Below are 56095 nucleotides of genomic sequence, written 5' to 3' on the forward strand. Positions count from 1 at the left end.
CCGGCAATCTCGACCGGCAGGTCGAGATCCGGGCCGGAATCCAGCACGCGCACTCTTGTCTGCGGTCGCATCCGGGCCTCGGGCTGGCTCAAGGGGCACTCGCCTTCGCCCGCGCGCCACGGTACAAGTCGCTGCGCGCGGGCGACACGGCAAGGCAAGGGTGAGGCCAAGTTTGAGCGGTAATTCTGTAATGCGTCGATTGTCGCAGCTTTCTGCGACAGTTTTGCTGGCGCTTGGTATTTCAATACCTCAAATCGCGTATGCTCAGGCCCCAAATGCCGCTCCCCCAGGCGCCGCCTCCCCTATCACCCTGCCGAGCGTCGCGGTGCCCGGCTTCTGGGATCCGAACCGGCGCCCGGAGCGGCCCGATGTCACCCGCCTGCCGACGCAGATCCGCTTCGCCACCACGGATGACTATCCCCCGTTCAGCTTCCGCGACGAGAACGGGCGTCCGGCCGGGTTCAATGTCGATATCGCCCGCGCCATCTGCACCGAGCTGGCCATCACCTGCACGCTGGAAGTGGTGCCGTTCGACCAGCTTGTCGCCGCGCTGGAGGAGGGCAAGGCGGATGCCGCGATCGCGGGCATCGCCGTCACCCCCGCCACCCGGCAGATGCTGGATTTCACCGACCGCTATTTCCGCTCGCCCGCCCGCTTCGTCGCACGCCGCGCCGACGGGCTGAGCGACGTGTCGCCCGATGCGGTGGCGAGCCGCAAGGTGGCGGTGGTCGGCGGCACGGCGCATGAGGCCTATCTGCGCGACTTCTTCGCCGAGGCGGCGGTGCGCTCCTTCTCCACCCCCGAGGCGGCGCGCGAGGCGTTGCAGAAGGGCGAGGTCGACCTGCTGTTCGGCGACGGCGTGCAGCTCGCGCTGTGGCTCAACGGCACGGCCTCGGCCGATTGCTGCGCCTTTGCCGGCGGGCCGTTCACCGAGAGCCTGTATTTCGGCGAGGGCATGGGCATCGCCGTGAAGCCGGGCAATGAGGCGCTGCGCCAGTCGCTGAACTACGCGCTGGCCCGGCTGTGGGAGGAGGGGGTCTATACCGACCTCTATCTGCGCTGGTTTCCGATCAGCGTTTATTGACGCGGGCGGCTCCACTACCTAGAGCATGACGCGCGCGCCCGGCTTTGCCGGTTGCCGCCCCTTTTCCGAGATAAAGCCCAGGAGGGCAGACCATGACGGCGACCGCTCAGGTCGAAGATGTTGCAGATGCAGCCGAACTGCGCGAGCTGGCGGAGACCGTCGGCGCATGGCCGTTCGAGGAGGCCCGCAAGATCGTCGAGCGCCTGAAGCGGAAACCCAAAGCCGAAGTCCTGTTCGAGACCGGCTACGGCCCCTCGGGCCTGCCGCATATCGGCACGTTCGGCGAAGTGGCGCGCACCACCATGGTGCGCCACGCTTTCCGCGTGCTGACCGAAGACAAGATCCCGACGCGGCTGCTGTGCTTCTCGGACGACATGGACGGGATGCGCAAGATTCCCGAAAACGTGCCGGACCCGGCCGCGCTCAAGCCCTATCTGCAGATGCCGCTCACCAAGGTGCCGAACCCGTTCGGCGGTGGCTTTGCGAGCTTTGGCGACCACAACAACGCGATGCTGCGGCGCTTCCTCGACACGTTCGGCTTCGATTACGAGTTTGCCAGCGCCACTGACTACTACTTCTCCGGCAAGCTGGACGCGGTCCTGCTGAAGGCGGCGGAGAAGTATGAGGCGATCATGGAGGTGATGCTGCCGACGCTGGGCGAGGAGCGGCAGGCGACCTATTCGCCCTTCCTGCCGATCTCGCCGACCTCCGGCCGTGTGCTCTATGTGCCGCTGAAGGCGGTGGATGCCAAGGCCGGCACCGTCACCTTCACCGATGAAGACGGGGAGGAGAAGACCGTCCCCGTCACCGGCGGAAATGTGAAGCTGCAGTGGAAGCCGGATTTCGGCGCCCGCTGGGCGGCGCTCGACGTCGATTTCGAGATGTTCGGCAAGGACCACCAGACCAACGCGCCGATCTATGACGCGATCTGCAACATCCTCGGCGGCGTGGCGCCCGAGCACTTCGTCTATGAGCTGTTCCTCGACGAGAACGGCCAGAAGATCTCGAAGTCCAAGGGCAATGGCATCACCATTGACGACTGGCTGACCTATGCCAGCCCGGAGAGTCTGGCGCTGTACATGTTCCAGTCGCCGCGCTCGGCCAAGAAGCTGCATTTCGACGTGATCCCGAAGGCGGTCGACGAGTATTTCAACTTCCTCGCCCGCTACCCCGCGCAGGATCTGAAGAACCGTCTGGGCAACCCGGTCTGGCACATCCACGCCGGCAACCCGCCGGTCGAGGAGCTGCCGCTGACCTTCGGCCTGATGCTGAAGCTCGCCTCCGCTTCCAATGCCGAGGACAAGGCCGTGCTGTGGCGCTTCATCGAGCGTTACGCGCCGGGCACCTCGCCGGCCACCCATCCCACGCTCGACCAGCTCGCCGGCTATGCTGTGCGCTACTTCGTCGACCGGGTGAAGCCGCGCCGGGTCTACCGTCTGCCGGACGATGTGGAAGCGAAGGCGCTTGCCGCGCTCGACGCCGCGCTGGCGCAGGTCGATGGCGAGGACCGTGACGCGATCCAGAACGCGGTGCTCGATGTCGGCCGCGCCGAGCCGCGCTATCAGGACCACAAACGCAAGAGCCCGACCGGCGGGCCGGGCGTCACCTTCGCCTGGTTCAGCGCGCTCTACGAACTGCTGCTCGGCGAGAAGGAAGGCCCGCGCTTCGGCTCCTTCGTCGCGGCCTATGGCATCCCGGAAACGCGCGCGCTGATCGCCCGCGCGCTGGCCGGGGAACTCGCCAAGGGCGCTGCCTAGTCGTCTGCGGCTTCAGGAACGATCCCCGCCGGTGCAATGCCCGGCGGGTTTTCTGTGGGCTGGGGGGCGCATCATGGTGGTTTACGTCGAGGGCCGGATCGACCTGCACGTCACGGACGTCCTCCAGCTGTTCGACATGATGGACCCGTACCCGTTCCGCGAGCGCGACATCGCGGGCGAGGTCGACGAGCACATCTATGACGAGGCCGTCGACATGCCCTCGACCGCGCCGATCGCCATCTTCATCCACATGCCGGCGGCGGCCGCCGACACGGAAGCGGCGCGGGGCCTCAGCGTCGCCTTTGCCAGCTTCTTCGCGGCGCAGGCCGAGCGTGGCTCGCGCGAGCTGTCGCAATTGCTGCGGCTCGGGCGGCAGGCGCTGGGGGTCGGTCTGGTGGTTCTGGCCTTGTGCGTCGTGATCGGGCAGGTGCTGTACAATCTTCTGTCCGGCACCACGCATATTGCGTCCTTCATCCTGGAAGGCTTCATGATCCTTGGCTGGGTCGCGAACTGGCGGCCGATGGAAATCTTCCTCTATGACTGGTGGCCCATCGTGCAGAAGCGCAGCCTCTATCGCCGGCTGGCGGCCGCGCCGGTGACGGTGGTGCCGTATCAGGTCGCGCCGCAGGCTTGATGCGGGGGACTTGATATCGACGGACTTGATGTCGAGGAGCGCCGCCTCCTAGTCTGGCGTTCAAGCGGTGGAGACACGCCGCGCACACCGGGAGGACGGCATGGCGCATGATCCTGACGAGCGGCACCACGATGACGGGCACCACCCGCACGATCATGCGCGCTGGAAACATGACGGCGTGCGCGTGATCAAGGGCGACCGGCTCGACCCCCAGACGGCGCAGACGCCGGGCATGTTCCGGCAGGCGGCGATCAACCTCGCCCGCGTCGGTGCGCAGAAGATCTGGGCCGGCACGGTCACCATCCAGCCCGACGCCAAGACCGGCGTGCATCACCATGGCGCGCTGGAGAGCGTGATCTATGTGGTGCGCGGCAAGGCCCGCATGCGCTGGGGCGAGCGGCTGGAATATGTCGCCGAGGCGGAAGCGGGCGACTTCATCTTCGTGCCGCCCTATGTGCCGCATCAGGAGATCAACGCCGATCCCGGCCAGCCGCTCGACTGCGTGCTGGTGCGCTCCGACAATGAGGCGGTGGTGGTGAACATCACCGATATCGACCCGGTGGAGAAGCCGGAGGCGGTGTACTGGGTCGATCCGATCCACAAGGCGCCGGAGTAAACGCGCGCCGGTCCGGTCAGCTCACCGAGCGGTCCCCGAGCGACTTCTCGCGCAGGGCTGTGAGGGTGGTGGAGGGGGTGATCGCCTCCGGGTCGAGCTTCACATGGACGATGGACGGCAGGCCGGAGGCGAAGGCGGCGTCGAGCGCCGGGACGAACCGTTCGTCGCGCTCCACCGTCACGCCGAAGCCGCCAAAGGCGCGGGCATAGGCGGCGAAATCCGGGTTCTTCAGGCTCGTGCCGAAGACCCGGGTGGGGTATTCGCGCTCCTGATGCATGCGGATGGTGCCGTACATGCCATTGTCGACGACGACCGCGACCACCGGCACGCCATATTGCACGGCCGTGGCGAACTCCTGACCGGTCATCAGGAAATCGCCGTCGCCGCACACCGCGACCACCGGGCGTTCGGGCTGCGCGCGCTTGGCGGCGATGGCAGCGGGCAGGCCGTAGCCCATCGAGCCCGAGGTCGGCGCGAGCTGCGAGCCGAAGGCGCGGAAGCGGTGGAAGCGGTGCACCCAGATGGCGAAATTGCCGGCGCCGTTGCAGATCGTCGTTTCCGGCGGCAGGGCGCGCAGATAACGCACCAGCGTCGCCATCTGTACCGGTCCGGGATTGGCCGGCGGGTCCTCGGTCCAGCCGAGATAATCCGCCCGCGCACCGGCCCGCCATTCACCCCAGACGATGGAGTTGGGCGGCTGCACCCCTTCCAGCGCGGCGGCGAAGGCGGCCGATGAGGCGTTGATCGCCAGCGTCGGCTGGTAGACGCGGCCGAGTTCGTCCGGGTCGGCATGGACATGCACCAGCGGCACGCCGGGATCGGGAATGCCCAGCAGGCTGTATCCCTGCGAGGGGACTTCACCGAAGCGACCGCCGGCGAGGATGACGAGGTCCGCCTCCTTCAGCCGGGCGCCGAGCTTCGGGTTGAGCGAAAAGCCGATATCGCCGGCATAGGACGCGTGGTCAGCCGGAAACAGCATCTGCCGGCGGAAGGAGACCGCGACCGGCAGGTCGAAACGCTCGGCAAAGCGCGTGACCGAGGCGATGGCCTTCGGGTTCCAGCGCGCGCCGCCGAGGATCATCAGGGGCTTTTTGGCGGCCCACAGCATCTTCTGTAGGCGCATCATGTCGGTGAGGCCCGGCCAGGTCTCGGCGGGTTCCACGGCCGGCGCATCCGGCGCCTCGGCCAGCTCGCTCAGCACGTCCTCGGGCAGGGCGATGACCACCGGGCCGGGGCGGCCCTGCATGGCGACGCGGAAGGCGCGGGCGATGATCTCGGGGATTCGGGCGGCCTCGTCGATCTCCACCGCCCATTTGGCCAGCGGGCCGAACACGGCGCGGTAATCCACTTCCTGAAACGCCTCACGCCCGCGCATGGAGCGGGCGATCTGGCCGACGAACAGGATCATCGGCGTGGAATCCTGCTGGGCGATGTGCACGCCCGCGCTGGCATTGGTCGAGCCCGGCCCGCGCGTGACGAAACAGATGCCCGGCCGCCCGGTGAGCTTGCCCACCGCTTCCGCCATCATCGCCGCGCCGCCCTCCTGCCGGCAGATGACGAAGTCCACCTCCGTGTCGGAGAGCGCGTCGAGCACATCGAGATAGCTCTCGCCGGGCACGCCGAAGGCGCGGGTGACGCCATTGGCAATGAGCGCATCGACGAGAAGGCGGGCGCCGGTGCGGGCGGAGGCGGAGAACATGGTCATGGCAACACGCGGGACTCAGGGCGGCAGGATGTGCGGCACTCTAGAGCGGGACCGGGCGGGAGGCGAGTAGGGCTTCAGGCGAAGCCGATCCAGCGGCCCGCGACCAGAACCGCGATCCACAGCAGCGCCGAGAGGCCGGCAGACAGGCGCACCCCTGCCGTCACCTCCCCGCCCGCCCGCGCCGTCCGCCAGGCCGGCCGGGAGTGCTGGAGGCCGGTATTTGCCAGCGCCAGAGCGAGCAGCGCGAGCTTGGCGAGGAAGGCGGGGTTGCCGAGATAGTCCGCCGGCTGGACGGTGAACAGCCAGAAGCCGGTGAGCAGGGCGAGCCCCAGCCCGCCGGCGGCGACGCGGGTGAGCAGCGGCGCCAGAACGGCGAGCGGCACGGCGCGCCACAGCCCCAGAAGCCGCGCATCCAGCGTCAGGATCGGCCCGACCAGCAGGGCGATGCCGAGGATGTGGGCGGCGTTGACCAGCAGATAGGCCACCCAAGAGGCGCGCAGCGCCCGCGCCCCCGGCCAGCCGGCGAGCGCCTCGGTGAAAGGCGTGAGAGCATCCACCTCGTCGCGTCCCGGCGCGCGTCAGTTGGCGCCGATCCGCTCGGGATACATGTCGTAGTTCTTCCCCGCGATGGTGATGCGCACCGCCTTCATATGCGCCTCATCGGAGTCCCGCGAGCGGTTGCCGAGCACGGTGATGGCGTCGCCGACCTTTACCGTCTGCCCGGTGAAGCCGGAGGCGGCGGTCTGCCGGGGATTGCCGAGGTCGACCTGCCAGTCCCGGCCGTCGGCGGCGCGCACACGCAGCGTCGGATGGGGTGGGGCCATGGAGATGGCGGTGATCGTGCCCTCCAGCGTCATCTTCTCCGATTCCGCCCAGCTCCAGCCGTGATGGGCGAGCGCGGGCGACAGAATGGGGGCGGTCAGCAGGCCGGCGACGATCGTCGCGGACAGCAGCGGGCAGCGGGTGAACGGGTGCGCGAGGCGGGGCATGGCGCGTCTCCTGTCGTTGCGGAAGCTGCGGGAGACTATGGGGCGATGCGCCTGTCGGGCGAGGGGGCGGCGCCTCACTTTTTCGCCAGAGATCCGGGCGCTCTCCTGCTGCGTAGCAATGGACCGAGCTTGGCACGTTCCATCGCTGGACAGGAGGTTCCATGATGCTGAAAGCGCACTGCCTCGCAATGGCCGGGCTGCTGATCGCCGCCCCGGCGGTCGCATCCGAACTGAGCGCGGAGGATATCCGCCGCGAGATCATCGGCCGCCACATCTTCCTTGCCGCGCCGCTGGGCGGCGAGTTTCCGCTGAACTATCACCCGGACGGCAAGGTCGACGGGGATGGCGACGCGGTCGGCCTCGGCCGCCTCGCGCAGCCCAAGGATGAGGGGCGCTGGTGGATCGCCGATGACCGGCTCTGCCAGCGTTTCGAGAGCTGGTACGACGGCAAGCCTATGTGCTTCGTTCTCACCCGTATCGGCGACGGGCAGGTGGCCTGGCTGCGCGACAATGGCGAGAAGGGCACCGCCCGCATCGGCGGGCGGATCGCGTCGCGCTGAAGGGCGCCGGCGGATTGCCGCCGGTGCCTTTGAGCGGGTCAGACGTCGACCGAACTAGACGTCCACGCTCGCGCGCAGGGCGTTGTCCTGGATGAACTCGCGGCGCGGCTCCACCACATCGCCCATCAGCCGGTTGAACAGGTCGTCGGCATCGGCGACCTCCTTGACCTTCACCTGAAGCAGCGAGCGGGCATTGACGTCGAGCGTGGTTTCCCAGAGCTGCTCGGCATTCATCTCGCCCAGGCCTTTGTAACGCTGGAGCGCAATGCCCTTGCGCCCGGCATCGGTGACGGCGTCGAACAGGTCCATCGGGCCATAGACCAGCGTTTCCGTGCCCTTGCGGCGCAGCGTGGCCGGGTCGGCATGGACTTCCTGAAGATCGGCGGCCAGCGCATCGAGACGGCGCGCCTCGGCCGAACCGATGAAGGTGGCGTCGAGCACGGCCACTTCCTTCACGCCGCGCACCACGCGGGTGAAGCTGAAGCCTGTGGGATCGGCCGTGCCGGTCCAGCCGCGCTCGGTGTCGTCGGCGATGCGGTCGAGGCGGGTCGCGACGAGGGCGGCGACGTCAGCCGCGCGCTCCTCCTCGATCAGCAGGCCCGGCGCGAAGGCGCCGGCAATGGCCGCCTGCTCGACGGCGGCGCGGTTGTAGCGCGGGTGCAGACCGTTCATCACATGGCGGAAGGAGCGGGCGCTCTCCAGCACATGGTTGAGATCGCTGCCGGTGCGGACCTCGCCCGAGGTGAGCATGAGCGAGGCTTCGTCGAGGCCCTGTTGGATCAGATAGTCCTCCAGCGACCGCTCGTCCTTGAGATACTGCTCGGACTTGCCGCGCGTGACCTTATAGAGCGGCGGCTGGGCGATGTAGATGTGGCCGCGCTCCAGCAGTTCCGGCATCTGCCGGAAGAAGAAGGTCAGCAGCAGGGTACGGATGTGGGAGCCGTCCACGTCCGCGTCCGTCATGATGATGATCTTGTGGTAGCGCAGCTTGTCGACATTGAAGTCGTCGCGGCCGATGCCGGTGCCGAGCGCGGTGATCAGCGTGCCGATCTGGTCCGAGGACAGCATCTTGTCGAAGCGCGCGCGCTCGACATTCAGAATCTTGCCGCGCAGCGGCAGGATGGCCTGGAAGGCGCGGTTGCGGCCCATCTTGGCGGAGCCGCCGGCCGAGTCACCCTCGACGATGAAGATTTCGGACTTCGCCGGGTCGCGCTCCTGGCAGTCGGCCAGCTTGCCGGGCAGGGAGGCGACGTCGAGCGGGTTCTTGCGGCGGGTCAGCTCGCGGGCCTTGCGCGCGGCCTCGCGCGCGGCGGCGGCTTCCACCACCTTGGTGACGAGCGACTTGCTCTCGCTGGGGTGTTCCTCCAGCCAGCTGCCGAGCGCCTCGTTGACCAGCGCCTCGACCACCGGGCGCACCTCGGAAGAGACCAGCTTGTCCTTGGTCTGGGAGGAGAATTTCGGGTCCGGCACCTTCACCGAGAGCACGGCGGTCAGACCCTCGCGGCAATCCTCGCCGGTGGGGTCGACCTTTTCCTTCTTGGCGATGCCGGAACGCTCGGAATAGCCGATGATCTGGCGCGTCAGCGCGGCGGCGAAGCCGGTGAAATGGGTGCCGCGATCGCGCTGCGGGATGTTGTTGGTGAAGCACAGCACGTTCTCGTGGTAGCTGTCGTTCCACGAGAGGGCGCATTCCACCATCATGCCGTCCTTTTCGGCGCGGATCACGATGGGCTTGGGCAGCAGCGCCTGCTTGGAGCGGTCGAGATACTGCACGAAGGCCTCGACGCCGCCCTCATACATCATCTCCTCGCGCTTCACTTCCGGGTGCCGCGCATCGGTCAGCACGATGCGCACGCCGGAGTTCAGGAAGGCGAGCTCGCGCAGCCGGTGCTCCAGCGTGGCGTAGTCGAATTCGATGTGGGTGAAGGTGTTCGGGCTGGGCACGAAGGTGACCATGGTACCCCGCTTGCCTTCCGGCGCCGGGCCCTTCACCGCCAGAGGCGCTTCGGCGTCGCCGTTGCGGAAGCGTATATGGTGCTCAAGCCCGTTGCGCCAGATCGTGAGATCGAGCGTGGTGGAGAGCGCGTTGACCACCGAGACGCCGACGCCGTGCAGGCCGCCGGAGACCTTGTAGGAGTTCTGGTTGAACTTACCGCCGGCGTGCAGCTGGGTCATGATGACCTGCGCCGCCGAGACGCCTTCCTCGGTATGGATGTCGGTCGGGATGCCGCGGCCATTGTCGGTCACGGTCACGGAGCCGTCCGCGTTCAGCGTGACGGTGACCTCGTCGGCATAGCCGGCCAGCGCCTCGTCAATGGCGTTGTCCACGACCTCATAGACCATGTGGTGCAGGCCGGAACCGTCATCGGTGTCGCCGATATACATGCCCGGCCGCTTGCGCACCGCGTCGAGCCCGCGCAGCACCTGGATCGACTGCGCGCCGTAGTCTTCCCCATTGGAGGCCGGGGTCGGGACGTTGTCGGGCTCGGCCATGGATGCAGCTCTTCGAATCGCTTGAATTGACGGGTTCTTTTGTAGCGCAAATGCGCGTTTATTTCGTCGCTACCAGCACCGCCGCGCCCGCCATGGCGGTTCCGCAGGCGCGGTTGATCAGGCGGACGCCGCGCGCGCTCCCGGCAAAGTGCCGGGCGCGGTGGGCGAGCGCCACATAGCTGCCGAACACGGCGACCAGCACGAGGGTGATGATGGCGCACAGCTCGGCGAAGCCGAGCATGGTCAGACGGTCGAGATCGACGATGGTCGGCAGCAAAGCGAGGTAGAACGCCATCGCCTTCGGATTGCCGAGCGTCATGCCGAGACCGGTGAGAAACAGGCCAAGGCGCGAATCCGCTTCGCGGATCGTCGCTGCCTGCGCGGGCGCGGCGGAGGCGGTCCACAGCTTCCAGGCGAGATAGATCAGGTAGGCGGCGGCGGCGAGGCGCACCAGCACGAACAGCGAGCCGAGCGTGGCCGCCAGCGCGGCGAGGCCAAGCACGGCGGCGGCAAGCCACACCATGTCGCCGAGCACGATGCCGGCGAGCAGCGGCCCTGATCCCTCGCGCCCGCGCGCCAGCGTGCGGGCCACCAGCGCGATCACGCTCGGCCCCGGCGAGGCGGCGGCAAGGGCGAGGGCGGCGGCGAAGACGGCAAGGTCGATCATATTCATGATGGCGCACTCGTGCGCGTACGCGCGAGCGAGGTCAAGTGCTGTTATCGGCGGGCTGACCGGCGGGGACGACATGGCCGGGGGTGACGAGGAAACGCTCGGCCCGATCGCCCAGCGCGGCAAAGGCGGAGGGGTCGGCGCCGGTCATCCACACCTGTCCGGCCAGCCGCTCCAGCGCCTCGAACAGAGCGGCGCGGCGGGTGGGATCGAGATAGGCCACCACATCGTCCAGCAGCATCACCGGCGCCATGCCGACCATCTCCCCGACCAGCCGGGCATGGGCGAGGGCGAGGCCGATCAGCAGCGCCTTCTGCTCACCGGTGGAGCCGAGCGCGGCGGCGATGCCCTTCGGGCCATGGCCGACCGAGAGGTCCGACAGATGCGGGCCTTCCAGCGTGCGCCCGGCGGCGCGGTCGCGCGGGCGGGCGGCACCGAGGGCGGCGCGGTACTGGTCCTCGACGAGGGTCGCCGGCCGCTCCGCCAGCGCGCGCTCGACTTCGCCCTCCAGCGTCACGCTGGCCCAGGGAAAGGGGGAGGCGTCGTCGCGTCCCAGCGCGATGCCGGCGGCGAGGCGGCGCACGGTTTCCAGCCGGGCGGCGGCGACGGCGATGGCGAGCGCGGCGAGTTCCTGCTCGACGGCATCGAGATAGCGCGGATCGGTGGAGGGGTCTTCCAGCAGGCGGTTGCGGGAGCGAAGCGCTCGCTCCAGCGCGTTGACGCGGGCGCCGTGCTCGGCATCGACCGCCAGCACCAGCCGGTCGAGAAAGCGGCGGCGCTCGGAGGGTGGTCCGGTGAACAGTCCGTCCATGTCCGGGGTCAGCCAGACCACGCGCAGATGATCGGCGAAAGCGGCGGCCGAGCCGACCGGCTCGCCGTCGATGCGGCAGCGGCGGGCACGGGCCTCCTCCGGTCCGGCCTCGACGCCGGTGCCGAGCATCACCTCGCCATAGGCGCCCTCGACGCGGGCGGAGACCGCCCAGCCCGGCGCGCGGGCGCCGTCCGGCCGGCGCGCGGCGAACTGGTCGAGCCCGGCGCGGCGCAGGCCACGGCCGGGGGAGAGCAGCGAGATGGCTTCGAGCAGATTGGTCTTGCCGGCGCCATTGGCGCCGACCAGTACGACAGGGCCGTCGCCGGCGCGGATTTCGGCGGCGTGGTAGCTGCGGAAATCGGCGAGCTGGAGCCGCCGGATGCGGGCGCGCGGGGCCGTGGGCGCGCTCACACGCGCATCGGCATCAGCACATAGAGCGCGCCGCGCTTCTCGGGATCCTGCAACAGGGTCGGGGAGCCCGGATCGGCGAGCTTGAGCTCGGCGGTGCCGCCTTCGATCTGCGAGGTGATGTCGAGCAGATAGCGGCTGTTGAAGCCGATATCGATCGGTTCGGAGGCGTATTCGACTTCCAGCTCCTCGGTCGCGCTGCCCGAATCCGGGTTGGTGACGGAGAGCGTCAGCTTGCCGTCGCCGATGGACAGCTTGACCGCCCGGCCGCGTTCGCTGGCAACCGTCGAGACGCGGTCGACGGCGGAGGCGAACTCGGCCTTGTCGACCACCAGCGTCTTGTCATTGCCGACCGGGATCACCCGGCCGTAATCGGGGAAGGTGCCGTCGATCAGCTTCGAGGTCAGCACCACCCGGTCGAGCGAGACGCGGATCTTGGCGGTGGAGAGTTCCACCGTGACCTCGGCATCGCCATCCTCGGCAAGGCGCTGGATTTCCGCCACCGCCTTGCGCGGCACGATGACGCCCGGCATGCCGATCGCGCCCTCGGGGGCGGCGGTCTGCGCCTGGGCGAGGCGGTGCCCGTCAGTGGCGACGGCGCGCAGCACCGGGCCATTGGCGTCCGCTACATGGAAATAGATGCCGTTGAGATAATAACGGGTCTCTTCGGTCGAGATGGCGAACTGCGTCTTGTCGACGAGGCGCTTCAGCTCCCCGCCCGGCAGGGTGAAGCGGTGCGTCATCTCGCCGGCGGCGAGATCGGGGAACTCGCCTTCCGGCAGGGTCTGGAGGGCAAAGCGCGAGCGCCCGGCGCGCACGGTGAGCGTGCCGCGGTCGCCGGAGGTCTCCAGCTGGACCTGCGCGCCCTCGGGCAGCTTGCGCACGATGTCGTAGAGCGTATGCGCCGGCACCGTGGTGGCGCCTTCCTGCCCGACTTCGGCGGAGATCGTCTCGACGATCTCGATATCCAGATCGGTCGCGCGCAGGGCGAGGCCCCGCGCATCGGTGCGCATCAGCACATTGGCGAGGATCGGGATTGTGTTGCGCCGCTCAACGACACGATGAACGTGGGCGAGTGACTTGAGCAACTCGGCCCGCTCGACAGTGACCTTCATGGCCGCGACACCCGTAGCATTACGAGAAACCAGAGACGCACAGGGCGCAGACGGCGAGGCATCGACCCGCATCGTGCGCCCCGGGCGGACGGCGCAGGCGCGCCGCCGGGGGCGTCGACATTGCCGTCATGCCTGCGCCAAGGCAAGCGCGGGGTGCTGCGATGCGGCGAAATAATGGGGATAGAAGCGGGGATAGCGGGCATGCCGCCATCCCCCGGCCGGCGCCGCGCGCCTAATCGTCGCTGACGAGCCGCTTCAGCGTCTCGATCTCGTCCGCCACCGCGCGGTCGCTGCCGACCAGGCCCTCGATCTTGCGCACGGCGTGCAGCACCGTGGTGTGGTCACGCCCGCCAAAACGACGGCCGATTTCCGGCAGCGAGCGCAGAGTGAGCATCTTGGCGAGATACATCGCGATCTGGCGCGGCTTCACCACATTGGCGGTGCGGCGCTGCGAGAGGATGTCGGCGCGCGTGACATTGTAGTGCTTGGCGACGATGCGCAGGATGTCGTCCACCCGCACGCGCTTGGGCTCGGAGGAGCGCACGAGGTCGCGCACGGCGGTCTCGGCCATCTCCAGCGTGATGGCGCGGGAGGTGAGCTGGTTATGCGCCAGCAGCCGGTTCAGCGCGCCGTCGAGATCCCGGCCGTTCTGGCCGCAATTGCGGGCGATGAAGCTCAGCACATCCGGCGGCACGTTGAAGCCGGGATGCTGCAAAGCGAGGGCGCCGACGCGGGCGGACAGGATGTCGATCCGCAGCTCCTCGTCGAGCGGGGCGATCTCCACCACGAGGCCACCGGCGAGGCGCGAGCGGACTCGCTCCTCCAGCGCGTCAAGCTCGGTCGGCGGACGGTCGGCGGCGATCACCACCTGGCGGCCGGAATCCATCAGCGCGTTCAGCGTGTGGCAGAATTCCTGCTGCACGCTCTTGCCCTGCAGGAACTGGAGGTCGTCGATCACCAGCGTGTCGATGCCGCGCAGCTGCTCCTTGAAGGCGATGGCCGACTGGGTCTTCAGCGCGGCGACGAAGCCATACATGAAGCGTTCGGCGGTCAGATAGACCACGCGGCGGCCATGCTCCGGCCCGGCGGCGGCGATGGCCTGCAGCAGATGCGTTTTGCCGAGGCCGACGGCGGCATGGAGATAAAGCGGGTTGAACACCGGGCCGGCGCCGGCCGGGGCGGCCGCCACCTTGAGCGCGGCCGCATGGGCGAGGCGGTTGGAATCGCCGAGACGGTAGGACGCGAAAGTCAGGCGCGGATCCAGCGGCGAGCCGCCGCCGACATCGCCCGACAGGGACGGCGCGGGGATCGGGGTGGAGGCGGCCGGGCGCGGCTCGCCGGCCGGGCGGACCATCGGCGTCGGGACGGCGGCATGGCGCATCGGCAGGCCGGGGGCGCGCATCACCGCGGTGCGGACGATGAGGTCAACGCGCTCGACGCCCAGTTCCTCGCTCCACAGAGCGGTGAGGCGCTCGATGTAGTGCTGCTGGATCCAGGTCTTCAGAAAGCGCGTGGGCACCGACAGGCGGGCGGTGGCGCCGAAAATGCCGTCGAGTTCGAGGCGCGGAAACCAGCTTGAATAGACTTCCTCGCCGATCTCGGCGCGCAGGCGGCGACGCACCTTCTCCCACGCATCGCGCGGGGCGGTGTCCAAATCGACAGGGGAACCGGCTGCCGTGACGGGACCCGGAAAGGATACACCGTCCGAAGGCTCAAGGCTGTTGGATTTGAACATCGTAGCTCCGCTGGTTTTTTGCGGTTCTTGGGAAAGGCAGAGACAACGGACCCCGCCCGGCTGAAGCACCGTGCAAGCACGGCAGCGCCGAGGGCGTGCGACAATCAATGCCGATGAATGAGATGTGGCGCCGTGCGCCGCGGCCAGCCTTCAATCAGATCGATGAGCGGCTATGGCCGGAAAGGTGGTTCAGCTCGGAGGACGCGCCTCCGGCGACCGGGACCGGGCGACTGAGTCACAAGGATAGAACATCTGGCAAGGCATATCCGGCAGGCCGTCGCGCGGCCCCGTTCCGTCATCCCCGCTCACGCTCATTCCCGCAATCATAGCAGCCCCTTCGCGGCAATAGACTTGCCGTCCCCGTCGCAGATTTCGTTTTTGTATAATGAACTACAAACGAATGTGGTCACGGGCTCATTCGGACAAGAGTGCCCTATGGGCATGTCTTGTCATGTAATAGCCAGCCATCCGAGGGCCGGCTGCGCTGAGGGGTAGTAAAACAGTCACGCAACTACCTCCTCATGCCTGAATGAGCTGCACCTAAACTCAACTTGTCGCTGAAGTGCCCGGCAGGACCGGATGAACACACCATACACATGGGTCCCCCGCGGTGCAACGCCGTTGGGGCGCCGGCTGCCCGCCGGATGGGCGAATCGGCTGACCAAAAAACGAACATCAGTCGGCAAATCTCTGACTCACTTGCAAGATTCTCGGGTGCGCGGCGACGGGTGTTTCCTCACCTATTTTTCCCCTCCGGGGGGGGTGTCGGTGACGGGGTGGGGTGATTCCGGGGGTGTGCCGAGGCGTGGGGTATAAGTTTTTGATATTAAAGATGAATTTCTGCGCGGCTCGGGAATGGGGAATGGCCCCGGAAAGGCGAATCGCCACTGCGCCGTAAGCTGGGGAGAGTCAAGCGCAAGCCGGAGAGCATGCCGCCGGGCATCCCCATCAAAATTCGCCGTGTGACGGAATTGCAACGGTGCCATGACGCCACCGCCGCGCCTGGCGCGACCCATGTGCGCTTCCAGCACATGGCCCGTCGCGCGCCCGGCGAGGGGTGGTTCCGCGGTCCCGAACGCAAAAAGCCCGGCGCGGGCGCCGGGCTTGCGAACTACTTTGAGTTGCTTTGCGTCGTTCGCCGTCAGGCGCCGAGCTTGGCCACGCGGTTGGCAAGGCGGGAAACCTTGCGCGAGGCGGTGTTCTTGTGGAGCACGCCCTTCTGCGCCGCGCGCATGATCTCGGGCTCAGCCGCCTTGAACGCGACAGTCGCCGCATCACGGTTGCCGGACGCGAGAGCGTCCTCGAGCTTGCGCACAAAGGTGCGCATCCGCGACCGACGGTTCTTGTTGACCTCGGTACGGCGCTCGATCTTGCGAGCCGCCTTTTTGGCGGAGGGCGTATTGGCCATCGGCCGTCCTCTTCATCATCGCAAGGTCGGCACGAGCCGTTCCTTGCCAGAATTTGGTTGCAAAATACAAAGCGGAGCCAACCCGGAGGAGCGCCGCGCGAGTGGCGGGCTTATAGTCGGCACCCGCCGCCGCGTCAACATCAAAGCGCCCGAGACCGGCGCGCAGGAGCGCCGCGCCTAGCTATTCCTGAAGGACGGGCTGCGCTTTTCCACGAAGGCGGCCATGCCTTCCTTCTGGTCGGCGGTGGCGAACAGGGCCTGGAACAGCCGGCGCTCGAATCGGATGCCCTCCGCCAGCGTGGTCTCGAAGGCGCGGTTGACGCTCTCCTTGGTCATCATCACGGCGGGCAGGGACAGGCCGGCGATGGTGTCGGCGACCTTCATCGCCTCGCTCATCAGCCCGGCAAGCGGGACGACCCGCGAGACGAGGCCATAGCGATCGGCCTCCTCGGCGCTGAGGTTGCGGCCGGTGAGGCACATCTCCATCGCCTTCGCCTTGCCGACGGCGCGCGCGAGCCGCTGCGAGCCGCCGGCGCCGGGCATGATGCCGAGCTGGATCTCCGGCTGGCCGAAGCGGGCATTCTCCGCCGCCAGGATGACGTCGCACATCATCGCCAGCTCGCAGCCGCCGCCGAGCGCGTAGCCCGCGACCGCCGCCACCACCGGCTTGCGGCAGCGCGACAGCCGCTCCCAGGAGGTGATGAAGTCGTCCTTGTAGGTGGCGGGGAAGCCGAGATGCTGCATCTCCTTGATGTCCGCCCCGGCGGCGAAGGCGCGCTCGGAGCCGGCGAGCACGATGCAGCCGATGCCGGCATCCGCCTCGAACATGTCGAGCGCCCGCGCCAGCTCGCCGATCAGCGCGGCGTTGAGCGCATTGAGCGCCTTGGGGCGGTTCAGCGTGATGATGCCGACCCGGCCGTTGGTCTCCACCAGGATGTTCTCATAGGCCATGGACGTCCCCTAGCGTTGGCAGGAAGCACAATAGAAGGTCGAGCGCCCGCCCTGCACAAGGCGGGCGATGGTGCCGCGGCAGCCGGGCGTGAGGCAGGGCTCGCCCTCCCGGTCATAGGTACGGAAGGTGTGCTGGAAATAGCCCAGCGTGCCGTCGACCTGCGCATGGTCGCGCAAGGTCGAGCCGCCGGCGTCGATCGCCTCCTCCAGCACCACACGGATCGTGGCGACCAGACGCCGCGCCGCCGCTGTGGGCCGGCCGGTGGCGGTGACGAGGGTGGTGGCGAGCCGCTCCGGGGCGATGCCGGCGCGATGCAGCGCCTCGCAGACATAGATATTGCCCAGGCCGGCAACGACCTTCTGATCGAGCAGCGCCGCCTTGATCGAGGTGCGCCGGCCCGCCAGCGCGCGGGAAAGGCTCGCCGCGTCGAACCCGTTGCCGAGCGGCTCGGGGCCCAGCCCGGCGAACAGCGGGTGGCGCTCGAACGCCTCATGGGAGGCGAGCAGCATGGCGCCGAAGCGGCGGGGGTCGTTGTAGATCACCTCAACGCCGCCATCGAGATGGAAGACGACATGGTCGTGGGCCGAGGCTTTCGAGCGCGGCAGGTGGAAATCGCCGGGAATGAGGGTCGGCGCCTGCGTCTCCTCGATGCGGAAGGAACCGGACATGCCGAGATGCATGATCAGGATCTCCGCCTCCCCGCCATCGGCGGGTTCGAGATCGGCAAGCAGGTATTTGGCGCGCCGGCCCAGGCTAACGATCCGCCGGCCGGCCAGCCGCTCGGCGAATCGCTCAGGGAGCGGCCAGCGCAGGTTCGGCCGGCGGGCAATCGCCTCGCGAATGCGGCGCCCCTCCATGACCGGTGCCAGGCCGCGACGGACGGTCTCGACTTCGGGAAGCTCGGGCATCGGGATCCTGTTGGCGGGGCCTGCGGGCGGCGTGTCCGCGATCTCTATATAAGGGCGAGGTCGGCGAGGAACGAGCGCAGCTCTGCCGCGTCGCGGAAGCAATGGGCCTTCAACCCGGCCTTCAACGCCCCTTCCACATTGGCGATCTTGTCGTCGATCATCACCGCCTCGCCGGGAGCGACGCCGTACAGGGCGGCGAGGCGCGCATAGATCGCCGGGTCCGGCTTCTTGGTGCCGAACTCCGCCGCCACATGCATGGAAGGACCGAACACCTCGCGCAGGCCGGGCACCAGCGCGTCGAAGTGCTCCTTCATGATGAAGCCGTTATTGGTGAGCAGCGCCAGCGCCGTCCGCCGGCGCACCGCGAGGGCGAGGTCGACGACCGCCATATCCATCGTCATGGCGAGCCGGCGGGTACGGAACCAGTCCTCGCGGGCGAAGGGGACGCCGAGCGCGGCGGTCACGGCGGTGAGATAGGCATCGGCGGAAAGCCGGCCCGCATCGGCGGAATCCTCGATGCCGCTGGCCCAGATCAGGCGTTCGACATCGGCGACGGCAAGGCCGGCCATCTGCGCGATGGCGGCGCGGCGGGCCTCCACGTCATAGCGCAGAAGCACGTCGTCCATGTCGAAGATGACGAGCCGGATGGGCGAGGGGGGGCTCACGGCGCGCCCTCACGGAAGCGCGTCGAAGCCCTCGCCGAAGCCTTTGAGGCTGAGGGGGATGCCGATGCCTTCCTCGGGCGTCTGGAACACGATGAAGGTGGCGTTCTGTCCGTTGCGCATCTGGCCGACGAGCTTGTCGTCCATCACCACCTCGGCGACGCAGCCATTGGGCACGCAGCGCACGAAGCCGGCGCGGCCGACATCCACATCGTCGATCTTCAGGCCGAGGCCGGAGGGCAGCAGCACGCCGAGCGGGGCGAGCACGCGCAGGAGGCGGCTCTGCTGGTCGGCGGTCTTGAGCACGATGACGGTGAGGCCGACATTGGGCCGATCATCGGCCTGCACGCTTTGGAGCAGCACGCATTGCTCGGACTGGGCGCCGGGCGGCGTGTCGCAGCGAATCTGCCACTCGCCATGGACGGAGCGCACGACCCCCTGCGCCTGCGCCCCGGCGCTTGCCATCGCCAGCAGGGCGAAGGCGGCGACGGCCGCGAGGAAGGACGAACGGAGGGCCGCGAAACCGCGCATCAGCTGTCTCCCGAAAATCTGACTGAGGAGTCTTCTAAAGAATCGCCACGGCGGGACAAGGCGAATCGTGTGTGAGCTGCGTAAGAGCAGCGCATGAGGTGCGCGGCAAGAGCGCATCACATGCATGTCAACAATGCGGCGGGGCGAGCCTTGCCCCAGCGGCATTGGAGATAGAACGGTTCCAGGCACCCGACGTCATGTCGCAGGAGCAGAAGGCCCCAGGCGCGTTGCCCGCGTGTCCTTTTTGTGTTTGATGAAGATCAAATGCCACTGGCCCGACGGGCGGCTTGTCTGTGTCGAAGCCGGGGTACAGTGGGAGTTGATGGGAGTGACGATCGCGATGAAATCGTGGATCCGCAACGCTGGACGGACCGCCGCCGGCTTTATCGGTGCAATGGTCGGCGTGCTGGCCCTGACGATTGCCGGTGCGGGTGTGGCCGCCGCCGGCACGGGCCAGCCCTCGCCCTGGCAGATCGACCTGCAAGGGGCGGCGTCTCCCGTGATGGAGACGATGCACTCGTTCCATAACTTCCTGCTGGTCATCATCACCGCCGTCGTGCTGCTGGTGCTGGTGCTGCTCATCGTTGTGGCGGTGAAGTTCAACGAGAAGGCCAACCCGGTCCCCTCGCGCACCACGCATCACACGCTGATCGAGGTGGTGTGGACGGTGGTTCCGGTCCTGATCCTCGTCGCCATCGCCATCCCGTCCTTCCGTCTGCTGTTCCTGCAGCTTGACCTTCCGAAGGCGGACATGACCGTGAAGGTGACCGGCCATCAGTGGTACTGGTCCTATGAGTATCCCGACAACGGCCAGTTCAGCTTCGACAGCCTGATGGTGCAGACCGCCGACCTTCAGCCCGGCCAGCCGCGCCTTCTGGCGGTCGACAACGAGGTCGTGGTGCCGGTCGGCAAGATCGTGCGCATCCAGGTCACCGCCGCCGACGTCATCCACTCCTTCGCCATGCCCTCCTTCGGCCTGAAGATCGACGCCCTGCCGGGCCGGCTGAACGAGAGCTGGTTCCAGGCGACCAAGGAAGGCGTCTATTACGGCCAGTGCTCGGAGCTGTGCGGACGTGACCATGCCTTCATGCCGATCGCCATCCGGGTCGTGAGCGAGGCCGACTTCGCCGCCTGGGTGGAGGAAGCCAAGCAGAAATACGCGTCGGCCGACCAGCCGGCCCGCATCGTCGCGCAGAACGATGTCGGGCAGGCGGACGCCGCCGGGGCGCGCTGAGCGCCTTTTCCCGCGCGGCGCCTCGCGCCTCGCGCAATCACAGTTTCAGAGCGTGTGAAAACGCGCGAATGAGGGACGGTTCCATGGCATACGCAGCCGGTCACGCGGGCGATCCGACGGGTTGGAAGCGCTGGGTCTATTCGACCAACAACAAGGACATCGGTGTGATGTACCTGATCTTCGCCATCGTGGCGGGGATCGTGGGCGGCATCCTCTCGATCGGCATCCGTGCCGAGCTGCAGGAGCCGGGTCTCCAGATCTTCTCAGATCCGCAGACTTTCAACGTCTTCACCACCGGCCACGGCCTGATCATGATCTTCTTCATGGTCATGCCGGCGATGATCGGCGGCTATGGCAACTATTTCATCCCGCTGATGATCGGCGCGCCGGATACCGCCTTCCCGCGCATCAACAACGTCGCCTTCTGGCTGCTGCCGCCGTCCTTCGCGCTCGCCATCCTCTCCCTCTTCGTCGAGGGCGCGGCCGGCTCCAACGGCTTCGGCGGCGGCTGGACGATCTACCCGCCGCTCTCCTCCAAGCTCGGCCACCCCGGTCCGGCGATGGATCTGCTGATCCTCTCGCTGCACATCGCCGGCGCGTCCTCGATCCTCGGCGCGATCAACCTGATCACGACGATCCTGAACATGCGCGCCCCCGGCATGACGCTGCACAAGATGCCGCTGTTCGCCTGGTCGCAGCTCGTGACCGCCTTCCTGCTGCTGCTGTCGCTGCCGGTTCTGGCGGGCGCCATCACCATGCTGCTGACGGACCGCAATTTCGGCACGACCTTCTTCGATCCGGCCGGCGGCGGTGACCCGATCCTGTTCCAGCACCTGTTCTGGTTCTTCGGTCACCCCGAAGTGTACATCCTCATCCTGCCGGGCTTCGGCATCGTCTCGCACATCGTCTCGACCTTTTCGAAGAAGCCGATCTTCGGCTATCTCGGCATGGCCTATGCGATGGTGGCGATCGGCGTCGTCGGCTTCGTCGTGTGGGCGCACCACATGTACACGGTGGGCCTGTCCTCCTCGACCCAGGCCTATTTCGTCGCCGCGACGATGATCATCGCGGTGCCAACAGGCGTGAAGATCTTCTCCTGGATCGCGACCATGTGGGGCGGGTCGATCTCGTTCCGCGTGCCGATGCTCTGGGCGATCGGCTTCATCTTCCTGTTCACGGTCGGCGGCGTCACCGGCGTCGTGCTCTCCAACGCCGGCATCGACCGCGCGCTGCACGACACCTATTACGTCGTGGCCCACTTCCACTATGTGCTCTCGCTCGGCGCGGTCTTCGCGATCTTCGCCGGCTGGTACTACTGGGCGCCGAAGATGTTCGGCTACATGTACAGCGAAGGCATCGCCAAGGTCCATTTCTGGCTGACCTTCATCGGCGTGAACCTCGTCTTCTTCCCGCAGCACTTCCTCGGCCTCGCCGGCATGCCGCGCCGCTACGCGGACTACCCGGATGCGTTCCACGCCTGGAACTTCGTCTCCTCGATCGGCTCGTATATTTCGGGCTTCGCGGTGCTGGTGTTCCTGTTCGGCGTGTACCGCATGTTCGCCGCCAAGGTGCCGGCGGGTGCGAACCCGTGGGGCGAAGGCGCGACCACGCTGGAGTGGACCCTGCCGTCGCCGCCGCCCTACCACCACTTCGACGTCCTGCCGAAGATCAAGTGATCGGCCGGACCTGATGTGACGACACTCCCGGCGCGGACCGTCCCGCCGGGAGTGATCCAGACCCAGGCGGGGCGGACCCGCCTGCCGGGCCTGCCCGGAGACCTTGCCGGTGCGCCGGCCCGCAGCGACGCATCGCCCCGCGCGATGCCGGAGTGACCTGATGAGCGACCTCGCCTCGAGCGATTATGACCTGACCGGCCCCGCGCAGCGCCCGCTGGAGGCGCCGCACTATGCCTCGGTGTCGGATTATGTCGCCCTGCTCAAGCCGCGGGTCATGTCGCTCGTCATCTTCACGGCGCTGGTGGGCATCGTGCGCGCGCCGGGCGACGTGCATCCGGTGATCGCCTTCACCGCCCTTCTGTGCATCGCCATCGGCGCCGGCGCCTCGGGTGCGCTGAACATGTGGTGGGATGCCGATATCGACGCCGTGATGAGCCGCACCAAGAGCCGGCCGATCCCCTCCGGCCGCGTCGCGCCGGGCGAGGCGCTGGCCTTCGGCATGACGCTGTCGATCGGTTCCGTGCTGGTGCTCGGCCTGCTCGTCAACGAACTGTCCGCCGCGCTGCTGGCCTTCACCATCTTCTTCTACGCCGTCGTCTACACGATGTGGCTGAAGCGTTGGACGCCGCAGAACATCGTCATCGGCGGCGCGGCCGGGGCTTTCCCGCCCATGGTCGGCTGGGCGGCGGCCTCGGGCGGCATCGGCCTGGAGAGCGTGCTGCTCTTTCTCATCATCTTCTTCTGGACTCCGCCGCATTTCTGGGCGCTGGCGCTCTACAAGTCCGGCGACTATGCCCGCGCCGGCGTGCCGATGCTGCCGGTGGTGGCCGGCACCGCCGAGACCCGGCGCCAGATCCTGCTGTACACGCTGGTCCTCGTGCCGCTGGCCATGTCGCCCTTCTTCCTGGGCATGGCGGGCATCGCCTATGGGGTGGTGTCGGGCGTGACCGGCGCGCTGATGCTGCTGCTTGCCGTGCAGGTCTATCGCCGCCGCGAGGGCGCTCCCGCCGAACAGGCGGCCAAGCGTCTTTTCGCCTTCTCCATCCTCTATCTCTTCCTGCTGTTCGCCGTGCTCCTGGTCGAGGCGGTGGCGCCGGCCGGGTTCGGGCTGTGAGCGCATGGCTGGAGGGAGAATGACGATGGCCGACAAGAACAAGCCGATCACGCCGGAGACGGACGGTGTCGTGCTCAGCGACGAGCAGAAGCGCCGCCGCCGCCAGCGTTCTGTGGCGATCGCGGTGGTGCTGGCGGGGCTGTGCGTGCTGTTCTACGTCGTCACCATCGTAAAGCTCGGCCCGGCCGTGCTGATCAGGCCCCTGTGAGGCGTCATGGCAAAGGATCACCACACCGAAACCGGAGAGGTCGCCCCTGAGGCACCCCGCCGTGCGCGCAGCGGCGCCAATCACCGCATCGTCGCACTGAGCTGCGCCGCCTTCGTCGCCACCATGGTCGGCGCGTCCTACGCCGCCGTGCCGCTCTACCAGATGTTCTGCCAGGTCACCGGCTTCGGCGGCGCGACCAAGGTGGCGACGGCTGCGCCCGAGCACGCGCTGGAGCGCACCATCGAGGTGCGTTTCGACGCCAATGTGGCGCCGGGCCTCGACTGGAGCTTCGCGCCGGAAGTCCGGGCCGTGACGGTGCGCATCGGCGAGACCAAGCTGGCCTATTACCGCGTGCACAATCGCGGCTCGCAGCCGGTCACCGCCGCCGCGACCTACAATGTCACGCCGGCGCAGTCGGGCGTGCATTTCGCGAAGATGCAGTGCTTCTGCTTCACCGACCAGACGCTGCAGCCGGGCGAGAGCCTCGACATGCCCGTCATCTTCTTCGTCGATCCGGCGCTGGCCGAGGACCCGGAGATGAACGGGCTGAAGACCATCACCCTGTCCTACACCTTCTTCCCCAAGGCGGCGGCTCCCGTCGCGGCGGGCAAGCCGGAGCCGGGCAAGACGCCCTTGTAACCTGAGACCCTTGTAATCCGCCGCGTGAAGCGGGCAGAACGCCACATTGCGGGCACGCCGGTGCCTCGCTAGAGAAGAAGACCGAACGGAGAGCGCGACCCATGGCCGAGGCCCACGCGAAACACCACGACTACCACCTCGTCGACCCGAGCCCGTGGCCCTTCGTCATCTCGGTGTTCGCGTTCATTCTGGCCGTCGGCGCGGTCTTCTGGATGCATGGCCAGCTGACCTCCCTGGTCATGATCGCCGGCTTCCTCGGCGTCATCTACACCATGGTCGTGTGGTGGCGGGACATCATTCGCGAGGCCGAGCACCAGCACGCCCATACGCCGGTGGTGCAGCTCCATCTGCGCTACGGCATGATCCTGTTTATCGCCTCCGAAGTGATGTTCTTCGTCGCGTGGTTCTGGGCCTTCTTCGACGCCTCGATCTTCGCCGGCGAGGCGATCAACTACACCCGCGCCGAGTTCACCGGCGGACACTGGCCGCCGAACGGGATCGAGACCTTCGATCCCTGGCATCTGCCGCTGCTCAACACGCTGATCCTGCTGACCTCGGGCACCACGCTGACCTGGGCTCACCACGCGCTGGTGCATGGCGACCGGCAGAGCGCCAAATGGGGCCTGTGGCTCACCGTCGGCCTCGGCTTCCTGTTCTCGCTGCTGCAGGCCTATGAGTACAGCCACGCGACCTTTGCCTTCTCCGGCAATATCTATGGCGCGACCTTCTTCATGGCGACCGGCTTCCACGGCTTCCATGTGATCGTCGGCACCATCTTCCTCGCTGTGTGCCTGGGCCGTCTGTATGCCGGCCACTTCACGCCGACCCATCATTTCGGCTTCGAGGCTGCCGCCTGGTACTGGCACTTCGTCGACGTGGTGTGGCTGTTCCTCTTCACCTTCATCTATGTCTGGGGCGCCGGCACCTCCGCCCATTGAGGATGATGGCTCCTTCGGCGATCAGGGCGGCGCGAGCCGCCCTTTTCATTTGACGCCCCGGTCTGGCCCTCCGGCGGTGATGCCGGCCACGGCCTGCGGGCGGCGCTACGCGAAGGTCGGGATTCCTTTCGGTCGCCAAGCGGAGTAGAAGCCGGACATGGACCTGCAACCGTTTCATTCGGGCGTCTCGCCCTATCAGGCGGGCCTCACCTGCCGCTGTCCGCGCTGCGGGCGGGGGCGGCTGTTCAACGGCTTTCTCACCGTGGCCCCGTCCTGCGAGTCCTGCGGGCTCGACTACAGCTTCGACGATTCCGGCGACGGGCCGGTCGTCTTCATCATTCTTCTCGCCGGCAGCCTGGTCGTCGGGCTGGCGCTATGGGTGGAGATCGTCTTCACGCCGCCCTTCTGGGTTCATGCGCTGCTCTGGACGCCGCTGGTCCTGATCTCGACGCTGGGCCTGCTGCGCCCGCTCAAGGCGACGATGATCGCCCTGCAATACACGAAGAAGGCCGAGCAGGGCCGGCTGGACAAGGGTGACGCGTGAGCGAGGCCGTGCCGGCTGGGTCTGGCCGTTCGCCGCTGCGCCGCCTGCTGCCGGTCTCGCTGGCGGTGCTGGCGGCCTTTCTCGTGCTGGTCGGGCTCGGCACCTGGCAGATGGAGCGGCTGGTCTGGAAGCAGGACCTGATCGCCAAGGTGGAAGCGCGCATCCATCAGCCGCCGCAGGCCGTGCCCGCCGAGGCGGACTGGGACGCCGTGAACTTCGAGCAGGATGAATACCGTCCCGTGAGCGCGCAGGGGCGCCTGCGCCATGATCTGGAAGTGCAGGTCTATGCGCTGATCGACAAGACGCCGAATGGCGGGGGTGGGCCGGGCTACTGGGTGATCACCCCGCTCGAATTGCCGGATGGCGCGACCATCCTCGTCAATCGCGGCTTCGTGCCGCTCGACCGGCGCGCTCCGTCGAGCCGCGCGGAAGGGCAGGTACCGGGGCTGGTCACCATCACCGGGCTGCTGCGCACGCCGGAGGAGGCGGGGCTGTTCACGCCGGGCAATGATGCGGCGAAGGACAGCTGGTTCGTGCGCGACCCCGTTGCCATCGCCAGCGCCAAGGGGCTGCTGCGCGTCTCGCCCTTCTTCATCGACGCGGATGCCTCGGCCAATCCCGGCGGGTGGCCGAAGGGCGGGCTGACGCGCATCACCTTCCCCAACCGGCATCTGGAATATGCGCTGACCTGGTACGGGCTTGCCGCCACGCTGCTCGGGGTGTTCGCGGCCTATGCCTGGCCGCGCCTGCGCCGCCGTTGAGCGCGGGGCTGACGCGCGCCGGCGCGCTTGCTTCCGGCCCGCCCCACCACTAGTTTGCCGCGACTTTCTGACCGGAGGCGCGCGTGCGCTATATCTCGACCCGGGGCGAGGCGCCCGTTCTCGCCTTTTCCGATGCCCTGCTCGCCGGCCTTGCCCGCGATGGCGGCCTCTATGTGCCGGAGGCCTTCCCGGCGCTGAGCGCGAGCGAGATCGCCCATTTCGCCGGCCACTCCTATGCGGAAGTGGCGGGCAAGGTGATCGCGCCCTTCCTCGATGCGGCCTTCGCCCCCGCCGTGCTGAAGCCGATGCTCGAGGAAGCCTATGCGAGCTTCCGCCATCCGGCGACCACGCCGCTGGTGCAGATCGCGCCCAACCGTTTCGTGCTGGAGCTGTTCCACGGCCCGACGCTGGCCTTCAAGGATGTGGCGATGCAGCTGCTCGGCCGGATGATGGACCATGTCCTCATCCAGCGCGACCAGCGCGCCACCATTGTCGGCGCCACCTCGGGCGATACCGGCGGCGCCGCCATCGAGGCGTTCCGCGGCCGCGAGCGGACTGATGTGTTCATCCTCTACCCGGCTGGCCGGGTCTCCGAGGTGCAGCGCCGGCAGATGACCAGCGTGCCGGACGCCAATGTCCACGCCATTGCCATCGAAGGCACGTTCGACGATTGCCAGGCGCATGTGAAGGCGATGTTCAACCATCACGCCTTCCGCGACGAATTGCGGCTGGCGGGCGTGAACTCGATCAACTGGGCGCGGATTGTCGCCCAGGTGGTCTATTATTTCGTGGCCGGCGCGGCGCTCGGCAGTCCGCACCGCCCGGTCTCGTTCATCGTGCCGACCGGCAATTTCGGCGATGTGCTGGCTGGCTATGTCGCCAAGCGCATGGGCCTGCCGGTGGACCGGCTGACCATCGCGACCAATGTGAACGACATCCTGTCCCGCACGCTGGCGACCGGGCGCTATGAGATCACCGGCGTCATGCCGTCTTCCTCGCCCTCCATGGACATTCAGGTCTCCTCCAATTTCGAGCGCGTGCTGTTCGACGCGCTGGACCGTGACGCGGGCGCGCTGCGCGGGCTGATGGCGAGCCTCGCCCAATCCGGCGCCTTCGCGCCGCCCAATGCGGCGATGGCGGCGATCCGCGCCGATTTCGACGCCGGCCGCACCGATGAGGCGCAGACCGCCGAGACCATCGCGCGGGTGCGCCGGGAGACCGGCTATCTGCTCGATCCGCATACCGCCGTCGCCGTCTCGGTGGCGGAGCGCGCGGCGCATGATCCGCGCGTGCCGCAGGTGGTGCTGGCCACCGCCCACCCCGCCAAGTTCCCCGACGCGGTGGAGCGTGCCTGCGGCGAGCGCCCGGCGCTGCCGCCGCATCTGGCGGACCTGATGGAGCGGCCGGAGCGCACGCCGACCCTGCCTAACGACATCACGGCGATCGAGGCCTACATCACCGCCCACGCCCGCGCCTCGGGACACACGGCATGAGCGAGGAAAAGGGTCCGCGCATCACCCGTCTCGACAATGGCGTGACCGTGGTGACCGACGCCATGCCGCATCTGGCCACCGCCTCGCTCGGTATCTGGGCCGGGGTCGGGGCACGTGATGAGGAAGCCGACGAGCACGGCATCTCGCATCTGCTGGAGCATATGGCGTTCAAAGGCACGCGCCGGCGTAGCGCGCGGGGCATCGCCGAGGAAATCGAGGCGGTCGGCGGCGACATCAACGCGGCGACCAGCGTCGAGCATACCAGCTACAATGCCCGCGTGCTGGGCGAGGACGTGCCGCTCGCCATCGACGTGCTGGCCGACATTCTCACCGAACCGGCCTTCGATCCCGAGGAACTGGAGCGCGAACACAATGTGATCGTGCAGGAGATCGGCGCGGCGCTCGACACGCCGGACGATCTGGTCTTCGACCTGTTCCAGGAGCGGGCCTTCCCCGGCCAGCCGATCGGCCGCTCGATCCTCGGCACCCCCGAGACCGTGCGCGCCTTCGGCCCGGATCGGTTGCAGCGTTATCTCGGCCGCAATTACCGCGCCCCCAAGCTCATCGTTGCCGCGGCCGGCGCGGTGGACCATGACCGGCTGGTCGCCGAAGCGCAGGCCCGTCTCGGTGGAATCGCCGGCGATGACAAGCCGGTGCCGGTGCCGGGCCGCTATGAGGGCGGGGTCGAGATCGGCGGCGGGCGGGAGCTGGAACAGGCCCATCTGCTGATCGGGCTGGAGGGGCTCTCCTACCGGGATCCCGGCATCCACGCCTTGCAGGTGTTCACGAATGTGCTGGGCGGCGGCATGTCCTCGCGCCTGTTCCAGGAGGTGCGGGAGGCGCGCGGGCTCTGCTACGCCGTGTACTCCTTCCACTGGGGTTATTCGGATACCGGGCTGTTCGGCATCTATGCCGGCACCGATGGCGGGGACGTCGGGGAGCTGGTCGATGTGGTGATCGATCAGATCGAACAGACCATCGAGACCATGAGCGAGGCGGAACTTGCCCGCTCGAAGGCGCAGGCCAAGGTCGGGCTGCTGGCGGCGCTGGAAAGTTCCGGCGCCCGCGCCGACCAGCTCGCCCGGCAGATGCTCGCCTTTGGCCGGCCGATCGCGCTGGAGGAGATCGTCGCCAAGGTCGAGGCGGTGACGCTCGACGCGGCCAAGGCGGCAGGTCGCGGGCTGATCGCGCGGGGGCGGCCGACCTTCACCGCGCTTGGGCCGGGCAAGCCTCTTGAATCCGCGGCGCGTATCGCGGAACGTCTCAAGCCGGCATAACCCTTTACGGCAGGCTTCATGGCCCTGTTTCGCACGGTCTCCTGGCCTGAGCCGCCCTCGCTGATCGAGGGCGAGGGCATCGTGCTGCGCATGCCGCATATGTCGGACTTCGCCGCCTGGTCGGAATTGCGCGAGCGCAGCCGCGCCTTCCTCACCCCCTGGGAGCCGCTATGGCCGCCCTACGATCTCACCCGAGGCTCGTTCCGCCGACGGATGCGGCGCTACCAGCGCGATGTGCGCGAGGATATCGCCTATCCCTTCTTCGTCTTCCGCGCAGCTGACCGGACGCTGCTCGGCGGGCTGTCGCTGTCCAATGTGCGGCGCGGCGTGACGCAGACCGCGAGCCTCGGCTACTGGATGGGCGCGCCTTATGCCGGCAAGGGCCATATGAGCGCGGCGGTGCGGGCCCTGCTGCCCTTCGCGCACGGCGCTCTCGGCCTGCGGCGGATCGAGGCGGCCTGCCTGCCGACCAACACACCGTCCATCCGCCTGCTGGAGCGTGCGGGCTTCCACCGGGAGGGTTATGGGCGGGAATATCTCTGCATCAACGGGAGTTGGCAGGACCATCTTCTCTATGCGCGCCTTGCCACCGATCCGGTCGCGCATGAGGGCAGGGTGGTTGTTTAGGAGTGTTCAAAAGTGGAGTTGCGTTGAGTTGCGGCTCCTTTTCTAGAATGACTAAAACCTATCCGTCTGTTTGCTGCCATTATGCGTTTATGTGATCGGGACATGGGGTTTTCCCGATTGACGGAAGGCGGGATTAGCGCGAGAACCTAAGCATAGGGCTGATTTTAGAATAATTCTAAACAGCCGGTCACTTCGGTCCCGTCCCGCGATGATCGTTTGCTCTTGTAATGTGCTGTCGGACCGCCAGATCCGCGACGCGGTGACGGAAACCCAACCCTCGGTCAAGACCGCGGGGCAGGTCTACCGTTGTCTCGGTTGCAGCGCCCAGTGTGGCCGCTGTGCCCGCACCATCCGCAAGTTGATCGCCGATGTGAATGCCAGCGCCTGCGGCGCCTGCCCGCGCGAGTGCCCGGCCAATCTCCAGACGCCCGGCCACCCCGCGCACAACCATAATCACAACCACGCCCCGCAGGGTCTGCGGACCGTCAATCTCCTCGCCGCGGAGTGAGCGGAGGCGCGGCAGGCTGTTGACCGCGCACTGATTTTGGCTTTTCCCTCTCGATTGTGCCTTGCCCGATTCTTGGAATTATTCTAAAAAATCGGCAGCTTCATCGAAGGAAAGGCCCCGGCCATGAAGGGCGATCCCAAAGTCATCGACTATCTCAACCGCGGCGTCCGCTCGGAGCTGACGGCGATCAACCAGTACTGGCTGCATTTCCGCATGCTGGACAACTGGGGCTACAAGAAGCTGGGCGCCAAGTGGCGGGCAGAGTCCATCGAAGAGATGCACCACGCCGACCGCTTCATCGACCGCATCCTGTTCCTTGAAGGCTTCCCGAACCTGCAGGTCCTCGACCCGCTGCGCATTGGCCAGGACGTCAAGGAAGTGATCGAGTGCGATCTTGCCGCCGAGATCGAGGCGCGCGCGCTCTATCAGGAAGCCGCGACCTATTGCGAGACGGTGCAGGACTATCCGAGTCGCGACCTGTTCAAGGCGCTGATGGCGGACGAGGAAGGCCATATCGACTTCCTTGAGACGCAGCTCGACCTGATCGACAAGCTGGGCCTTGCGCTCTATGCGCAGCGTTATATCGGCGATCTCGAAGACTGATTGTCCCGCATGCTGACGACAAAAGGCCGGTCGCAAGACCGGCCTTTTTCGTTGGGGTCGGCCTTTTCTCCTGCGACGCAGCACGCAGATTAGAGTCGTTACGTTTTAGATTAAATCTAAGGTATTGAAGTAACGTCTCTTTTTGTTGACCGACGCGCCGCTGTCCCGTACCGCCGCACGACGTAACGTCAAATGGGTGGCCCGGCGACGCGGGTGCCCCAGCAGGAGGAGACGGGAATGGCGAAGTTGGCCTGGACCATGGGAACGCGCCGTGGCGCGCTCGGCACCATCCTTGCCGCGAGCCTGATGCTCGCAGCTCCGGCTTCGGCCGAGGAAGTCGTGAACGTCTACACCACCCGCGAAGTCGGGCTGGCCAAGCCGCTGTTCGACGCCTTCGCCGAGAAGACGGGCGTCAAGGTCAATGCCGTGTTCGTCAAGGACGGCCTTGCCGAGCGCGTCAAGGCGGAGGGCGCCGCGTCCCCCGCCGACCTGCTGATGACGGTCGATATCGGCAACCTGATGGATCTCGTCGATCAGGGCGTGACGCAGCCCGTCACCTCGGACGTCCTGACCAAGGCGATCCCGGCCAATCTGCGCGGCACCGATGGCAGCTGGTTCGCGCTCTCGATGCGCGCCCGCGTCGCCTATGCCTCGAAAGACCGGGTGAAGCTCTCCGCCATCACCTATGAGGATTTCGCCGATCCCAAGTGGAAGGGCGAGGTCTGCATCCGTTCCGGCAAGCACCCTTACAATGTGGCGCTGGTCGCCGCCCTCATCGTCCATAATGGTGAGGCGAAGGCCGAGGAATGGCTGAAGGGCGTGAAGGCCAATCTGGCGCGCAAGGCGGCCGGCGGCGACCGTGACGTCGCCCGCGATATCCTCGGCGATCTCTGCGATATCGGCCTCGCCAATTCCTACTATGTGGGCCTGATGCGCTCCGGCAAGGGCGGCCCCGACCAGGAGAAGTGGGCGCAGGCGATCAACGTGATCCTGCCGACCTTCCAGAATGGCGGCACCCATGTGAACATCTCGGGCGCGGCTGTCGCCAAGTCCTCCCCCAACAAGGCGAACGCCGTCAAGCTGCTGGAATATCTCGTCTCCCCGGAAGCGCAGGCCATCTACGCGCAGGCCAATTACGAGTATCCGGTGGTTCCCGGTGCGCCGATCGACCCGATCATCGCCGCCTTCGGCCCGCTCAAGGTCGATCAGGTGGACCTCGTCGCGGTCGCCAAGGCGCGCAAGGCCGCGACCGACCTCATCGACAAGGTCGGGTTCGACAATTGATCGATACGCCTGTCGGGCGTAAGGGCTCCCCCGCATGGCGATGGCCGTGCGGGGGATTTTGCGTTTCGGGTGCTGAAGGCGGGACAGCCGCATGACGATGGCCGTGGCCCAGAGCGGTGCGGGAGTGGATCGAGGCCGGGCGCTGCGCTGGGGCGCGGCTTTGGTCGCGCTCGTCGTGCTGCTGCCGCTGCTGGCCCTGCTGTGGACCGCCGCGCAGGGCTCGGGCGATCTGTGGCCGAATCTGCTGCGTCACGTGCTGCCGCATGCGCTCGGCCAGACGCTGCTGCTGGTGCTGGGCGTCGGGGTGATCGCCGGGATCATCGGCACCGGCACCGCCTGGCTGGTGGCGGTGTGCCGCTTTCCCGGTCGCGGCTTGTTCGAGTGGGCGCTGCTGCTGCCGCTCGCCATTCCCACCTATATCCAGGCCTTCGTCTATGTCGATGCAGTGCATCCGCTCGGGCCGGTGCCGACGCTGATCCGGCAGGTGCTCGGCATCGCCAGCCCGCGCGGCCTGTGGCTGCCGGAGGTGCGCTCGCTGCCGGGCTGCATCGTGCTGCTCGGGCTGGTGCTCTACCCTTACGTCTATCTCACCGCCCGCGCCGCCTTCCTGGTGCAGGGGTCCTCCGTGCTGGAGGCCGCCCGTACGCTGGGCGCCGGGGCGTGGGAGAGCTTCTTCCGCATCGCCCTGCCGCTCGCCCGCCCGGCGCTGGCGGTGGGGGTGACGCTGGCGCTGATGGAGACGGTGAACGATGTCGGCGCCTCCGAATTTCTGGGCGTGCAGACGCTGACGCTCTCCATCTATTCGACCTGGCTCAACCGATCGAGCCTGCCCGGCGCGGCGCAGATCGCCCTGTTCATGCTGGCCATCATGATCGGGCTGGTGGTGCTGGAGCGGTGGGGGCGGCGGCATCTGAGCGTGGCCAATGTCGGGGCCCGCGTGCGCCCGCCCGCACGGCGCCAGCTTACGGCCGGCGCGGCAGTACTCGCCATCATCGGCTGCTTCCTGCCGGTGCTGCTCGGCTTCCTGCTGCCCGCGGGCCATCTCGCGCATATGGCGTGGGCGCGCTGGCAGTTCACCGGCTTTCCGGTGAGCGTCGCGCAGGAGGCGCTGAACACCGCCCTGTTCGCCGCCGCCGGCACCTCCATCGCGCTGGGCGGCGGCCTGCTGGTGGCCCTTGCCGGGCGCACCGGCGCGCTGCGTACCGGTCTTGTCCCGCGCCTTGCCGGGCTCGGCTATGCGGTGCCGGGAACCGTGCTGGCAGTCGGCCTGCTGGTGCCGCTTGCCGCCTTCGACAACCTCGTCGCGGCGGCGAGCAGCCAGATGTTCGGCATGTCGACCGGGCTGCTGCTGTCCGGCTCCGGCGCGGCGCTGGTGATCGCCTATGTGATCCGCTTCCTCGTCATTCCCGTCGGCGGGCTGGAGGCGGGCTTCGGCAAGATCTCGCCGAGCCTCGACATGGCGGCCCGCAGCCTGGGCGAGCGGCCGCGCGGGGTGGTGCGGCGCATCCATCTGCCGCTGCTGCGCCCGGCGCTCGGGACGGCGGCGCTGCTGGTGTTCGTCGACTGCATGAAGGAATTGCCGGCGACGCTGATGCTGCGCCCGCTGAATTTCGAGACGCTGGCGAGCCATGTCTATGCCGAGGCGGCGCGCGGCACCTATGAGGACGGCGCCATCGCCGCCCTGCTGATCGTGCTGGTGGGCCTCGCCCCGGTGATCCTGCTGGCGCGGCTGAGCCGCCCGACGCAGGACTGATGCTCCAGCTCGAGGAGAGCGCGGCGGCGCGGTCTCTAGGCGCCGAGCTGCGGCAGGTTGCGGTAGAGCTCCAGCGACTCCGGGTTGGCCAGCGCCTCGGTGTTCTTCACCGGCCGGCCATGCACCACCTCGCGCACCGCCAGTTCGGTGATCTTGCCGGAGCGGGTGCGGGGAATGTCGGTGACGGCGATGATCTTGGCCGGCACGTGGCGCGGGCTGGCGCCGGTGCGGATCTGCGTGCGGATGCGCTTCTCCAGCGCCTCGTCGAGCACCGCGCCGGCCTTGAGCCGGACGAACAGCACCACGCGCACATCATTGTCCCAGTCCTGACCGATGGCGATCGCCTCGACGATCTCCGGGACCTGCTCGGCCTGGGCGTAGATCTCCGCCGTGCCGATGCGCACGCCCTGCGGGTTCAGCGTCGCGTCCGAGCGGCCATGGATGATGAGACCGCCATGCACGGTCCATTCGGCGAAGTCGCCATGGCACCAGATGTTGGGGAACCGGTCGAAATAGGCGGCGTGGTACTTCGCGCCCTCCGGGTCGTTCCAGAACATCACGGGCATGGACGGGAAGGGGCGGGTGCAGACCAGTTCGCCGCGCTCGCCGGTGACCGGCCGGCCGTCATCCGACCAGACCTCGACCGCCATGCCGAGGCCGGCGCACTGGATTTCGCCGCGATAGACCGGCGCCGTCGGGTCGCCCAGCACGAAGCAGGAGACGATGTCGGTGCCGCCGGAGATGGAGGCGAGGTGCAGGTCCGGCTTGATCGCCTCATAGACATAGGCGAAGTCGGCCGGCGCCAGCGGCGAGCCCGTGGAGGTGAGCGTCTTCAGCGCCGACAGGTCATGCGTGTCGGCCGGCCGCAGCCCCTCCTTGCGCAGCGAGTCGATATACTTCGCCGAGGTGCCGAACAGCGCGAAACGCTCCTTGGCCGCATAGTCGAACAGCACCGAGGGGGAGGGGGCGAAGGGCGAGCCGTCGAACAGGCAGAGGGTGAGCCCGCTGGCGAGGCCGGTCACCAGCCAGTTCCACATCATCCAGCCACAGGTGGTGAAATAGAACAGCCGCTCGCCCGGATGCAGATCGCAGTGCAGCCGGTGCTCCTTGATGTGCTGGAGCAGCGTGCCGCCGGCGCCATGGACAATGCATTTCGGCACGCCCGTGGTGCCGGAGGAAAACAGGATGAAGAGGGGATGATTGAACGGCAGCCGCTCGTAATGCAGCGGGGCGGGGGCGAAGGGCGCGAGGAAGGCGTCGAGGCTGACGCCGTTCGGCAGGCTGGCTGCCACCTCCTCGGCCTCGCCGAGATAGGGCACGATGACGGTCTTCACGGCGGTGGGAAGGTGCGGCACGACGGCTTTCAGCTTGTCGGCGATGCTGACACGCTTGCCGGCGTACCAGTAACCGTCGCAGGCGACATAGACCTTGGGTTCGATCTGGCCGAAGCGGTCGAGAATGCCGCGCTCGCCGAAATCCGGCGAGCAGGATGAGAAGATGGCGCCGAGCGAGGCCGCCGCCAGCATGACGGCGATGGTTTCCGGCAGATTCGGCATGGTGGCCGCCACCCGGTCGCCGACCCCGACCCCCGCGGCGCGCAACGCCTGCTGAAGGCGCGAGACGAGATCGCAGAGTTCGCCGAAGGTCACCTGGCGCTCGACCTTGTCCTCGCCGCGGAAGATGAGGGCGAGGCTCGACAGGTCGCGCGAGCGCAGCAGGTTCTCGGCATAGTTCAGCCGGGCCTCGGGGAAAAAGCGGGCGCCCGGCATCTTCTCGCCGTCGATGAGCGCCACGTCCCCGCGGTCGCCGATCACCTCGCCAAGATCCCAGACCTGTTCCCAGAAGCAATCGGGCCGCAGGATCGACCAGGCATGCAGGTCCCGATAAGTCTTCAGATCCGTGCCGTGCCGCTCATTGGTCGCGCGGATGAAGGCCGTAACGGCCGCTCCGGCGATGCGTTCCGGGCTGGGGGTCCACAACGCTTCCTCGGTCACGACAGCCATGTCATCGGTCTCCCAAACGGTCCGCCCGTCTCACGCGATGCGGTTTCCCGCGCCATTCATAGCTCCAGCCCCGGCGTCTGTCAGGCCATCAAACAGACACAGAGACGCAACATGTTGCGGCGAACTGAGGACGGGTTCCCCATCGCTTGCCCGTGACGCTTGCGCAGCTTGTTCCGCCTGCGCTAGGCCAGAAGCCGGGGGTTTTATCGGCATTTTATGAGAAAACTGGTTCCCATCCTTCTGCTGCCGGTGGTGCTCGTGCTGGTCGGCGCGGCGCTGGCGCCCAAGCTCGCCTCCGAAGCGCGCCTGCGCGCCGAGGCGACGGCTGCGCTGCAGCACGCGGCCGGGCAATCCCCCCGCATCGACGGCGCGGTGAGCTTCTCGATCTTTCCCTGGCCGGCGCTGGAGGTGAGCGACATCAGCTTCGGCGAGGGGCCGGCCAGCCTTGCTGTGCCCCATGCCCGCGTGGTGCTCGACCTTCTGCCGCTGCTCACCGGCCATGCGCGGGCGGACCATATCGAGCTTGAAGGTCCCGAACTCACCCTCACCGAGGGCGAGCTGGACATCGACCCGTTCTCGACCGCCGTGCTCCGTCTGGCCTCCGCCAAATTCAACGCCAAACTGCGCATTACCAATGGCCGGGTGGTTCTGGCCCGCCGCGACACGCGCGAAGTGATCATCCCGGCGGCCGATCTGCGCGTCGGCTGGCGCGGCGGTCGCGACGCCGAGGTCGAAGGGCGGGTGGTCTGGCGCGGCGAGCCGATCGACGTGGATCTCGCGGCGGACACCATCGGCGCGCTGATGACCGGCGGCACCAGCGCGATCCAGATGAAGCTCTCCGGTGCGCCACTCGACATGGCGTTTGACGGCACGGCCAAGCTTGCCGGCGGCCCCGTCGCCAATGGCACGCTGACCCTCGGCTCGCGGCAATTGCGCCAGACGCTTGTCTGGCTCGGGCTGGAGGCGCCGACGTCTCAAGGCTTTGGCAGTTTCTCGTTGCAGGCCCAGTCCGTGGTGTCCGGGCAGGGCGCCTCGCTGTCGGGCGCGCGGCTGGAACTCGATGGCAATGTGAGCGAGGGCGGATTCACGCTGCGTCTCGACGGGCCCCGCCCGGTCGTGCAGGGCTCGCTGGCGACCGAGACCCTCGATCTCAGCCCCTATGGCCAGATCTCGATATCGGATGCGGCGGGCACGGACTGGAGCCATGACACGATCGACCTGTCGCGCCTTTCGCAGTTCGATCTCGATCTGCGCCTGTCCGCCACGCAGGTCCGGCTCGGAACCGGCCGGCTTGAGCGGATGGCGGCGAGCGCCACGCTGAAATCGGGCAAGCTCCTGCTCGCCATCGGCGAGGCGGAGGCGTGGAACGGCATCTTCCGCGCGGCGATGCATGTCGCGCCCGCTCCGGGCGGCGCCGAGGCGCGGCTCGAACTGTCCGCCGACCAGGTCGCGCTCGCGCGGGCGATGGGCGACCTGTTCCGTATGTCGCGGCTGGAGGGCGCCGGCTCCTTCCGTCTCACGGCGGGTGGCACGGGAACAAGCGTGGCGCAGATCATCAGCGCGCTCAACGGGACGTTCAGCCTCTCCGGCGAAAGCGGCGCGCTGGTCGGCTTCGATGTCGGGCGCATCCTCGCCCGGCTGGAACAGCGCCCGCTCTCGGCCACCGGCGACCTTCGCGGCGGACGCACGCCGTTCAGCGAGATCGCCATCGAGAGTACTATTCGCGGCGGCATCGCCACGCTCGGCCGGCTCGATATCGCCAGTGACAAACTGCGAATTTCGCTGGCGGGGGAAAGCTCGATCGCCGAGCGGAGCCTCGATTTCGTCGGCGTGGCCCAGCTTGTCGGCGCCGTCCGCGCCGGGGCCGCGCCGCAGGGAGCGGCTGCCGCGCTGGCCGCTGAAGGCGGCTCGCCCCAGTTGGTCTCTTTCGAACTGCCCTTTATCGTGCGCGGGAGTTGGGAGCAGCCGGTGATCCTGCCGGATCCGCAGGCCCTGATCCGCCGCTCCGGCGCCGCCCGCCCGCTTTTCGCCAAGCCCGCCGCCCTCGGCGTCGCCGGCCCGCTGCCCTGAGCGTCCTTATTCCGCCAGCACGCGCGTCGAGGGGAAGACGATCTCGACGATGGTGCCGACATCGACCGCGCTGCGGATGTTGAAGCTGGCCCGGTTGGCCTCCGCCAGCGCCTTGGTCAGCGGCAGGCCGAGGCCGGTGCCGCCCGAGCCGGCGCGGCCGGAGGTGGCAAGCTGGCGGAACGGCTCCATGGCGACCGAGATGTCCGCCTCCGACATGCCGACGCCGGTATCGCGCACGCGCAGCACCACCTCGCCCTCCTCGGTGAAGGCGGTGGACAGGATCACCTGACCGCCCGGCCGGGTGAACTTGATCGAATTGGAGACGAGGTTCAGCACGATCTGCCGGATCGAGCGCGCATCCGCCACCACCGGCGGCAGCTCGGAGGCGAGCGAGGAGCGGATGATGATGCGCTCGCGATTGGCCTGCGGCTGCATGATGGCCATGCTCTGCTGTACGATCTCGTTCACCGACACGCTGGTGAAGGACAGGTCCAGCTTGCCGGCCTCGATCTTGGAGAGATCGAGCAGGTCGTTGATCAGCGAGATGAGATGGCCGCCCGAGGCGTGGATGTCGCGCAGATAGTCGCGGTAACGCTGGTTCTCGATTGCGCCGAAACGCTCCTCCATCATCACTTCGGAAAAGCCGATGATGGCGTTGAGCGGGGTGCGGATCTCGTGGCTGATCTTGGCGAGGAAGTCGGACTTCGCCATGTTGGCGCGCTCGGCGAGCCGCTTGGCCTCGGTCAGTTCCTCCTCGGCACGCTTCCACTGGGTGATGTCGCGCAGCACGGCGCAGAACTTCGAGGCGTCCTCGCCGACGCGGCCGATCGTCATGAACAGCGGGATCAGCCCGCCCTCGCGCACGCGGCCGATGACCTCGCGGCCGTCATTGAGCACGCTGGCGACGCCATTGGCGGCGAGGCCATCGAGATAATCGACCGCCCCGCGCTGGCTCTCGGGAGCGAATAGCAGGGTGAAATTCTCGCCGGTGACCTCGCGGGCGGAAAAGCCGAACAGGGCTTCCGCCGGGTGGTTCATGCTGAGCACGGTGCCGGCGGCGTCGATCAGCACCACGCCATCCGTCGCGGTGTCGAGGATGGAGCGCAGTTCGCGCGAGACGTTCTCGGCTTCGCGCAGCGCCAGCTCGGCCTGACGCAGCTTCTCGTCGGCAGCGGGATCGAGACGGCGCAGCATGTAGAGCATGGCGGTGCCGCCATCCCAGGGCGCCGACATCAGCCGGGCTTCGACGGCGATGGCTTCGCCCTCGGCGCCGCGCAGGCTCAGGGAGCGGCTGTCCTCATCGTTCGATGAGGCATCCGTCCCGAACAGCGCCGCGAGCCCGCCCGCCGCTTCGAGCGCGGCGAGATCGGCATGGCCGGTCCAGTCGAGCAGCGCCCGGTTGGCATAGAGCAGGCGGTCGCCGCGGAAGGCGACCATGCCGAGCGGCAGCCGGTCGAGCACCGGGCGCTCGCCTTCGACGAGAACGCGCTGCAACCCATCCGGCTCGGGGCGCGGCGGGGGGGCGTCCGTCGGCGCGGGGGCTGCTTGCGAGGCGGGAGAAACGGGTTCAGCCGGCGCGACGATTTCCGACTGAGACGGGATGGAGGGGGTCACCATCGTCGGCTCGGGAAAATCCTCCACGCCTTCAAGGCGGGCCCCGAGGGCGCGGGCGATCTCGCGGAAGGCGTTGCGTTCTCCGGTGGACAGGCCTTCCCACGAGGTGCGGGCGCCGCCGTTCTCCACACCGCTGCGCAGCGGCACGACATTGGGCGACGAGGGCACGATGCTCAGCGTGACACGGACCGGCGCGGCAGCCTCCGCCTCGGCGGGCGGAATTTCAGGGGGCGGCACAAAAGGAGCGGGCGCGTCAGACGATGGCGCAGCCGGGGTGGGCGGCATGTCGCCGGTCCGCTCGATCGGCGCGGAAGACGCCTCTCGCGTCGGGGGCAAGGTAGGCAAAGCCGTGGCGGACGGGGTCGTAGCGATTGGAGCGAAAGAGTGCCGCGCGACGGGGGATGGTGCGGGCGCGCTATAGGGCACGCCGGCCGGCGCGGCGCCACGGCCCTTCACGATGCCATAGCCGCGCATGCCTTCCCCGCGAATGGGCGCGCCGCCGAGTTCAACCACCAGCGCGTCGCCACGGCGGGTCGGCAGCAGCACCGGCAGCCGGGCGAAGCTGCGGCCCTCGACAATGGCGCGGTGCGCCTCGCTGGCGCCGAGCCGGTACCAGTCATGGCCGATGAGGCTGTCCGCCGGCAGGTCGAGTGCCTGCGCCAGCCGGGCATCCACCTGGGTGAGGCGTGCCTGGAGGTCGGTGCGCCAGGTGAAGCGCAGCGGGGCCGGGGCGGCCGGCTCCGACAGGTCCGGGTGCGCGGGGGCTGTCTCGGCGGGATCGTGCAAAGGCTTGCTGCTCAAAGCGGGCGCGCCCGCGTCCACCGACACCATCAGCATGGCGCGGGCCGTGCCGGCGGCCAGCAGCGAGCAGGCCATGGTCGAGGGAACCAGCCGGCCGGGCAGGCGCAGCCGTTCCAGCCGCGACGGGCGGCCCGGACGCAGCGTGGCGGCGACGCGGGCGGCGGCGGCGCGGGTTTCGTCCGGCGGCGTCGACGCGCCGATCAGCGCGCGGCCGGCGGGATTGGCGGCGATCAGCGAGCCGTCGAGGCGCATCAGCAGAGCCGGCGCAGCGGCGGCAAGGCTGGGCGCGGCGAGCGCGCGCAGAGCCTCATCCGCGCCCGTCGCGGCCGAAGGATGTTGCCCGTCCGTCGGAATGCTCATAGCGCCCGAAAACTGCCCCTCTGGGACGTCGAGGAATGCCGGCGCGCGCCATGCGAGCCCCGCTCCTGCCGTCAGAATAGTGCGTGCCGTGGCCCGGCGCCACGATCCCCACCCCCTGTCGTGCCACCTTCGTACTTTCCGGTTAACCGGACGCCACCGATCCCGGTTAACCAGCCGTTGCACCGGATGGGCCCTTCGCGGCCGAATTTTGTTGCAATGGCGGTGCGGAGCAATACTTTAGTCGTAGGCGTCAACGCGAATGGACCAGCCGGCAGTTGCCGGTACGATGACGGGGCAACGCGGAGGAGATTGCCATGGCCAACGGCCCGAAGCTGGAAGTGCCGCCGGAACTGCGCAACATCGCCGAACAAGGGGTCGATCAGGCGCGCGCCGCCATGGACGGCTTCATCAACGCCGCTCACAAGGCGCTCGACGATGCCGGACGTCAGGTCGATGTGGCGCATGACAGTGCGCGCGATCTTGGACGGACCACTCTTCGGTTCGCCGAAGACAATATTGCCGCCGGCTTCGATTTCGCCGCGCGCCTCGCGCGGGCCTCAACGGTCGAGGAATGGTCGCGGCTGCAGGCGGACTATGTGAAGGTTCAGGCCGAACGGCTCACCGCGCAGGCCAAGGAACTGGGCGTGCACATCACGATGCCCGTCGCTCCGGTGCCGCCGGCAGGCAAGCCCGGGCCGAAGCCGCCCGGCTCCAAGGCGAGCTGACCGCCGGCCACCCGGCACCTCTGTCGACCCGCGCCAATCCGCGCGGGGCGTAAAAAAAATCCGCCACTCCCGGTTGATTGTGCGTTGCAATATGATATTGCAGTGCACAATTAATTTCTGTCGACTTGGGTGGGCTCCCTGTAGCCGCGTCTGCCAAGTCGGAGGCGCCGTCGCGCACGCGCGGATGCGACCGTCGCCTTTCTTGTCATGACCCGCGAACGCGAGGAGAAAATCATGGTTGACGCCACCACCGTTCCGCCGTCGCCGAAGAAGACCGCCAAGGCCGCCACCGCTGCCTTCGAATCCGCCATGCCGAAGATGGACCTCACCGCGCTTGAAGTGCCGGCGGTGGTTCGCGAAATGGCGGAAAAGGGCGTCCAGTCCGCCCGCGAGGCGTATGAGAAGATGAAGACCAGCGCCGAAGAGACCACCGATCTCCTTGAAGACACCTACACCACGGCGTCGAAGGGTGTTGCCGAGTACAACGCCGTCGCCCTGGAGTCGCTGCGCACTAATGTGAACGCCGCGTTCGACTATATGGGCGCGCTGCTCGGCACCAAAAGCGTGTCCGAGGCCGTGGAACTCTCCACCGGCCACATGCGCAAGCAGTTCGATGTGCTTTCGGCGCAGGCCAAGGAACTGTCCACCCTCGCCCAGAAGGTGGCCACCGATACCGCCGAGCCGATCAAGGCCTCGGTCGAGAAGACGATCAAGAAGGCCTCCTGATCCGGCCTCACCCTGTTGAACCCGGCCTGTCCCCAGGCCGGGTTTTTCGTTTCTATGGCGCCTGTTCTGCGGTAAATGTTGCCCGCCTCGCGCCTTGACAGCCTCGGATGGCCCCCCTATCTCCGCAGTGGCTTTGGCACTCCCCTATGAAGAGTGCTAAGACCTGTTCACGAGCGCCATGGCGGCGCCAGAGCGGAAGATCCGAGGAGCCCGAAATGGCCAAGCTGAAGTTTCGTCCCCTGCATGATCGTATCGTGGTGAAGCGCCTCGACGCGGAAGAGAAGACCGCAGGCGGCATCATCATCCCCGACAGCGCCAAGGAAAAGCCCTCGCAGGGCGAAGTGATTGCGGTCGGCCCCGGCGCCCGTGACGAGGCCGGCAAGCTGGTCCCGCTCGACGTCAAGGCCGGCGACAAGGTGCTGTTCGGCAAGTGGTCGGGCACGGAAGTGAAGATTGACGGTCAGGACGTCCTGATCATGAAGGAATCCGACGTCATGGGCATCGTCGGCTGAGGCTGACGACCCTCTGACACCGGACCTTTTCTGCCCCCATGTGTTCGTCCCGCCTCCCGGCGGTGATGCCGTGGGGGCCGACCAACCCCCATTCAGGAGTAGGCCTCATGGCTGCCAAAGAAGTAAAATTCGGGAGCGACGCGCGCGACAAGATGCTGCGCGGCGTCGATATCCTCGCTAACGCCGTCAAGGTGACGCTCGGCCCCAAGGGCCGTCACGTCGTCATCGACAAGAGCTTCGGCGCCCCGCGCATCACCAAGGACGGCGTCACCGTCGCCAAGGAGATCGAGCTCGAGGACAAGTTCGAGAACATGGGCGCCCAGATGGTGCGCGAAGTGGCCTCGAAGACCAATGACCTCGCGGGCGACGGCACCACCACCGCGACCGTTCTGGCCCAGTCGATCGTCCGTGAAGGCGCCAAGTTCGTGGCCGCCGGCATGAACCCGATGGACCTGAAGCGCGGCATCGACCTCGCCGTGATCGAGGCCATCAAGGACATCCAGAAGCGCGCCAAGAAGGTGAAGAACACCGACGAAGTGGCGCAGGTCGGCACCATTTCCGCCAATGGCGACGCGACGATCGGCGAGATGATCGCCGGCGCGATGCAGAAGGTCGGCAATGAGGGTGTGATCACCGTCGAGGAAGCCAAGACCGCCGAGACCGAGCTCGACGTCGTCGAAGGCATGCAGTTCGACCGTGGCTACCTGTCCCCCTACTTCGTTACCAATCCCGAGAAGATGACGGTGGATCTCGAAGATCCGTACATGCTCATCTTCGACAAGAAGCTCTCGGGTCTGCAGGCCATCCTGCCGGTTCTCGAAGCCGTGGTGCAGTCGGGCAAGCCGCTCGTCATCATCGCCGAGGACGTCGAGGGCGAGGCCCTGGCCACGCTCGTCGTCAACAAGCTGCGCGGCGGCCTCAAGGTCGCGGCCGTCAAGGCCCCTGGCTTCGGTGATCGCCGCAAGGCCATGCTGGAGGATATCGCCATCCTCTCCGGCGGCCAGGTGATCTCGGAAGAGCTCGGCATCAAGCTGGAGAGCGTCAGCCTCGCCATGCTCGGCCGCGCCAAGAAGGTCGTGATCGAGAAGGAAAAGACCACGATCGTCGACGGCGCTGGCAAGAAGAAGGACATCGAGGGCCGCGTCGCCCAGATCAAGCAGCAGATCGAGGAGACCTCCTCGGACTACGACCGCGAGAAGCTCCAGGAGCGTCTGGCCAAGCTCGCCGGCGGCGTCGCGGTGATCCGCGTCGGCGGCGCGACCGAGGTCGAGGTCAAGGAGAAGAAGGACCGCATCGACGACGCCCTCAACGCCACCCGCGCGGCCGTTGAAGAAGGCATCGTCCCCGGCGGCGGCATCGCCCTGCTGCGCGCCAAGAAGGCGGTCGAGAAGCTGTCCTCCGACAACCCGGACATCACCGCCGGCATCAAGATCGTGCTGCGCGCGCTTGAGGCCCCGATCCGCCAGATCGCCGAGAATTCCGGCGTTGAAGGCTCGATCGTGGTCGGCAAGGTGCAGGAGTCGAAGGACCAGAACTTCGGCTTCAATGCCCAGACCGAGCAGTTCGTCGACATGATCGCCTCCGGCATCGTCGATCCGGCCAAGGTCGTGCGCACCGCGCTGCAGGATGCCGCCTCGATCGCCGGCCTGCTGATCACCACCGAGGCCATGGTCGCCGACCTGCCGAAGCCCGCTTCCTCCGGCCCGGCCATGCCGGGCGGCGGCGGCATGGGCGGCATGGACTTCTGAGGACGTCCTGCTGAGCCGCCCGGCTTTTGTCGCGAAACCAAAGTCGGCAGCAGCCGACTTTGGCGGGCGGCGGCGGCATGGATTTCTGATCCAGCTGTCTCGATCCGCATTCTACGAAAGGGCGTCGCGCGAGCGGCGCCCTTTTTCTGTGCGGTGTAAAAATACCGCTCCCATATTTCTGATGTGCCGTGCCGGTCGATCCGGGCCATCGTGCCGGTCTCTGACCCAACGGCACGCGGGAGGGCGGCTTGGACCAGCGCATTTTGGACCAGCGCATCATCGATCTCTATGACCGCTTCACTCACGGCCAGATCGGCCGGCGCGACTTCATGGAGCGGCTGGCGGGACTGGCCGGCTCGGTCGCGGCGGCGAGCGCGCTGCTGCCGCTGCTCACCAATGATTATGCCCGCGCCGCTATCGTCGAGGATGACGATCCGCGCCTTGAGATCACCACCCCGACCTATGAATCCGGGGGCACGCGCATCAGCGGCTATCTGGTGAAGGCGAGGCGCGCGGTGGCCAAGCGCCCGGCGGTGATCGTCATCCATGAGAATCGCGGCCTGAACCCGCATATCAAGGACGTCACGCGCCGGGTCGCGCTGGCCGGCTATCTCGCTTTCGGCGTCGATTTCCTCTCGGCCGATGGCGGCACGCCGGAAAATGAGGACCGTGGCCGCGAGATGATCGCGGCGCTCGACCGCCCGACCACGGTGAGGCGCGCGGTAGATGCCGTGACTTTCCTCGCTGCGCACCCGGACTCCACGGGAGCCGTCGGCGCCGTTGGCTTCTGCTGGGGCGGGGCGATGGTGAACCTGCTCGCGCAGGCGAGCCCCCAACTGAAGGCGGGCGTCGCCTATTACGGCATGCAGCCGCCGCTGGAGCGCGTGCCCGACATCAAGGCCGCGCTGCTGCTGAACTATGCGGGGCTCGACAACCGCATCAATGAGGGCATTCCGGCCTATGAGGAGGCGCTGAAGAAGGCGGGCAAGGACTACACGATCTATGTCTATGAGGGCGTCAACCACGCCTTCAACAACGACACCAGCCCGACCCGCTTTGATCCCGCCGCCGCAGAGCTCGCCTGGGGCCGCACGCTCGACTTCTTCGCCAAACATCTCGGCGCCCCGCCGCCGGTGGAAACCTGAGCGGGGTCAGATCGGCGGCAGCTTCAGCCAGTCGGCGGCGGCGCTGAGGCCGAGATCGACGGCGAGCGCCGCCAGGATCATGCCCATCACGCGGCTGATGATCGAGGCGCCACCGCGCCCGATCAGCCGCCCGAGCGGGCCGGCGGCGAGCATGATGGCCAGGGTAATCAGCAACACGATGCTGAACACCAGAATGGTCAGCGCCCGATCGGGAAGTTGTGCCGGGCATTGTCGGTCAGAACCACCGCCGCCAGCATGGCGCCGGGGCTGGCGATGGAGGGGATGGCCAGCGGATAGATGGCGATCTCCATCGGGTTGGTCTCGCTCGGGGCCTGCGCGTCGGTGTGGCTCTTGCCGTGGATCATGGTGAGGGCAAAGAGAAAAAGTACGATAGCACCGGCGATCTGGAAGGAATGGATGGAGACATCCATCGCCCGCAGCAGCCAATGGCCGGCCATGGCAAAGAATACCAGCACGCCGAAAGATACCAGCGTCGACAGTATGGCGGCCTTGCGTCGGGAGGCGGCGTCGAGCGTCGCGGTGACGGCAAGGAAGACCGGAAGCGTGCCGAGCGGGTCGATCACCACCCACAGCGTCACGAATTCCTCAAGGCGTTCCGACAGATTCATAAGGCTCCCCCGCCGATCATGGCAGCCTTAAGCGCAATCCGGCGCCTTGCCAATGGTGGCGTTGCGTCCCTCGCGACGGCCCGGCATGGTCCGCCGAGCCTCCCATCGGGGAGTGAGTCGCCATTCCCTATCGTCAGGATCGCCATGGCCGAACCCCGCTGCAAACCCGATTTCAGCCATGAGCGCGCCGCCTGGGCGGCCGGCGAGGTGCCGGTGGCCGGCGCCGACGAAGTGGGGCGGGGCCCGCTTGCCGGGCCTGTCGTGGCCTGCGCCGTGGTGCTGGATCCCGAGCGTGTGCCGGAGGGGCTGGACGATTCCAAGCGGCTGAGCGCGGCCCAACGCGAAAGACTTTTCGAGGTGATCTGCGCCACCGCCGAGGTGTCCCTCGCCTTCGCGCCGCCCGCCCGCATCGACACGCATAATATCCGGCAGGCGACGCTGTGGGCGCTGGCGCGCGCCACGGCGGGGCTACCGCGCGCGCCGCGCCTCGTGCTGGTCGACGGCAATGATCTGCCACCGGTCGGCTGCGCGGCGCGAGCCATCATCGGGGGGGATGGGCTGGTCGCCTCCATCGCCGCCGCCTCCATCGTCGCCAAGGTGACGCGCGACCGGCTGATGGCGTCGCTCGGGGTCGCCCATCCCGGCTACGGCTTCGAGCGGCATATGGGCTATGGCACGCGCGAGCATCAGGCGGCACTGGCAGAACTCGGCGTGTGCCGGCACCATCGCACCTCTTTCGCCCCGATCCGGGCGCGGATGCTGCCGGCCGAGTGACCCGGCCGGACCGTCGCCAGAGGGCTGAAGGCTAGTGGTAGCCTTCGCCCTCGCGCACCTTGCCGCGGAACAGCCAGTATACGAAGGCGATGTAGCCGAGCACGATCGGCAGCATGAAGACAGTGCCGATGAGCATGAAGATCTGGCTCGCCGGTGCGGCGGCGGTCTGCCAGACGGTCAGGCTCGGGGGCACGAGGTTCGGGAAGATGGAGATGCCGATCCCGAGATAGCCGAGCAGGAACAGGCCGATGACGCCGAAGAACGGTCTATTCTCGCGACCCTCGTTCAACCAGCGCCACACGAACCAGGCCAGCAGCAGCGTGACCAGCGGGATCGGCGCGAGGTAGAACAGGTTCGGCGTAGTGAACCAGCGGTCGGCGATGCGCGGGAAGGCGATGGGCGTCCAGAGACTGACCACGCCCATGAAGATTAGCACCGCCGGCAGCAGCAGCTTGGCGTGGGCACGGGCGTGGCGGGCGGCGGCGCCTTCGGTTTTCATCACGAGCCAGACGGCGCCGATCAGCCCGTAGCCGGCCACCACGCCGAAGCCACAGAAGAAGGCGAAGGGCGTCGCCCAGTCCAGCGGCCCGCCGGCGAAGGCGTTGTTCTCCACCTTGATGCCCTGCACGAAGCCGCCGAGTAGCACGCCCTGGAAGAAGGCCGCCAGCGTCGAGCCGCCGGCAAAGGCGATGTTCCACAGGAAGCGGCTGGTATCGGCCACATGGCGGAATTCGAAGGCGACGCCACGAAACACCAGCGCCAGCAGCATGAAGATCACCGGCAGATACAGCGCCGGCATCACAATGGAATAGGCGAGGGGGAAGGCGACGAACAGGCCGCCGCCGCCCAGCACCAGCCAGGTTTCGTTGCCGTCCCAGAACGGGGCGACCGAGCTCATCATCTGGTCCTTTTCCACGTCGCTTTTGGCGAAGGGGAACAGGATGCCCATGCCGAGATCGAAGCCGTCCAGCACCACATACATGGCGATCGCTACTGCCAGCAGCAGGGACCAGATGACGGGCAGGTACCAGGTCATGCCGACGCTCAAGTCCATGGCTCATTCCCCCGGAGCGTTGATGGCGGCGCGGGTGGCTTGATGCGCCGAGGCGATGGGGCGGCTGGGCAGGCCCTCCTCGGGCGTGTCGATCGCGACGTCCTGGGGGCCGCGGGCGATGAGGCGGTTGATGTAGTAGATGCCGCCCGAGAACACGATGCCATAGACCAGTACGAAGAGGGCGAGTGTCGTGGCCACCGCCCAGCCGCTGACCGGCGAGATGGCGTCCACCGTGCGCAGGATACCGGTGGCGACCCAGGGCTGGCGGCCGACCTCGGTGACGAACCAGCCGGACAGGATGGCGATGAAGCCGAGAGGCCAGACATGCTGGAGCGGCGCCAGGAACCAGTCCGTCTCGAACAGGCGCCGCCGCCAGAGTAGCCAGGCGCCGAACCAGCCAATGGCGATCATAGTGACGCCGATGCCGACCATCACGCGGAAGGCGAAGAAGGGGATTGCCACCGGCGGCCGGTCGTTCGGGGCGTATTCCTTCAGGCCCGGAAATGTGCCGTCCCAGCTATGGGTGAGCAGCAGGCTGCCCAGATGCGGGATGGCGATCTGGTAATCATTGCGCTCCGCCGCCTCATTGGGGATGGCGAACAGTACCAGCGGCACGCCCTTTTCGCCCGGTTCGTTCTCCCAATGCGCTTCCAGCGCCGCGATCTTGGCGGGCTGGTGCTCCAGCGTGTTGAGGCCGTGTGAATCGCCGATATAGGCCTGGAGCGGGGCGAGGATGGCGATGAGGCCGAGGGCCATGCGCATCATGGTGCGCGCATCCTCGCCATAGCGGCCCTGATAGACATAGCGCGCGCCCACCGCCAGCACGACGAATGCGGTCGTGAGGTAGCAGGCGGTTACCATATGAGCGAAGCGGTAGGGGAAGCTGGGGTTGAAGATGATCGCCAGCCAGTCGACCGGATGGGCGATGCCGTTGATCACCTCATGGCCGGCCGGGGTCTGCATCCAGCTATTGGCGGAGAGGATCCAGAAGGCCGACAGCGTGGTGCCGAACGCCACCATGATGCAGGCGAAGACATGCAGCCCGCGCGGCACCTTGTTCCAGCCGAACAGCATGATGCCGAGGAAGGTCGCCTCCAGGAAGAAGGCGGTCAGCACCTCATAGCCGATCAGCGGGCCGATGACGTTGCCGACGACGTGGGAGAAGTGGCTCCAGTTCGTGCCGAACTGGTAGGAGAGCACGATTCCCGAGACCACGCCCATGGCGAAGGACACGGCGAAGATCTTGGTGAAGAAGCGCGCGATGCGGTGATAACGCTCCGCCCCGGTGGCGATCCACAGCACTTCCAGCGTCGCGATATAGGCGGCGAGGCCGATGGTGAAACCGGGGAAGATGACGTGGAAGGAGATCGTGAAGGCGAACTGGATTCGCGCCAGAAAGACGGGATCGAATTCCATCGGGCTCCCCATGCTTGTCGCCGCGGGTCAGCGGATGACGCAGCGACACTAAGCCCGGCACGGCTACGATGGAATGACTCAAATTCGGCATTCTGCTCAATTCGCACGGAGGGGTGTTACAATACCTCAATCGCGAGGATGCGCCGGCTCCTGCGCCAGCCGCGCCTCGATGGCGAGCAGGTCGCGCCAAGCCATGCGCTTGCCGAGCGGCGTGCGCAGCAGATAGGCCGGGTGGAAGGTGGCGAGCGCCGGAATGACCCGCGTTCCCGTGTCATAGCTCAGCCAGCGGCCGCGCGCCTTGGTGATGCCTTCGCCAATGCCCAGAAGGGTTTGCGCCGAGGGGCCGCCCAGGCAGACGAGGATGTCGGGGTTCGCCAGCTCGATCTGCCGGCGGATGAAGGGCAGGCAGATCGCCGTCTCCTGCGGGGTCGGCGTGCGGTTGCCCGGCGGGCGCCAGGGCACGACATTGGCGATATAGGCGGTGGTCCGGTCGATGCCGATGGCCGCCAGCATGCGGTCGAGCAGCTTGCCGGAGCGGCCGACAAAGGGCTTGCCCTCAATGTCCTCGTCGCGGCCCGGCGCCTCGCCGACCAGCATCAGCCTGGCCTTCGGATTGCCGTCGGCGAACACCAGCCGGGTCGCCGTGTGCTTCAGCGGGCAGCCGTCAAACCCTTCCAATAGCTCGCGAAGTGCCTCCAGCGTCGGGGCCGAGGCGGCCGCCTCGCGGGCGGCGATGGCGGCGATGTCGGGCGGGGGCGGGGCATCGCCCGCCGATGCCGGCGCGGCGGGTGCGGCCGGGCGGGAGGTATTATTTACCGGTCTGGCGGGTGCGGAGGAAGGTGCGGAGGCGGTGGCGGCGGGCCGTGAGTCGGGCGCCGGCGGGCGGGGCCGGACGAGGGTACGCTCGCGGGCGCTTTCCTCGAAACGGTCCACCGGCGCCTCGCCCAGCGCGACATCGACGCCCGCCTCCACATGGAAGGCGAGGATGTCGGCAATCGCGTCGCGCTCGTTAAGTCTCGGGTCCATAAGGGCCTTCTTGCATCCAAGGGATGACCTTATCGCGCCGCGGCATGGTTGTCAGGGGGCGGCAAGCGTGGAAGAAGTCCAGAGAACATGCGGGAGCGCCGGAGGCAGCTATGGACGCGGCGGATTTGCCGGATCGCGAGGCGATGGAATTCGATGTCGTCATCGTCGGCGCGGGGCCGGCGGGGCTGGCGGCGGCGATCCGGCTGAAGCAGATCAATGCCGATCTCTCGGTCGTGGTGGTGGAGAAGGGTTCGGAGGTGGGCGCCCACATCCTCTCCGGCGCGGTGATCGATCCCATTGGTCTGGATAGGCTTTTTCCCGATTGGCGGGAGGATTCCGACGCGCCGCTGAAGACGCCGGTCACCGATGACCGCTTCTATCTGCTCGGCCCCGCCGGGGCGCTGCGCCTGCCCAACGCGCTGATGCCGCCGCTCATGAGCAATCACGGCGCCTATGTCGGCTCGCTCGGCAATGTCTGCCGCTGGCTGGCGGCAAAGGCCGAGGCGCTTGGCGTGGAAATCTATCCCGGTTTTGCCGCCGCCGAATTGCTGGTCGATGAGGCCAGTGAGGTGGACAGTCAGGCCGATGAGGCCGGGGAATCGGCCGGTGCGACTAAGGCCGGCCGTATCGTCGGCATCGCCACCGGCGACATGGGGATCGGCCGTGACGGGGAAATCACCGACCGCTTCACCCGCGGCATGGAGCTGCGCGCGAAATACACCCTGTTCGCGGAGGGTGCGCGCGGCCAGCTCTCCAAGCAGCTGATCGCCCGCTATGGCCTCGGGGAGGGGCGCGAGCCGCAGAAATTCGGCCTCGGCCTCAAGGAGCTGTGGACCGTGCCGCCGGAAAAGCACCGGCCCGGCCTTGTGCAGCACTCCTTCGGCTGGCCGCTCGACAACGCCACCGGCGGCGGCTCCTTCCTCTACCATATGGAGGACAACCAGGTGATGGTGGGCTTCGTCGTCCACCTCAACTACGCCAACCCGTATCTGTCGCCGTTCGAGGAATTCCAGCGGTTCAAGACCCACCCGCTGGTGCGCGAGACGCTGACGGGGGGCAAGCGCATCTCCTATGGCGCGCGCGCCATCACCGAAGGCGGCTGGCAGTCGGTGCCGAAGCTGGTCTTCCCCGGCGGGGCGCTGATCGGCTGTTCGGCCGGCTTCATCAATGTGCCGCGCATCAAGGGCAGCCATAACGCCGTGCTCTCCGGCATCCTCGCCGCCGAGGAGACCGCTGCCGCGCTCGCCGCCGGGCGGGAGCATGACGTGCTCGCCGGCTATGAGGCCGCCTGGCGCGGCTCCGACATCGGCCGCGATCTGTGGAAGGTGCGCAACGTCAAGCCGCTCTGGTCGAAGCTCGGCACCTATGCCGGCATCGCGCTGGGCGGGCTCGACATGTGGCTGAACACCGCTCTCGGCGTCTCGCCCTTCGGCACGCTGAAGCATGGCAAGGGGGACCATGAGACGCTGAAGCCGGCGGCTCAGTCCCGGCGCATCGACTACCCGCGCCCGGACAACATCGTCTCCTTCGACCGGCTCTCCTCGGTGTTCCTGTCCAACACCAATCACGAGGAAGACCAGCCGGTGCATCTGAAGGTCGCCGACATGGCGCTCCAGAAGGCCTCCGAGCACGATGTCTATGCCGGCCCGTCCTATCGTTACTGCCCGGCGGGCGTCTATGAGTGGGTGGAGAAGGATGGCGAGGCGGTCTATGTGATCAACGCGCAGAACTGCGTGCACTGCAAGACCTGCGACATCAAGGACCCCAACCAGAACATCACCTGGGTCGCCCCGGAAGGCGGCGGCGGGCCGAACTACCCGAATATGTGAGGGGGCGGGGCGTTGGCGCCCCTTCGGACCATGCCGCCGGGCCTTGCGGCCGCCAGCCGGCTCAAAACAGGCTGAGCAGGAAGGTCGCGAGCAGTATGATCGCGGCCCAGAGGTCGGAGAACATGGCGACGTTCTCGCGCATGTTGCGGTGCGGGCGGCGGGCGTGGTTGATCCCGGCGAGGCCGAGGAACAGGCCGCCGACCAGCGCCACCGGCAGCACCCAGGCGGAGAAGGCGAGCGACAGCAGGCCGGTAAAGCCGATCGCGACATTGGCGAAGCCGAGTTCCTGCGCCAGCACATGAGCGCGCGGCTCGTCGATGCCGAGAATGCCCTTCACCGTGAAGGCGGGTTTCCAGATCTGCGTGATGCCGGCCAGCAGCAGGCGCACGCCCACCGCCCAGAAGGCGAACCATTTGATCGACACCACCAGGAAGGCGCCGATGCCGCTGGTCGTGGCCAGCTCCCCGGCAATGCTGAGAACCGGCAGCACCACCATGGTGAGCAGAATGATCGCGTAATACATGCGTCCCCCGATACAAGCGTGCGTGCGGCGCCGCGCACGGCGCGCGCCTCTTCCCGTGTCGCGCCCGACGGCGCGCGCCCCGCGCCATGGTGGGCGCCGGGGCGGCGGGGGTCAATGCGGGGAGGATGGAACCCCGGATTCAAGCCGGGGACCGGGAGGCCGGGCATCGCTTTTGACGACACACGCGAATTTCCGTCGTGCTTTCGTCATCCATGCTGCGGCGCACAGGGCGTGCGGAACCTTGCCGGGATTGAGGCGGGGAGGTTCATTGAAACGTTACGTAAGGTTCATCGACGTGTCATCCGTCGGGGCTACCCCAAGCCGGTCTTTCACAGGCCGGCGGAGATCCGATGGCGGCAGCCCTTCAACTCGACCGCGTGAGCAAGACCTACGGCGCCATGCGCGCGGTGGAGGATGTCTCGCTCATCATTCAGCCGGGCGAGCGCGTGGCGCTGATCGGCGCGTCGGGCTCGGGCAAGTCGACCCTGATCCGCCTCGCCGCCGGGCTTATTCTGGCTGATCCGCACGGGCAGGGCACGGGCGCCGTCCACTCCTTTGGCGTGAAGGTGCAGGAGGGCGGCCGGCTCGCTTCCGAGGTGCGCGCGGCGCGCCGCCATATCGGCCTCGTGTTCCAGCAATTCGCGCTCGCCGGGCGCATGTCGGTGCTGACCAATGTGCTGGTCGGCGCGCTTGGGCGCATCAGCGTGCTGCGCGGCACGCTCGGCCTGTTCAACGAGGATGAGCGCCGCACCGCCTATGCCGCGCTGGCCGAGGTCGGCATCGCCCAGCACGCCGCCAAGCGGGCGCGCGAACTCTCCGGCGGCCAGCAGCAGCGCGTGGCGATTGCCCGCGCCCTCGTGCAGGGCGCCAAACTGGTGCTGGCGGATGAGCCGATCGCCTCGCTCGACCCGAAATCGGCCAAGCGGGTGATGGACACGCTGGTGACGATGAGCCGCGACCACGGCATCGCGCTGGTCGTCTCGCTGCATCAGGTGGACTACGCCACCGCCTATTTCGACCGCGTGGTGGCGATGAATGCCGGCCGCGTGGTGTTCGACGGCCCGGCGTCGCAGATCAACGCCGCTTTCCTGACCGAGCTCTACGGCGCCAGCGCCGAGGAGCTGATCCTGCCCAGCCAGTTTGTCGTCGGTGCCTCCGTGCCCGCCGAGATCCCCGTTACCCAGACCGTATCCTGACAGGAGCGACATCCATGAAGCGCATTCTCGCGGCCGGCCTCGTGCTCGCCGGCCTGACCGCCCCGCTGGCGGCGCAGGAAGTCAAGGAGCTGAACTTCGGCTTCATCTCCACCGAATCCTCGGCCAACCTCGCCAAGAGCTTCGAGCCCCTGCTCAAGGACATGGAAAAGGCGATCGGCATTCCGGTGAAGCCCTTCTTCGTCGGCGACTATGCCGGCGTGATCGAGGGCATGCGCTTCAAGAAGGTCGACGTCGCGTGGTTCGGCAACAAGTCGGCCATGGAAGCGGTGGACCGCTCCAATGGCGAAGTGTTCGTCAAGACCGCCAAGCCGGACGGTTCCTCGGGCTACTACTCGCTGATCGTCACCAATGTCGATCGCAGCGACATCAACAACCTCAAGGACATCCTCGACTGCTCGAAGGGTTACAACTTCGGCAATGGCGATCCGAACTCCACCTCGGGCTTCCTGGTCCCCAGCTACTATGTGTTCGCCCTGAACAATGTCGACCCGACCAAGTGCTACAAGCGCGTGGTGGGCGGCAATCATGAAGGCAACCTGCTCGCGGTCGCCAACAAGCAGGTCGACTTCGCCACCAACAACACCGAAAACGTCTCGCGCCTCCAGCAGACCCGCCCGGCGGACGCGGCCAAGATCAAGGAAGTGTGGCGCTCGCCGCTGATCGCCGGCGACCCGATCGTGTGGCGCAAGGACCTGCCGGCCGACCTCAAGGCGAAGATCTACTACTTCTTCATGAGCTATGGCCGCCTCGGCACCCCGGAAGAGATCGAGCATGCCCGCGCGGTGCTCGCCAAGACCTCGGACGGCTGGGGCCCCTTCCTCGCCTCCTCCGACGCCCAGCTGATCCCGATCCGTCAGCTCGAACTGTTCAAGGCGAAGGTCAAGACGCAGAACGACGACAAGCTGTCGGCTGACGAGAAGGCCGCCAAGGTCAAGGAAATCGACGCCAAGCTCGCCGCTCTCGAAGACGAGATGAAGAAGCTGCCGGCGATGTGATCGGGCGGGGCCGGCCGACGCCGGCTCCACCTTTTCCTCACGCGACACGTCATCCCGGACGGCCCGCGCGCCGCGCCGGGATGACGCCACGACAGAGTTACCGACGACAGAGCTACCGACGACAGAGCTACCGGGAAGCGTCCCGGCCCACCGGATGCGCCTCCCGCCGGCGATGACGCAGGAATGACCGAGATGACCGCCGCCGACCTCGCCCACCGTTCCGCCGAACGCACCCTGCCGGCCCCGCCGCAGACGCCGTTCACCACGCAACTCTTCCGCCTCGCCCTCGCGGCGCTGACGGTGACGGTGCTGGTGTTCGCCTGGTACGAGGCGGAGATGAACCCGGCGCAGCTGGTGCGCGACGCCGGCAACATGGCGACGCTCGGCGCCGATTTCCTGCGCCCGGACTTTTCCGACTGGGACGTCTACGTCAACGCGATGCTGGAAACGCTCGCCATCGCCATCTGGGGCACGGTCCTCGCGGTGATCGCCGGCATTCCCTTCGGCATCCTCTCGGCCGACAATGTGGTGCCGCGCTGGGTCGCCTTCCCGATCCGCCGGATGATGGATGCCTGCCGCGCCATCAACGAACTGGTGTTCGCGCTGATCTTCATCGCCGCCGTCGGCCTCGGCCCCTTCGCCGGCGTGCTGGCGCTGTTCATCCACACCACCGGCGTGGTCGCCAAGCTGTTCTCCGAGGCGGTCGAGGCGATCGACCCGGCCCCGGTCGAGGGCATTCGCGGCACCGGCGGCACCTGGCTTCAGGAAATCATCTATGGCGTGCTGCCGCAGGTGATGCCGCTGTGGATCTCCTATGCGCTGTACCGCTTCGAATCCAATGTCCGCTCGGCGACCGTGCTCGGCATCGTCGGCGGCGGCGGCATCGGCATGACCTTCAACGAGACGATGCGCGGCTTCCTCTATTCGCAGGCCTCGGCGATCCTCATCATGGTGGTGATCACCGTCTCGCTGCTCGACATGATCAGCCAGAACATCCGCAAGCGTTTCATCTGAGGCGCGCGGCGAACGGCACCTGACGCAGCGGGCAGAAGCTTTTCATTCTGCCCTAACGTCATGAATTATATGTATTTTTTGTCATAAACTTCAGCGTTTCGTGAACCGCTCTGGCACGACGCCGTGCGTTTCCGACATGCTCCGTGTGGGCGCGATGACGCCCCCAACACGGAGCACGTGACATGACCCGCCTTGCTCTCGCCGCCACGCTGATCGC

At 67.4% G+C, this 56095-nt stretch carries 54 protein-coding genes (2 of these 54 cut by a window edge); 32 read left to right on the top strand and 22 right to left on the bottom strand.

Annotated features, from left to right (window positions below; genetic code table 11):
- A protein-coding gene (locus KIP89_RS16530) for a glycosyltransferase (RefSeq protein WP_369807180.1) crosses the window boundary here: on the bottom strand, positions 1-47 show its 5' portion. Its footprint begins 1864 nt before the window's first position; 47 of the gene's 1911 nt are visible here — the first part of the coding sequence; the start codon lies at positions 45-47; its stop codon lies off the left edge, out of view.
- Between the two features lie 143 nt (positions 48-190).
- On the opposite strand from KIP89_RS16530, the gene KIP89_RS16535 reads away from it, so the two are divergent.
- The 4 genes from KIP89_RS16535 to KIP89_RS16550 all read left to right on the top strand — a co-directional run bounded on the left by KIP89_RS16535 (position 191) and on the right by KIP89_RS16550 (position 4091).
- Positions 191-1084, top strand: a complete 894-nt coding sequence (locus KIP89_RS16535) for an ABC transporter substrate-binding protein (RefSeq protein WP_213756697.1) — start codon at positions 191-193, stop codon at positions 1082-1084.
- A gap of 92 nt (positions 1085-1176) precedes the next feature.
- Entirely contained in the window at positions 1177-2841 is a 1665-nt protein-coding gene (locus tag KIP89_RS16540) for a lysine--tRNA ligase (RefSeq protein ID WP_213756698.1), read from the top strand.
- A 73-nt stretch (positions 2842-2914) separates the two neighbouring features.
- Positions 2915-3475: a hypothetical protein gene (locus tag KIP89_RS16545; RefSeq protein ID WP_213756699.1), complete on the top strand. Its 561-nt coding sequence runs from the start codon at positions 2915-2917 to the stop codon at positions 3473-3475.
- A gap of 100 nt (positions 3476-3575) precedes the next feature.
- Positions 3576-4091, top strand: coding sequence for a cupin domain-containing protein (locus KIP89_RS16550; RefSeq protein WP_213756700.1), 516 nt, complete (start codon positions 3576-3578; stop codon positions 4089-4091).
- A gap of 16 nt (positions 4092-4107) precedes the next feature.
- Here the strand turns inward: KIP89_RS16550 and KIP89_RS16555 are convergent, their stop codons facing one another.
- The 3 genes from KIP89_RS16555 to KIP89_RS16565 all read right to left on the bottom strand — a co-directional run bounded on the left by KIP89_RS16555 (position 4108) and on the right by KIP89_RS16565 (position 6785).
- A complete protein-coding gene (locus KIP89_RS16555; protein WP_213756926.1) occupies positions 4108-5790 on the bottom strand; it encodes a thiamine pyrophosphate-binding protein in 1683 nt (560 codons plus the stop codon).
- 80 nt (positions 5791-5870) lie between these two features.
- Positions 5871-6353 carry a DUF2214 domain-containing protein gene (locus KIP89_RS16560; protein WP_213756701.1) on the bottom strand — a complete coding sequence of 161 codons (483 nt, stop codon included), beginning with the start codon at positions 6351-6353 and terminating at the stop codon, positions 5871-5873.
- Positions 6354-6374: 21 nt separating this feature from the next.
- Positions 6375-6785: a DUF6152 family protein gene (locus tag KIP89_RS16565; RefSeq protein ID WP_250152578.1), complete on the bottom strand. Its 411-nt coding sequence runs from the start codon at positions 6783-6785 to the stop codon at positions 6375-6377.
- A 161-nt stretch (positions 6786-6946) separates the two neighbouring features.
- On the opposite strand from KIP89_RS16565, the gene KIP89_RS16570 reads away from it, so the two are divergent.
- A complete protein-coding gene (locus KIP89_RS16570; protein ID WP_250152579.1) occupies positions 6947-7345 on the top strand; it encodes a hypothetical protein in 399 nt (132 codons plus the stop codon).
- A gap of 54 nt (positions 7346-7399) precedes the next feature.
- On the opposite strand, the gene gyrB is transcribed toward KIP89_RS16570, so the two are convergent.
- The 10 genes from gyrB to KIP89_RS16620 form a co-directional block, all read right to left on the bottom strand.
- Positions 7400-9838 carry a DNA topoisomerase (ATP-hydrolyzing) subunit B gene (gene gyrB, locus KIP89_RS16575; RefSeq protein ID WP_213756702.1) on the bottom strand — a complete coding sequence of 813 codons (2439 nt, stop codon included), beginning with the start codon at positions 9836-9838 and terminating at the stop codon, positions 7400-7402.
- A gap of 58 nt (positions 9839-9896) precedes the next feature.
- Positions 9897-10511 (bottom strand): LysE family translocator, encoded by a 615-nt coding sequence (locus tag KIP89_RS16580; RefSeq protein ID WP_213756703.1) that lies wholly within the window; start codon positions 10509-10511, stop codon positions 9897-9899.
- Positions 10512-10545: 34 nt separating this feature from the next.
- On the bottom strand, positions 10546-11730 hold the full coding sequence (gene recF / locus KIP89_RS16585) for a DNA replication/repair protein RecF (RefSeq protein ID WP_213756704.1): 1185 nt from the start codon (positions 11728-11730) through the stop codon (positions 10546-10548).
- The gene (gene dnaN / locus KIP89_RS16590) at positions 11727-12842 is read right to left on the bottom strand and encodes a DNA polymerase III subunit beta (protein WP_213756705.1); all 1116 of its coding nucleotides are present in this window, start codon (positions 12840-12842) and stop codon (positions 11727-11729) included. The genes recF and dnaN overlap by 4 nt, the downstream gene beginning before the upstream one ends.
- Before the next feature lie 232 nt (positions 12843-13074).
- Entirely contained in the window at positions 13075-14496 is a 1422-nt protein-coding gene (gene dnaA, locus KIP89_RS16595; protein ID WP_250152580.1) for a chromosomal replication initiator protein DnaA, read from the bottom strand.
- 1222 nt (positions 14497-15718) lie between these two features.
- Positions 15719-15985, bottom strand: coding sequence for a 30S ribosomal protein S20 (rpsT, locus tag KIP89_RS16600; RefSeq protein ID WP_213756707.1), 267 nt, complete (start codon positions 15983-15985; stop codon positions 15719-15721).
- A gap of 177 nt (positions 15986-16162) precedes the next feature.
- Positions 16163-16936 (bottom strand): enoyl-CoA hydratase, encoded by a 774-nt coding sequence (locus KIP89_RS16605; RefSeq protein ID WP_213756708.1) that lies wholly within the window; start codon positions 16934-16936, stop codon positions 16163-16165.
- A gap of 9 nt (positions 16937-16945) precedes the next feature.
- Entirely contained in the window at positions 16946-17845 is a 900-nt protein-coding gene (mutM, locus tag KIP89_RS16610; RefSeq protein ID WP_213756709.1) for a bifunctional DNA-formamidopyrimidine glycosylase/DNA-(apurinic or apyrimidinic site) lyase, read from the bottom strand.
- 44 nt (positions 17846-17889) lie between these two features.
- Complete coding sequence (locus KIP89_RS16615) at positions 17890-18510, bottom strand: HAD family hydrolase (protein WP_369807182.1); 621 nt, start codon at positions 18508-18510, stop codon at positions 17890-17892.
- Between the two features lie 9 nt (positions 18511-18519).
- Entirely contained in the window at positions 18520-19038 is a 519-nt protein-coding gene (locus KIP89_RS16620; protein ID WP_213756710.1) for an invasion associated locus B family protein, read from the bottom strand.
- A gap of 340 nt (positions 19039-19378) precedes the next feature.
- Here KIP89_RS16620 and coxB point away from each other — a divergent pair, with 340 nt between their 5' ends.
- The 15 genes from coxB to KIP89_RS16695 all read left to right on the top strand — a co-directional run bounded on the left by coxB (position 19379) and on the right by KIP89_RS16695 (position 33697).
- On the top strand, positions 19379-20272 hold the full coding sequence (gene coxB, locus KIP89_RS16625; RefSeq protein WP_369807183.1) for a cytochrome c oxidase subunit II: 894 nt from the start codon (positions 19379-19381) through the stop codon (positions 20270-20272).
- 68 nt (positions 20273-20340) lie between these two features.
- On the top strand, positions 20341-21948 hold the full coding sequence (gene ctaD, locus KIP89_RS16630) for a cytochrome c oxidase subunit I (protein WP_369807184.1): 1608 nt from the start codon (positions 20341-20343) through the stop codon (positions 21946-21948).
- Between the two features lie 160 nt (positions 21949-22108).
- Complete coding sequence (locus KIP89_RS16635) at positions 22109-23062, top strand: heme o synthase (protein WP_213756713.1); 954 nt, start codon at positions 22109-22111, stop codon at positions 23060-23062.
- A 25-nt stretch (positions 23063-23087) separates the two neighbouring features.
- The gene (locus tag KIP89_RS16640; protein ID WP_213756714.1) at positions 23088-23270 is read left to right on the top strand and encodes a cytochrome c oxidase system small membrane protein; all 183 of its coding nucleotides are present in this window, start codon (positions 23088-23090) and stop codon (positions 23268-23270) included.
- A 6-nt stretch (positions 23271-23276) separates the two neighbouring features.
- Complete coding sequence (locus KIP89_RS16645; RefSeq protein ID WP_213756715.1) at positions 23277-23909, top strand: cytochrome c oxidase assembly protein; 633 nt, start codon at positions 23277-23279, stop codon at positions 23907-23909.
- Positions 23910-24010: 101 nt separating this feature from the next.
- Positions 24011-24847 carry a cytochrome c oxidase subunit 3 gene (locus tag KIP89_RS16650; protein ID WP_213756716.1) on the top strand — a complete coding sequence of 279 codons (837 nt, stop codon included), beginning with the start codon at positions 24011-24013 and terminating at the stop codon, positions 24845-24847.
- A gap of 157 nt (positions 24848-25004) precedes the next feature.
- Complete coding sequence (locus KIP89_RS16655; RefSeq protein ID WP_213756717.1) at positions 25005-25391, top strand: DUF983 domain-containing protein; 387 nt, start codon at positions 25005-25007, stop codon at positions 25389-25391.
- Positions 25388-26152 (top strand): SURF1 family protein, encoded by a 765-nt coding sequence (locus tag KIP89_RS16660; protein ID WP_213756718.1) that lies wholly within the window; start codon positions 25388-25390, stop codon positions 26150-26152. The genes KIP89_RS16655 and KIP89_RS16660 overlap by 4 nt, the downstream gene beginning before the upstream one ends.
- 83 nt (positions 26153-26235) lie before the next feature.
- Positions 26236-27645: a threonine synthase gene (gene thrC / locus KIP89_RS16665; protein WP_213756719.1), complete on the top strand. Its 1410-nt coding sequence runs from the start codon at positions 26236-26238 to the stop codon at positions 27643-27645.
- On the top strand, positions 27642-28922 hold the full coding sequence (locus tag KIP89_RS16670; protein WP_213756720.1) for a M16 family metallopeptidase: 1281 nt from the start codon (positions 27642-27644) through the stop codon (positions 28920-28922). Before thrC ends, KIP89_RS16670 begins: the two co-directional genes overlap by 4 nt.
- Before the next feature lie 18 nt (positions 28923-28940).
- Positions 28941-29549, top strand: coding sequence for a GNAT family N-acetyltransferase (locus KIP89_RS16675; RefSeq protein WP_213756721.1), 609 nt, complete (start codon positions 28941-28943; stop codon positions 29547-29549).
- A gap of 208 nt (positions 29550-29757) precedes the next feature.
- The gene (locus tag KIP89_RS16680) at positions 29758-30057 is read left to right on the top strand and encodes a (2Fe-2S)-binding protein (RefSeq protein WP_250152581.1); all 300 of its coding nucleotides are present in this window, start codon (positions 29758-29760) and stop codon (positions 30055-30057) included.
- 123 nt (positions 30058-30180) lie between these two features.
- A complete protein-coding gene (gene bfr / locus KIP89_RS16685; RefSeq protein ID WP_213756722.1) occupies positions 30181-30660 on the top strand; it encodes a bacterioferritin in 480 nt (159 codons plus the stop codon).
- A 306-nt stretch (positions 30661-30966) separates the two neighbouring features.
- Positions 30967-31944 (top strand): Fe(3+) ABC transporter substrate-binding protein, encoded by a 978-nt coding sequence (locus KIP89_RS16690; RefSeq protein ID WP_213756930.1) that lies wholly within the window; start codon positions 30967-30969, stop codon positions 31942-31944.
- Between the two features lie 91 nt (positions 31945-32035).
- Positions 32036-33697 carry an ABC transporter permease gene (locus tag KIP89_RS16695; RefSeq protein ID WP_213756723.1) on the top strand — a complete coding sequence of 554 codons (1662 nt, stop codon included), beginning with the start codon at positions 32036-32038 and terminating at the stop codon, positions 33695-33697.
- A gap of 35 nt (positions 33698-33732) precedes the next feature.
- On the opposite strand, the gene KIP89_RS16700 is transcribed toward KIP89_RS16695, so the two are convergent.
- Positions 33733-35700 (bottom strand): acetoacetate--CoA ligase, encoded by a 1968-nt coding sequence (locus KIP89_RS16700; RefSeq protein ID WP_213756724.1) that lies wholly within the window; start codon positions 35698-35700, stop codon positions 33733-33735.
- A 216-nt stretch (positions 35701-35916) separates the two neighbouring features.
- On the opposite strand from KIP89_RS16700, the gene KIP89_RS16705 reads away from it, so the two are divergent.
- The gene (locus KIP89_RS16705; RefSeq protein WP_213756725.1) at positions 35917-37770 is read left to right on the top strand and encodes an AsmA family protein; all 1854 of its coding nucleotides are present in this window, start codon (positions 35917-35919) and stop codon (positions 37768-37770) included.
- 6 nt (positions 37771-37776) lie between these two features.
- Here the strand turns inward: KIP89_RS16705 and KIP89_RS16710 are convergent, their stop codons facing one another.
- Positions 37777-40545 carry an ATP-binding protein gene (locus tag KIP89_RS16710; RefSeq protein ID WP_213756726.1) on the bottom strand — a complete coding sequence of 923 codons (2769 nt, stop codon included), beginning with the start codon at positions 40543-40545 and terminating at the stop codon, positions 37777-37779.
- Between the two features lie 314 nt (positions 40546-40859).
- Here KIP89_RS16710 and KIP89_RS16715 point away from each other — a divergent pair, with 314 nt between their 5' ends.
- From KIP89_RS16715 to KIP89_RS16735, 5 genes are all read left to right on the top strand, one after another.
- Positions 40860-41270 (top strand): phasin family protein, encoded by a 411-nt coding sequence (locus KIP89_RS16715; RefSeq protein ID WP_213756727.1) that lies wholly within the window; start codon positions 40860-40862, stop codon positions 41268-41270.
- A 234-nt stretch (positions 41271-41504) separates the two neighbouring features.
- Positions 41505-41996 carry a phasin gene (locus KIP89_RS16720; RefSeq protein ID WP_213756728.1) on the top strand — a complete coding sequence of 164 codons (492 nt, stop codon included), beginning with the start codon at positions 41505-41507 and terminating at the stop codon, positions 41994-41996.
- A 215-nt stretch (positions 41997-42211) separates the two neighbouring features.
- Positions 42212-42508, top strand: a complete 297-nt coding sequence (gene groES / locus KIP89_RS16725) for a co-chaperone GroES (RefSeq protein ID WP_213756729.1) — start codon at positions 42212-42214, stop codon at positions 42506-42508.
- A gap of 107 nt (positions 42509-42615) precedes the next feature.
- The gene (groL, locus tag KIP89_RS16730; RefSeq protein ID WP_213756730.1) at positions 42616-44256 is read left to right on the top strand and encodes a chaperonin GroEL; all 1641 of its coding nucleotides are present in this window, start codon (positions 42616-42618) and stop codon (positions 44254-44256) included.
- A gap of 248 nt (positions 44257-44504) precedes the next feature.
- Positions 44505-45401 (top strand): dienelactone hydrolase family protein, encoded by an 897-nt coding sequence (locus KIP89_RS16735; RefSeq protein WP_213756731.1) that lies wholly within the window; start codon positions 44505-44507, stop codon positions 45399-45401.
- Positions 45402-45407: 6 nt separating this feature from the next.
- On the opposite strand, the gene KIP89_RS20025 is transcribed toward KIP89_RS16735, so the two are convergent.
- Both KIP89_RS20025 and KIP89_RS16740 read right to left on the bottom strand, forming a co-directional pair.
- Positions 45408-45578 (bottom strand): MarC family protein, encoded by a 171-nt coding sequence (locus tag KIP89_RS20025; RefSeq protein WP_369807185.1) that lies wholly within the window; start codon positions 45576-45578, stop codon positions 45408-45410.
- Between the two features lie 20 nt (positions 45579-45598).
- The gene (locus tag KIP89_RS16740; protein WP_256441461.1) at positions 45599-46030 is read right to left on the bottom strand and encodes a MarC family protein; all 432 of its coding nucleotides are present in this window, start codon (positions 46028-46030) and stop codon (positions 45599-45601) included.
- A gap of 144 nt (positions 46031-46174) precedes the next feature.
- On the opposite strand from KIP89_RS16740, the gene rnhB reads away from it, so the two are divergent.
- Positions 46175-46804 carry a ribonuclease HII gene (rnhB, locus tag KIP89_RS16745; RefSeq protein ID WP_213756732.1) on the top strand — a complete coding sequence of 210 codons (630 nt, stop codon included), beginning with the start codon at positions 46175-46177 and terminating at the stop codon, positions 46802-46804.
- Between the two features lie 31 nt (positions 46805-46835).
- On the opposite strand, the gene cydB is transcribed toward rnhB, so the two are convergent.
- The 3 genes from cydB to KIP89_RS16760 all read right to left on the bottom strand — a co-directional run bounded on the left by cydB (position 46836) and on the right by KIP89_RS16760 (position 50300).
- Positions 46836-47858, bottom strand: a complete 1023-nt coding sequence (cydB, locus tag KIP89_RS16750) for a cytochrome d ubiquinol oxidase subunit II (RefSeq protein WP_305825934.1) — start codon at positions 47856-47858, stop codon at positions 46836-46838.
- A 3-nt stretch (positions 47859-47861) separates the two neighbouring features.
- Positions 47862-49274 (bottom strand): cytochrome ubiquinol oxidase subunit I, encoded by a 1413-nt coding sequence (locus KIP89_RS16755; protein WP_213756733.1) that lies wholly within the window; start codon positions 49272-49274, stop codon positions 47862-47864.
- A gap of 126 nt (positions 49275-49400) precedes the next feature.
- The gene (locus tag KIP89_RS16760; protein ID WP_213756734.1) at positions 49401-50300 is read right to left on the bottom strand and encodes a uracil-DNA glycosylase; all 900 of its coding nucleotides are present in this window, start codon (positions 50298-50300) and stop codon (positions 49401-49403) included.
- 110 nt (positions 50301-50410) lie between these two features.
- Here KIP89_RS16760 and KIP89_RS16765 point away from each other — a divergent pair, with 110 nt between their 5' ends.
- Entirely contained in the window at positions 50411-52129 is a 1719-nt protein-coding gene (locus KIP89_RS16765; protein ID WP_213756735.1) for an electron transfer flavoprotein-ubiquinone oxidoreductase, read from the top strand.
- A gap of 61 nt (positions 52130-52190) precedes the next feature.
- On the opposite strand, the gene KIP89_RS16770 is transcribed toward KIP89_RS16765, so the two are convergent.
- Positions 52191-52652: a hypothetical protein gene (locus KIP89_RS16770; protein ID WP_213756736.1), complete on the bottom strand. Its 462-nt coding sequence runs from the start codon at positions 52650-52652 to the stop codon at positions 52191-52193.
- 350 nt (positions 52653-53002) lie between these two features.
- On the opposite strand from KIP89_RS16770, the gene phnC reads away from it, so the two are divergent.
- The 4 genes from phnC to KIP89_RS16790 form a co-directional block, all read left to right on the top strand.
- Positions 53003-53848, top strand: coding sequence for a phosphonate ABC transporter ATP-binding protein (gene phnC / locus KIP89_RS16775; RefSeq protein WP_213756737.1), 846 nt, complete (start codon positions 53003-53005; stop codon positions 53846-53848).
- Between the two features lie 14 nt (positions 53849-53862).
- On the top strand, positions 53863-54864 hold the full coding sequence (phnD, locus tag KIP89_RS16780; RefSeq protein ID WP_213756738.1) for a phosphonate ABC transporter substrate-binding protein: 1002 nt from the start codon (positions 53863-53865) through the stop codon (positions 54862-54864).
- Between the two features lie 183 nt (positions 54865-55047).
- Entirely contained in the window at positions 55048-55878 is an 831-nt protein-coding gene (gene phnE, locus KIP89_RS16785) for a phosphonate ABC transporter, permease protein PhnE (RefSeq protein WP_250152582.1), read from the top strand.
- 182 nt (positions 55879-56060) lie between these two features.
- Positions 56061-56095, top strand: partial view of a hypothetical protein gene (locus KIP89_RS16790; protein WP_213756739.1) — the beginning only. Its footprint extends 205 nt past the window's final position; 35 of the gene's 240 nt are visible here — the first part of the coding sequence; it begins with the start codon at positions 56061-56063; its stop codon lies beyond the right edge, outside the window.

The organism is Ancylobacter radicis (assembly GCF_018449475.1).
Taxonomy (GTDB): Bacteria; Pseudomonadota; Alphaproteobacteria; order Rhizobiales; family Xanthobacteraceae; genus Ancylobacter; species Ancylobacter radicis.

What these genes read in the sequence shown, in the direction of transcription:
- gyrB (WP_213756702.1), bottom strand. Translation starts at nt 9,838, where the DNA reads ATGGCCGAGCCCGACAACGTCCCGACCCCGGCCTCCAATGGGGAAGAC.
- KIP89_RS16580 (WP_213756703.1), bottom strand. Translation starts at nt 10,511, where the DNA reads ATGAATATGATCGACCTTGCCGTCTTCGCCGCCGCCCTCGCCCTTGCC.
- KIP89_RS16555 (WP_213756926.1), bottom strand. Translation starts at nt 5,790, where the DNA reads ATGTTCTCCGCCTCCGCCCGCACCGGCGCCCGCCTTCTCGTCGATGCG.
- rpsT (WP_213756707.1), bottom strand. Translation starts at nt 15,985, where the DNA reads ATGGCCAATACGCCCTCCGCCAAAAAGGCGGCTCGCAAGATCGAGCGC.
- KIP89_RS16550 (WP_213756700.1), top strand. Translation starts at nt 3,576, where the DNA reads ATGGCGCATGATCCTGACGAGCGGCACCACGATGACGGGCACCACCCG.
- KIP89_RS16645 (WP_213756715.1), top strand. Translation starts at nt 23,277, where the DNA reads ATGGCAAAGGATCACCACACCGAAACCGGAGAGGTCGCCCCTGAGGCA.
- KIP89_RS16710 (WP_213756726.1), bottom strand. Translation starts at nt 40,545, where the DNA reads ATGAGCATTCCGACGGACGGGCAACATCCTTCGGCCGCGACGGGCGCG.
- groES (WP_213756729.1), top strand. Translation starts at nt 42,212, where the DNA reads ATGGCCAAGCTGAAGTTTCGTCCCCTGCATGATCGTATCGTGGTGAAG.
- bfr (WP_213756722.1), top strand. Translation starts at nt 30,181, where the DNA reads ATGAAGGGCGATCCCAAAGTCATCGACTATCTCAACCGCGGCGTCCGC.
- KIP89_RS16620 (WP_213756710.1), bottom strand. Translation starts at nt 19,038, where the DNA reads ATGCGCGGTTTCGCGGCCCTCCGTTCGTCCTTCCTCGCGGCCGTCGCC.
- phnE (WP_250152582.1), top strand. Translation starts at nt 55,048, where the DNA reads ATGACCGAGATGACCGCCGCCGACCTCGCCCACCGTTCCGCCGAACGC.
- KIP89_RS16720 (WP_213756728.1), top strand. Translation starts at nt 41,505, where the DNA reads ATGGTTGACGCCACCACCGTTCCGCCGTCGCCGAAGAAGACCGCCAAG.
- KIP89_RS16715 (WP_213756727.1), top strand. Translation starts at nt 40,860, where the DNA reads ATGGCCAACGGCCCGAAGCTGGAAGTGCCGCCGGAACTGCGCAACATC.
- KIP89_RS16700 (WP_213756724.1), bottom strand. Translation starts at nt 35,700, where the DNA reads ATGGCTGTCGTGACCGAGGAAGCGTTGTGGACCCCCAGCCCGGAACGC.
- KIP89_RS16670 (WP_213756720.1), top strand. Translation starts at nt 27,642, where the DNA reads ATGAGCGAGGAAAAGGGTCCGCGCATCACCCGTCTCGACAATGGCGTG.
- groL (WP_213756730.1), top strand. Translation starts at nt 42,616, where the DNA reads ATGGCTGCCAAAGAAGTAAAATTCGGGAGCGACGCGCGCGACAAGATG.
- mutM (WP_213756709.1), bottom strand. Translation starts at nt 17,845, where the DNA reads ATGCCCGAGCTTCCCGAAGTCGAGACCGTCCGTCGCGGCCTGGCACCG.
- KIP89_RS16635 (WP_213756713.1), top strand. Translation starts at nt 22,109, where the DNA reads ATGAGCGACCTCGCCTCGAGCGATTATGACCTGACCGGCCCCGCGCAG.
- KIP89_RS16565 (WP_250152578.1), bottom strand. Translation starts at nt 6,785, where the DNA reads ATGCCCCGCCTCGCGCACCCGTTCACCCGCTGCCCGCTGCTGTCCGCG.
- KIP89_RS16705 (WP_213756725.1), top strand. Translation starts at nt 35,917, where the DNA reads ATGAGAAAACTGGTTCCCATCCTTCTGCTGCCGGTGGTGCTCGTGCTG.
- cydB (WP_305825934.1), bottom strand. Translation starts at nt 47,858, where the DNA reads ATGGACTTGAGCGTCGGCATGACCTGGTACCTGCCCGTCATCTGGTCC.
- KIP89_RS16680 (WP_250152581.1), top strand. Translation starts at nt 29,758, where the DNA reads ATGATCGTTTGCTCTTGTAATGTGCTGTCGGACCGCCAGATCCGCGAC.
- KIP89_RS16690 (WP_213756930.1), top strand. Translation starts at nt 30,967, where the DNA reads ATGCTCGCAGCTCCGGCTTCGGCCGAGGAAGTCGTGAACGTCTACACC.
- KIP89_RS16760 (WP_213756734.1), bottom strand. Translation starts at nt 50,300, where the DNA reads ATGGACCCGAGACTTAACGAGCGCGACGCGATTGCCGACATCCTCGCC.
- KIP89_RS16655 (WP_213756717.1), top strand. Translation starts at nt 25,005, where the DNA reads ATGGACCTGCAACCGTTTCATTCGGGCGTCTCGCCCTATCAGGCGGGC.
- KIP89_RS16540 (WP_213756698.1), top strand. Translation starts at nt 1,177, where the DNA reads ATGACGGCGACCGCTCAGGTCGAAGATGTTGCAGATGCAGCCGAACTG.
- dnaN (WP_213756705.1), bottom strand. Translation starts at nt 12,842, where the DNA reads ATGAAGGTCACTGTCGAGCGGGCCGAGTTGCTCAAGTCACTCGCCCAC.
- coxB (WP_369807183.1), top strand. Translation starts at nt 19,379, where the DNA reads ATGAAATCGTGGATCCGCAACGCTGGACGGACCGCCGCCGGCTTTATC.
- KIP89_RS16675 (WP_213756721.1), top strand. Translation starts at nt 28,941, where the DNA reads ATGGCCCTGTTTCGCACGGTCTCCTGGCCTGAGCCGCCCTCGCTGATC.
- phnD (WP_213756738.1), top strand. Translation starts at nt 53,863, where the DNA reads ATGAAGCGCATTCTCGCGGCCGGCCTCGTGCTCGCCGGCCTGACCGCC.
- KIP89_RS16695 (WP_213756723.1), top strand. Translation starts at nt 32,036, where the DNA reads ATGACGATGGCCGTGGCCCAGAGCGGTGCGGGAGTGGATCGAGGCCGG.
- phnC (WP_213756737.1), top strand. Translation starts at nt 53,003, where the DNA reads ATGGCGGCAGCCCTTCAACTCGACCGCGTGAGCAAGACCTACGGCGCC.
- KIP89_RS16755 (WP_213756733.1), bottom strand. Translation starts at nt 49,274, where the DNA reads ATGGAATTCGATCCCGTCTTTCTGGCGCGAATCCAGTTCGCCTTCACG.
- KIP89_RS16740 (WP_256441461.1), bottom strand. Translation starts at nt 46,030, where the DNA reads ATGAATCTGTCGGAACGCCTTGAGGAATTCGTGACGCTGTGGGTGGTG.
- KIP89_RS16545 (WP_213756699.1), top strand. Translation starts at nt 2,915, where the DNA reads ATGGTGGTTTACGTCGAGGGCCGGATCGACCTGCACGTCACGGACGTC.
- KIP89_RS16605 (WP_213756708.1), bottom strand. Translation starts at nt 16,936, where the DNA reads ATGGCCTATGAGAACATCCTGGTGGAGACCAACGGCCGGGTCGGCATC.
- KIP89_RS16650 (WP_213756716.1), top strand. Translation starts at nt 24,011, where the DNA reads ATGGCCGAGGCCCACGCGAAACACCACGACTACCACCTCGTCGACCCG.
- KIP89_RS16765 (WP_213756735.1), top strand. Translation starts at nt 50,411, where the DNA reads ATGGACGCGGCGGATTTGCCGGATCGCGAGGCGATGGAATTCGATGTC.
- KIP89_RS16570 (WP_250152579.1), top strand. Translation starts at nt 6,947, where the DNA reads ATGATGCTGAAAGCGCACTGCCTCGCAATGGCCGGGCTGCTGATCGCC.
- KIP89_RS16770 (WP_213756736.1), bottom strand. Translation starts at nt 52,652, where the DNA reads ATGTATTACGCGATCATTCTGCTCACCATGGTGGTGCTGCCGGTTCTC.
- KIP89_RS16535 (WP_213756697.1), top strand. Translation starts at nt 191, where the DNA reads ATGCGTCGATTGTCGCAGCTTTCTGCGACAGTTTTGCTGGCGCTTGGT.
- KIP89_RS16640 (WP_213756714.1), top strand. Translation starts at nt 23,088, where the DNA reads ATGGCCGACAAGAACAAGCCGATCACGCCGGAGACGGACGGTGTCGTG.
- rnhB (WP_213756732.1), top strand. Translation starts at nt 46,175, where the DNA reads ATGGCCGAACCCCGCTGCAAACCCGATTTCAGCCATGAGCGCGCCGCC.
- ctaD (WP_369807184.1), top strand. Translation starts at nt 20,341, where the DNA reads ATGAGGGACGGTTCCATGGCATACGCAGCCGGTCACGCGGGCGATCCG.